The sequence below is a fragment of the Aeromonas sp. 601027 genome, from assembly GCF_049174455.1.
In the GTDB taxonomy this organism is placed as follows: domain Bacteria; phylum Pseudomonadota; class Gammaproteobacteria; order Enterobacterales; family Aeromonadaceae; genus Aeromonas; species Aeromonas veronii_A.
This window is the reverse complement of the sequence record NZ_JAAKTN010000009.1, coordinates 112848-169072: the sequence shown is the minus strand read 5'-3', so window position 1 is coordinate 169072 and position 56225 is coordinate 112848. Positions and strand designations below refer to the sequence as shown.

General features: G+C 58.7%; 57 protein-coding genes (2 of these 57 cut by a window edge). 26 read left to right on the top strand and 31 right to left on the bottom strand.

The genetic code is table 11. From position 1 onward, the window contains the following. On the bottom strand, positions 1-419 hold the 5' portion of the coding sequence (locus G5193_RS13380) for a ParB-like protein (RefSeq protein WP_421172380.1). It extends 289 nt beyond the left edge of the window; 419 of the gene's 708 nt are visible here — the first part of the coding sequence; the start codon lies at positions 417-419; the stop codon falls past the left edge of the window. 184 nt (positions 420-603) lie between these two features. Between G5193_RS13380 and G5193_RS13375 the strand changes: the two genes are divergently transcribed. Both G5193_RS13375 and G5193_RS13370 read left to right on the top strand, forming a co-directional pair. Then, complete coding sequence (locus G5193_RS13375; protein ID WP_266135401.1) at positions 604-2208, top strand: peptide ABC transporter substrate-binding protein; 1605 nt, start codon at positions 604-606, stop codon at positions 2206-2208. Positions 2209-2326: 118 nt separating this feature from the next. Further along, positions 2327-2641, top strand: coding sequence for a hypothetical protein (locus G5193_RS13370; protein WP_421206183.1), 315 nt, complete (start codon positions 2327-2329; stop codon positions 2639-2641). Positions 2642-2710: 69 nt separating this feature from the next. Here G5193_RS13370 and dusA read toward each other — a convergent pair whose 3' ends face one another. Further along, entirely contained in the window at positions 2711-3697 is a 987-nt protein-coding gene (gene dusA, locus G5193_RS13365) for a tRNA dihydrouridine(20/20a) synthase DusA (RefSeq protein ID WP_088868451.1), read from the bottom strand. A 137-nt stretch (positions 3698-3834) separates the two neighbouring features. On the opposite strand from dusA, the gene zur reads away from it, so the two are divergent. From zur to G5193_RS13350, 3 genes are read left to right on the top strand one after another with little or no spacing between them, the layout of a single operon-like run. Then, positions 3835-4293 carry a zinc uptake transcriptional repressor Zur gene (gene zur, locus G5193_RS13360; RefSeq protein WP_160882369.1) on the top strand — a complete coding sequence of 153 codons (459 nt, stop codon included), beginning with the start codon at positions 3835-3837 and terminating at the stop codon, positions 4291-4293. After that, positions 4283-4744, top strand: a complete 462-nt coding sequence (locus tag G5193_RS13355; RefSeq protein WP_005343179.1) for a chemotaxis protein CheX — start codon at positions 4283-4285, stop codon at positions 4742-4744. The genes zur and G5193_RS13355 overlap by 11 nt, the downstream gene beginning before the upstream one ends. A gap of 4 nt (positions 4745-4748) precedes the next feature. Further along, a complete protein-coding gene (locus G5193_RS13350; protein WP_160882368.1) occupies positions 4749-4979 on the top strand; it encodes a hypothetical protein in 231 nt (76 codons plus the stop codon). A 73-nt stretch (positions 4980-5052) separates the two neighbouring features. On the opposite strand, the gene brnQ (G5193_RS13345) is transcribed toward G5193_RS13350, so the two are convergent. The 3 genes from brnQ (G5193_RS13345) to G5193_RS13335 form a co-directional block, all read right to left on the bottom strand. Beyond that, positions 5053-6330, bottom strand: a complete 1278-nt coding sequence (brnQ, locus tag G5193_RS13345; protein ID WP_421206194.1) for a branched-chain amino acid transport system II carrier protein — start codon at positions 6328-6330, stop codon at positions 5053-5055. 423 nt (positions 6331-6753) lie between these two features. After that, positions 6754-8058, bottom strand: a complete 1305-nt coding sequence (gene brnQ, locus G5193_RS13340) for a branched-chain amino acid transport system II carrier protein (RefSeq protein WP_266135400.1) — start codon at positions 8056-8058, stop codon at positions 6754-6756. Positions 8059-8249: 191 nt separating this feature from the next. Beyond that, complete coding sequence (locus tag G5193_RS13335; protein WP_421206182.1) at positions 8250-8960, bottom strand: tRNA1(Val) (adenine(37)-N6)-methyltransferase; 711 nt, start codon at positions 8958-8960, stop codon at positions 8250-8252. A gap of 119 nt (positions 8961-9079) precedes the next feature. Here G5193_RS13335 and srmB point away from each other — a divergent pair, with 119 nt between their 5' ends. Continuing rightward, on the top strand, positions 9080-10303 hold the full coding sequence (gene srmB, locus G5193_RS13330) for an ATP-dependent RNA helicase SrmB (protein WP_064339387.1): 1224 nt from the start codon (positions 9080-9082) through the stop codon (positions 10301-10303). Positions 10304-10375: 72 nt separating this feature from the next. On the opposite strand, the gene G5193_RS13325 is transcribed toward srmB, so the two are convergent. Genes G5193_RS13325 through rnr form a run of 4 tightly spaced genes read right to left on the bottom strand, consistent with a single transcriptional unit; the run spans position 10376 to position 14608 of the window. Continuing rightward, positions 10376-10831: a GNAT family N-acetyltransferase gene (locus G5193_RS13325; protein WP_421206181.1), complete on the bottom strand. Its 456-nt coding sequence runs from the start codon at positions 10829-10831 to the stop codon at positions 10376-10378. 56 nt (positions 10832-10887) lie between these two features. Next, positions 10888-11460 (bottom strand): Crp/Fnr family transcriptional regulator, encoded by a 573-nt coding sequence (locus G5193_RS13320; RefSeq protein ID WP_421206180.1) that lies wholly within the window; start codon positions 11458-11460, stop codon positions 10888-10890. Between the two features lie 2 nt (positions 11461-11462). Further along, positions 11463-12212, bottom strand: coding sequence for a 23S rRNA (guanosine(2251)-2'-O)-methyltransferase RlmB (rlmB, locus tag G5193_RS13315; protein WP_236376841.1), 750 nt, complete (start codon positions 12210-12212; stop codon positions 11463-11465). Then, complete coding sequence (rnr, locus tag G5193_RS13310) at positions 12209-14608, bottom strand: ribonuclease R (RefSeq protein WP_421206179.1); 2400 nt, start codon at positions 14606-14608, stop codon at positions 12209-12211. The genes rlmB and rnr overlap by 4 nt, the downstream gene beginning before the upstream one ends. A 134-nt stretch (positions 14609-14742) precedes the next feature. Here rnr and G5193_RS13305 point away from each other — a divergent pair, with 134 nt between their 5' ends. Next, positions 14743-15765 carry a GGDEF domain-containing protein gene (locus tag G5193_RS13305; protein ID WP_005343157.1) on the top strand — a complete coding sequence of 341 codons (1023 nt, stop codon included), beginning with the start codon at positions 14743-14745 and terminating at the stop codon, positions 15763-15765. Between the two features lie 130 nt (positions 15766-15895). On the opposite strand, the gene ompA is transcribed toward G5193_RS13305, so the two are convergent. Both ompA and G5193_RS13295 read right to left on the bottom strand, forming a co-directional pair. Further along, complete coding sequence (ompA, locus tag G5193_RS13300) at positions 15896-16933, bottom strand: porin OmpA (RefSeq protein WP_227341426.1); 1038 nt, start codon at positions 16931-16933, stop codon at positions 15896-15898. 266 nt (positions 16934-17199) lie between these two features. Then, the gene (locus tag G5193_RS13295) at positions 17200-18237 is read right to left on the bottom strand and encodes an SGNH/GDSL hydrolase family protein (RefSeq protein WP_263085376.1); all 1038 of its coding nucleotides are present in this window, start codon (positions 18235-18237) and stop codon (positions 17200-17202) included. 254 nt (positions 18238-18491) lie between these two features. Here G5193_RS13295 and G5193_RS13290 point away from each other — a divergent pair, with 254 nt between their 5' ends. Then, on the top strand, positions 18492-18878 hold the full coding sequence (locus G5193_RS13290; RefSeq protein WP_263085375.1) for a YgiW/YdeI family stress tolerance OB fold protein: 387 nt from the start codon (positions 18492-18494) through the stop codon (positions 18876-18878). 85 nt (positions 18879-18963) lie between these two features. On the opposite strand, the gene mltC is transcribed toward G5193_RS13290, so the two are convergent. The 3 genes from mltC to mutY form a co-directional block, all read right to left on the bottom strand. Then, positions 18964-20067: a membrane-bound lytic murein transglycosylase MltC gene (gene mltC, locus G5193_RS13285; RefSeq protein WP_421206178.1), complete on the bottom strand. Its 1104-nt coding sequence runs from the start codon at positions 20065-20067 to the stop codon at positions 18964-18966. A 115-nt stretch (positions 20068-20182) separates the two neighbouring features. Continuing rightward, on the bottom strand, positions 20183-20455 hold the full coding sequence (locus tag G5193_RS13280) for an oxidative damage protection protein (protein ID WP_421206177.1): 273 nt from the start codon (positions 20453-20455) through the stop codon (positions 20183-20185). An 8-nt stretch (positions 20456-20463) separates the two neighbouring features. Continuing rightward, entirely contained in the window at positions 20464-21516 is a 1053-nt protein-coding gene (gene mutY, locus G5193_RS13275) for an A/G-specific adenine glycosylase (RefSeq protein WP_421206176.1), read from the bottom strand. Positions 21517-21764: 248 nt separating this feature from the next. On the opposite strand from mutY, the gene G5193_RS13270 reads away from it, so the two are divergent. Next, positions 21765-23003, top strand: a complete 1239-nt coding sequence (locus tag G5193_RS13270; RefSeq protein ID WP_421206175.1) for a multifunctional CCA addition/repair protein — start codon at positions 21765-21767, stop codon at positions 23001-23003. A 103-nt stretch (positions 23004-23106) separates the two neighbouring features. On the opposite strand, the gene G5193_RS13265 is transcribed toward G5193_RS13270, so the two are convergent. Then, positions 23107-24705 (bottom strand): BCCT family transporter, encoded by a 1599-nt coding sequence (locus G5193_RS13265; protein WP_201909711.1) that lies wholly within the window; start codon positions 24703-24705, stop codon positions 23107-23109. A gap of 9 nt (positions 24706-24714) precedes the next feature. Beyond that, positions 24715-25242 carry a hypothetical protein gene (locus G5193_RS13260; protein WP_421206193.1) on the bottom strand — a complete coding sequence of 176 codons (528 nt, stop codon included), beginning with the start codon at positions 25240-25242 and terminating at the stop codon, positions 24715-24717. A gap of 163 nt (positions 25243-25405) precedes the next feature. Between G5193_RS13260 and G5193_RS13255 the strand changes: the two genes are divergently transcribed. After that, complete coding sequence (locus tag G5193_RS13255; RefSeq protein ID WP_216952087.1) at positions 25406-25885, top strand: MarR family winged helix-turn-helix transcriptional regulator; 480 nt, start codon at positions 25406-25408, stop codon at positions 25883-25885. A 71-nt stretch (positions 25886-25956) separates the two neighbouring features. Here the strand turns inward: G5193_RS13255 and G5193_RS13250 are convergent, their stop codons facing one another. Further along, on the bottom strand, positions 25957-26538 hold the full coding sequence (locus G5193_RS13250; protein ID WP_421206174.1) for a YjaG family protein: 582 nt from the start codon (positions 26536-26538) through the stop codon (positions 25957-25959). A gap of 162 nt (positions 26539-26700) precedes the next feature. Here G5193_RS13250 and G5193_RS13245 point away from each other — a divergent pair, with 162 nt between their 5' ends. Further along, complete coding sequence (locus tag G5193_RS13245) at positions 26701-27645, top strand: D-2-hydroxyacid dehydrogenase (protein WP_266135387.1); 945 nt, start codon at positions 26701-26703, stop codon at positions 27643-27645. A 72-nt stretch (positions 27646-27717) separates the two neighbouring features. Here G5193_RS13245 and mepM read toward each other — a convergent pair whose 3' ends face one another. Then, complete coding sequence (gene mepM, locus G5193_RS13240) at positions 27718-29055, bottom strand: murein DD-endopeptidase MepM (protein WP_421206173.1); 1338 nt, start codon at positions 29053-29055, stop codon at positions 27718-27720. A 260-nt stretch (positions 29056-29315) separates the two neighbouring features. Between mepM and G5193_RS13235 the strand changes: the two genes are divergently transcribed. Together G5193_RS13235 and G5193_RS13230 are read left to right on the top strand one after the other, a co-directional pair. After that, positions 29316-30614: a LapD/MoxY N-terminal periplasmic domain-containing protein gene (locus G5193_RS13235; protein WP_421206172.1), complete on the top strand. Its 1299-nt coding sequence runs from the start codon at positions 29316-29318 to the stop codon at positions 30612-30614. Beyond that, a complete protein-coding gene (locus G5193_RS13230) occupies positions 30611-31552 on the top strand; it encodes a TAXI family TRAP transporter solute-binding subunit (RefSeq protein WP_421206171.1) in 942 nt (313 codons plus the stop codon). The genes G5193_RS13235 and G5193_RS13230 overlap by 4 nt, the downstream gene beginning before the upstream one ends. Here the strand turns inward: G5193_RS13230 and G5193_RS13225 are convergent. Next, on the bottom strand, positions 31547-32221 hold the full coding sequence (locus G5193_RS13225) for a transglutaminase-like cysteine peptidase (protein ID WP_042052461.1): 675 nt from the start codon (positions 32219-32221) through the stop codon (positions 31547-31549). The two genes, G5193_RS13230 and G5193_RS13225, sit on opposite strands and share 6 nt — an antisense overlap. Before the next feature lie 67 nt (positions 32222-32288). Next, positions 32289-33227, bottom strand: a complete 939-nt coding sequence (znuA, locus tag G5193_RS13220; protein ID WP_167557648.1) for a zinc ABC transporter substrate-binding protein ZnuA — start codon at positions 33225-33227, stop codon at positions 32289-32291. A gap of 93 nt (positions 33228-33320) precedes the next feature. Between znuA and znuC the strand changes: the two genes are divergently transcribed. Continuing rightward, the gene (gene znuC, locus G5193_RS13215; RefSeq protein ID WP_421206170.1) at positions 33321-34097 is read left to right on the top strand and encodes a zinc ABC transporter ATP-binding protein ZnuC; all 777 of its coding nucleotides are present in this window, start codon (positions 33321-33323) and stop codon (positions 34095-34097) included. Positions 34098-34118: 21 nt separating this feature from the next. After that, complete coding sequence (gene znuB, locus G5193_RS13210) at positions 34119-34898, top strand: zinc ABC transporter permease subunit ZnuB (protein ID WP_005354863.1); 780 nt, start codon at positions 34119-34121, stop codon at positions 34896-34898. Between the two features lie 9 nt (positions 34899-34907). Here the strand turns inward: znuB and G5193_RS13205 are convergent, their stop codons facing one another. Next, positions 34908-35798: a LysR substrate-binding domain-containing protein gene (locus G5193_RS13205; RefSeq protein WP_421206169.1), complete on the bottom strand. Its 891-nt coding sequence runs from the start codon at positions 35796-35798 to the stop codon at positions 34908-34910. 91 nt (positions 35799-35889) lie between these two features. Between G5193_RS13205 and G5193_RS13200 the strand changes: the two genes are divergently transcribed. Continuing rightward, complete coding sequence (locus G5193_RS13200) at positions 35890-36747, top strand: DMT family transporter (protein WP_005335858.1); 858 nt, start codon at positions 35890-35892, stop codon at positions 36745-36747. A 3-nt stretch (positions 36748-36750) separates the two neighbouring features. On the opposite strand, the gene G5193_RS13195 is transcribed toward G5193_RS13200, so the two are convergent. Continuing rightward, positions 36751-37338, bottom strand: a complete 588-nt coding sequence (locus tag G5193_RS13195) for a uracil-DNA glycosylase family protein (RefSeq protein WP_421206168.1) — start codon at positions 37336-37338, stop codon at positions 36751-36753. Positions 37339-37437: 99 nt separating this feature from the next. On the opposite strand from G5193_RS13195, the gene rarD reads away from it, so the two are divergent. Further along, positions 37438-38328 carry an EamA family transporter RarD gene (gene rarD, locus G5193_RS13190; protein WP_216979526.1) on the top strand — a complete coding sequence of 297 codons (891 nt, stop codon included), beginning with the start codon at positions 37438-37440 and terminating at the stop codon, positions 38326-38328. Here rarD and G5193_RS13185 read toward each other — a convergent pair. Beyond that, positions 38310-39050, bottom strand: coding sequence for a substrate-binding periplasmic protein (locus tag G5193_RS13185; RefSeq protein ID WP_421206167.1), 741 nt, complete (start codon positions 39048-39050; stop codon positions 38310-38312). The genes rarD and G5193_RS13185 overlap by 19 nt on opposite strands. Positions 39051-39095: 45 nt before the next feature. Between G5193_RS13185 and G5193_RS13180 the strand changes: the two genes are divergently transcribed. Continuing rightward, positions 39096-39440 carry a GIY-YIG nuclease family protein gene (locus G5193_RS13180; RefSeq protein ID WP_421206166.1) on the top strand — a complete coding sequence of 115 codons (345 nt, stop codon included), beginning with the start codon at positions 39096-39098 and terminating at the stop codon, positions 39438-39440. A gap of 79 nt (positions 39441-39519) precedes the next feature. Here the strand turns inward: G5193_RS13180 and pspG are convergent, their stop codons facing one another. From pspG to G5193_RS13160, 4 genes are all read right to left on the bottom strand, one after another. Beyond that, complete coding sequence (gene pspG, locus G5193_RS13175; RefSeq protein WP_216952098.1) at positions 39520-39738, bottom strand: envelope stress response protein PspG; 219 nt, start codon at positions 39736-39738, stop codon at positions 39520-39522. Between the two features lie 45 nt (positions 39739-39783). Further along, on the bottom strand, positions 39784-39990 hold the full coding sequence (locus G5193_RS13170) for a PspC domain-containing protein (RefSeq protein WP_124241612.1): 207 nt from the start codon (positions 39988-39990) through the stop codon (positions 39784-39786). Positions 39991-39992: 2 nt separating this feature from the next. Beyond that, positions 39993-40655, bottom strand: a complete 663-nt coding sequence (pspA, locus tag G5193_RS13165) for a phage shock protein PspA (protein WP_421206165.1) — start codon at positions 40653-40655, stop codon at positions 39993-39995. Positions 40656-40866: 211 nt separating this feature from the next. Then, entirely contained in the window at positions 40867-41595 is a 729-nt protein-coding gene (locus G5193_RS13160; protein WP_421172394.1) for a 1-acylglycerol-3-phosphate O-acyltransferase, read from the bottom strand. Between the two features lie 185 nt (positions 41596-41780). Between G5193_RS13160 and G5193_RS13155 the strand changes: the two genes are divergently transcribed. Further along, positions 41781-42158 (top strand): hypothetical protein, encoded by a 378-nt coding sequence (locus G5193_RS13155; RefSeq protein ID WP_216952100.1) that lies wholly within the window; start codon positions 41781-41783, stop codon positions 42156-42158. Positions 42159-42376: 218 nt separating this feature from the next. Next, positions 42377-43120 carry a DsbA family protein gene (locus tag G5193_RS13150; RefSeq protein ID WP_216952101.1) on the top strand — a complete coding sequence of 248 codons (744 nt, stop codon included), beginning with the start codon at positions 42377-42379 and terminating at the stop codon, positions 43118-43120. Between the two features lie 137 nt (positions 43121-43257). On the opposite strand, the gene G5193_RS13145 is transcribed toward G5193_RS13150, so the two are convergent. Further along, complete coding sequence (locus G5193_RS13145) at positions 43258-43686, bottom strand: EF-hand domain-containing protein (protein ID WP_216952102.1); 429 nt, start codon at positions 43684-43686, stop codon at positions 43258-43260. Between the two features lie 286 nt (positions 43687-43972). Here G5193_RS13145 and G5193_RS13140 point away from each other — a divergent pair, with 286 nt between their 5' ends. The 6 genes from G5193_RS13140 (at position 43973) to G5193_RS13115 (ending at position 50469) form a co-directional block, all read left to right on the top strand. Beyond that, positions 43973-44257 carry a DnaJ domain-containing protein gene (locus G5193_RS13140; RefSeq protein ID WP_005343121.1) on the top strand — a complete coding sequence of 95 codons (285 nt, stop codon included), beginning with the start codon at positions 43973-43975 and terminating at the stop codon, positions 44255-44257. Positions 44258-44280: 23 nt separating this feature from the next. Continuing rightward, complete coding sequence (gene atcA / locus G5193_RS13135; protein WP_279488427.1) at positions 44281-44823, top strand: cold adaptation protein AtcA; 543 nt, start codon at positions 44281-44283, stop codon at positions 44821-44823. 12 nt (positions 44824-44835) lie between these two features. Further along, on the top strand, positions 44836-45603 hold the full coding sequence (gene atcB / locus G5193_RS13130) for a cold adaptation protein AtcB (RefSeq protein WP_026458895.1): 768 nt from the start codon (positions 44836-44838) through the stop codon (positions 45601-45603). Between the two features lie 11 nt (positions 45604-45614). Beyond that, positions 45615-46517 (top strand): cold adaptation protein AtcC, encoded by a 903-nt coding sequence (gene atcC, locus G5193_RS13125; protein ID WP_421206164.1) that lies wholly within the window; start codon positions 45615-45617, stop codon positions 46515-46517. A 525-nt stretch (positions 46518-47042) separates the two neighbouring features. After that, positions 47043-48530 carry a peptide MFS transporter gene (locus G5193_RS13120; protein ID WP_421206163.1) on the top strand — a complete coding sequence of 496 codons (1488 nt, stop codon included), beginning with the start codon at positions 47043-47045 and terminating at the stop codon, positions 48528-48530. Between the two features lie 1513 nt (positions 48531-50043). Beyond that, positions 50044-50469, top strand: a complete 426-nt coding sequence (locus G5193_RS13115; protein WP_143182601.1) for a hypothetical protein — start codon at positions 50044-50046, stop codon at positions 50467-50469. Between the two features lie 59 nt (positions 50470-50528). On the opposite strand, the gene parC is transcribed toward G5193_RS13115, so the two are convergent. The 3 genes from parC to G5193_RS13100 form a co-directional block, all read right to left on the bottom strand. Further along, positions 50529-52823: a DNA topoisomerase IV subunit A gene (parC, locus tag G5193_RS13110; RefSeq protein ID WP_421206162.1), complete on the bottom strand. Its 2295-nt coding sequence runs from the start codon at positions 52821-52823 to the stop codon at positions 50529-50531. Positions 52824-52906: 83 nt separating this feature from the next. Further along, the gene (gene parE, locus G5193_RS13105; protein ID WP_201909748.1) at positions 52907-54817 is read right to left on the bottom strand and encodes a DNA topoisomerase IV subunit B; all 1911 of its coding nucleotides are present in this window, start codon (positions 54815-54817) and stop codon (positions 52907-52909) included. A gap of 115 nt (positions 54818-54932) precedes the next feature. Continuing rightward, on the bottom strand, positions 54933-56225 hold the 3' portion of the coding sequence (locus tag G5193_RS13100) for an FUSC family protein (RefSeq protein WP_279009815.1). It continues 717 nt past the right edge of the window; 1293 of the gene's 2010 nt are visible here — the last part of the coding sequence; its start codon lies off the right edge, out of view; the stop codon is at positions 54933-54935.

Sequence of the window (56225 nt, the reverse complement as noted above, 5' to 3'; positions counted from 1 at the left end):
GGGGTCAGCGGCTGTCCCTTCTCATCCTTGAGCCAGGCCCAATGATTGTTCTGCATCTGGCTCCAGAAGTTGGCTTTGTCCTGCAGACGGCCAATCACCTTGACCCGGGCATCCTTGACGCCCTGCTGCCACAACGCCTTGGTGAGATGGTGCCTGTCCACCAGCCAGTAGCTGCCATCCGGCGCAATCACCACGGGGATCTCTTTCTTTTTCATCAACTTGTCGAGCTGCTTTGCGCTCATGTCCGCCAATGTGGCCTGGGTCTCATCGACCTGGATCTGGCCGACGCCCCCCTGAGTCGGGTGCAAGGCATCGATGCCGATCTCGCACCAGTTGCCCACCGCCGTGTCGCTCTGGCACGGGGCCAACGCCCAGGCACCCTGGCTCAACACACAGGCCAGCACTAACCATGCTTTCATCGTTTGACACTCCTCACCACATTGAACTGCACAGACGCCGGGAACGCTCTTCTACCCCGATTGGGAGTGAGAGTCGAATGCTGGCGGTCAGACCAGCAAACGGGATATCATGATTTCCCATCTGTCGGCGATATTTTCTCGCCGAGTTTTCTCCCCGCTTCACACTATTTGAAGGATCCGACCCATGAAAGGATGGAGCCCCTTGCTGGCCCTGCTGGGCTGTGCTGCTGTCCAGGCTGCCGATATTCCCGCCGGAACACAACTCGCCGCCGAGCAGATTGTCGTTCGCCACCTCAAGGATGAACCTGCGAGCCTGAGCCCGCTCAAGCTGGTCGGCCTGCCGGAGTTGCAGGTACTACGGGATCTGTTCGAGGGGCTGCTGACCCAGGGGCCGGATGGCAAACCGGTTGCCGGAGTGGCGGCCAGCTGGGAGAACAAGGGCAACCAGTTCTTTACCTTCCATCTGCGCCCGGATGCGCGCTGGTCCAACGGCGATCCGGTCAAGGCCGGCGACTTCGTCTACGGCTGGCGCAAACTGGTCGATCCGAAAGAGGCGGCCACCTTCGCCTGGTTTGCCCAACTGGCCCGTTTCGACAAGGTGGACGAGATAGTAGCTAGCAAATTGCCTGCCAGCGAGCTGGGGGTCAAGGCCCTCGATGATCACACCCTGCAGGTGACCCTCTCCCAGCCGGTGCCCTACTTCCTGAACCTGCTGAGCCACCCCAGCCTGTCGCCGCTCCATCAGGCCAGCATCGAGCAGTACGGCAACCAGTGGACTCAGCCCGGTAAACTGGTGGGCAACGGTGCCTTTGCGCTGAACCATCGGGTGGTCAACGAGAAGCTGGAGCTGACCCCCAACCCTTATTACTGGGATCGGGCACATACCGTATTGACCAAGGTGATCTTCATGCCGATCAATCAGGAGAGCGCGGCCACCAACCGCTACCTGGCTGGCGATCTGCATATCACCGAATCCTTCCCCAAGGAGCAGTACGACAAGCTGAAGCAGCAGATCCCGAATGAGGTCTATACCCCGGATCAGCTCGGCACCTACTACTACGCCTTCAATACCAAACAGGCGCCACTGAACGATGTGCGGGTGCGCAAAGCGCTCTCCTACACCATCGACCGCGCCCTGATCGCAGACAAGGTGCTCGGCACTGGCGAGAAACCGGCTTATCACTTCACTCCGGATGTAACCGCCAGCTTCACCCCAGCCGCCAACCTGCTCTCCACCAGCAGCCAGCCGGAGCTGGACAGCAAGGCCAAGGCCCTGCTCAAGGAGGCCGGTTACGGCCCGGGCAAGCCACTCAAGCTGACCCTGCTCTACAACACCGCGGAAATTCACAAGAAGATGGCGCTGGCCATCGCCAGCATGTGGAAACAGAAGCTGGGCGCCGAGGTCGAGCTGACCAATCAGGAGTGGAAAACCTATCTCGACAGCCGCCAGAGCGGTCAGTTCGAGGTGATCCGCTCCTCCTGGGTCGCTGACTACAACGACCCGTCAGCGTTCCTCGGCCTGTGGGGCTCCCGTCACAGCGGCAATATGGCAGGCTTTGCCAATGCCCGTTATGACCAGCTGCTGGCAGAGGCGGCCAGCACTCAGGATGCCGCCAGCCGCAGCAAGCTGTTTGGCGAGGCGGAAGCGATCCTGCTGGATCAGGCCCCTATAGCCCCCATCTACCAGTACACCAATGCCCGCCTCATCAAGCCATGGCTCAAGGGCTACCCCATCAACAACCCGGAGGATGTGGCCTACAGCCGCCAGCTGTACCTGATCAAACACTGACACCGGCCACAACGATGCGAGGCCCTGCGGGGCCTCGCTATTGATACTGTTCACATCCCGATTTCCAGCCTAAAATGCCGCCCCTTCTGTTCAATTAATCTTCAATACCCAGTCAGACATGCGTTATTTGATACTGCTCTCGTTGTTGTGGACCCTGCCTGCGCAGGCCAGTAGCGAATCCCAATGCCAGCAAGAGTTTGTCGGCTGGATGCTGCATCAGCAGCAACAGTTCAGCGATCGCAAGTCTGACAAGATGGAGCGGCGCCGGGCCGAACGGGCCATCGATCTTGCCCGGCAGGAGTACGACAAGCAGGCCAGCTTCTGCAAGACCATGCAGCTTGTTCGTGAATACAAAGATGGCGATCCACGTTTTACTCCGCGCCCCGGAGAGATACACGACTACAGTACGGCTTCTGACAACACATCAGGGTGACCCTGACCAGAAAAACCAAAAGCGCGTCGATTGACGCGCTTTTTGTGGTTCTTGCCCTGACAAAGCGGCTTATTCGGCCGTCTCGCTGCTGGCAAACTCCGGCACCTTGGCCATGGCATCCAGCACCACCTGAATACCGGCGCCCGGTTTGCAGGCGTTCTCGCTCAGGTGACGGCGCCAGGCGCGAGCCCCCTGCATGTTCTGGAACAGCCCCAGCATGTGGCGGGTCATATGGGAGAGGTAGTTGCCCTTGGCCAGCTCCTGCTCGATATAGGGCAGCATCATCCGCACCACCTCGTGGCGGCTCGGCACGGCGTTGTTCTGGCCGAACACCAGATTGTCCACCTGCGCCAGAATGTAGGGGTTCTGATATGCTTCACGCCCCATCATGACGCCATCGACGTGTTGCAGGTGCTCGAGAGCCTGCTCCATGGAGGTGACGCCGCCGTTGAGGGCAATGGTCAGCTCCGGGTAATCCTGCTTGACCCGATAGACGCGGGGATAATCGAGGGGCGGGATCTCGCGGTTCTCCTTGGGGCTCAGGCCGCTCAGCCACGCCTTGCGGGCATGGACGATAAAGGTATCGCAACCGGCATCGCGCACCTGTTCGATAAAGGTCTGCAGAAATTCGTAGGAGTCCTGATCGTCGATGCCGATACGGGTCTTCACCGTCACCGGAATATCGACCACATCGCGCATTGCCTTGACGCAGTCCGCCACCAGCGCTGGTTCGCCCATCAGGCAGGCGCCAAAGCGACCGTTTTGCACCCGATCGGAGGGGCAGCCGACGTTGATGTTCACCTCGTCATAGCCGCGCTCCTCGGCCAGCTTGGCACAGCGCGCCAGATCGGCCGGATTGCTGCCCCCCAGCTGCAGGGAGATGGGATGCTCCTGCTCGCTGTAACCCAGATAATCCCCCTTGCCGTGGATGATGGCACCGGTGGTCACCATTTCGGTATAGAGCAAGGTCTGGCGACTCATCAGTCGATGAAAGTAACGGCAATGCCGATCAGTCCAGTCCAGCATGGGGGCGATGGAAAAACGCTGCGCCTGCATAAAAATCATCCGGGTTGGCTAAAGAAAGGGGCGGATTTTATCACAACGTGAAGCAGCCCCAGAAAATGAATTTTGTCGCCGCGCCATGCGAGGCCCTGTGATAGTATCCGGCTAATAGAAAGGGTATCTGCGCGATCATGAATCAAGACCAACTTTTACAACGAGCCGAGCGACTCTGTATACAGCGAGGGATCCGCTTCACCCCGACCCGACGTCAGGTATTTCGCCTGCTGGCGGCACACGGCAACGCCATCAGCGCCTATGATTTGTTGGCCCAGCTGCAACAAACCGAAGCCAATGCCAAGCCGCCAACCGTCTATCGGGCACTCGATTTTTTGCTCGAACAGGGCTTTGCTCACAAAGTGGAATCGCTCAACGCGTTTATCTTCTGCTGCCACTTCGATCACGCTCACCCGATGCAGCTGCTGATCTGCGACGAGTGCGGGGATGTGGTCGAACTTCACGATAGTGCAATAGATAGCGCGTTTTCCGAGCAGGCCCACTTGCATGGCTTTACGATTACCAATAAGACAATAGAGGCACATGGCCAATGTGCTCGCTGTACGCCCACTGTAGGAAGTCATCATGAAGGCTGATTTTGTAAATCCGTTCCTGCTATCTCTGCTCAATGTGCTCTCGACCATGGCACAGCTGGAACTAAAACCGGGCAAACCGAAACGCAAGATGGATGAGCTGGCACGCGGCGACGTCTCCGGTCTGATCGGCATGGTCGGCCCGCAGACCCGCGGCTCCCTCTCCATCAGCTTCGAGAAGGGGCTGGCGCTGGAGATCATGCGTCGCATGCTGGGGGAAGCTCCCGCCTCCATCAATGAAGAGGTGACCGACATGGTCGGTGAAATCACCAACATGGTGACCGGCGGTGCCAAGCGGATGCTGGGCGAGAAGGGCTACGAGTTTGACATGGCGACCCCCATCATCGTCTCCGGCCCCAACCACACCATCACCCACAGGGCCGATGGCACCAAGATAATGATGCCGTTCGAATCCGATTTCGGTCGCGCCACTATCGAAATTTGCTTCGAGTAATCCTATGTGGAAAGCATTGAAATGGATTTTCATCTGCTGGGCACTACTGTTGATCCTGTCGGACATTCAGATCAGCACCTCCCTCTACAAGTACGAAGATAACCGGGTTCTCATCAACTTCCCGCGCTGGGAAACCAAACAGCCCTGGGGCACCTTCGAGTGGCATGCCGGACGGGTAGAAACCCACTGGTATGGTCTGGATGGCAAACCCAAGCCAGCAGGCCCGCAAATCTGATCCGGTAACGGATCCGGCAGAAACAGAAGAGGCCAGCAGATGCTGGCCTCTTTGCTATCTCGTTGATCCTGAATCAAGCCGCTTCGGCAGCCAGCTTTCCGTTTGGTCGCATCAAGATGCCAACGATGCAGACCAGCAGAGTTGGCAGCAGCCAGGCAAGTCCCTTGTCGAACAGCGGCAGGAAGGCAAAGCCGTCCATAGCCATACCAGCAGCGCCCAGTCCGTCCAGACAGCCAAACAGGAAGGCGACCAGCAGCACGCCACGAAACGCCAGCCGTGGCTGGGCAAACCACCCTTTGAGGAAGGTCACCAGCACCAGTGCAATGGCAACCGGGTAGATGGCTACCAGCACCGGGATGGAGAGACTGATAAGCTCACTCAGCCCCACATTGGCCACCAGCGCGCAGAGTGCCCCCAGCAGCATCACCCACTTGTGGTAAGCCCAGCCAGTCAAACCTTGGAAATAATCGGCTCCGGCACAGAGTAGGCCTACTGCACTGGTAAAACAGGCCAGAGTGATGATGGCCGCCAAAATAAGCTGCCCAGGCTGACCAAACATGCTCAGGACGTAGGCATTGACGATGGCACCGCCGTTGCTGATGTCGCTCGCTACTCCGCCGGCACTGTTGCCAAGCTGGAAAAGAGAGAGATAGACCGCCGACAACCCGACCGCCGAGATCAGGCCCGCAATGGTGAGGTATTTGAACTGGCTGCGATAGTCCTCGATCCCCTTCTGGCGCAGCAACCCGATGATCAGTGCGCCAAACATCAGGGATGCCAGGGTATCCATGGTGTTATACCCCTCCAGCATCCCCTTGGTGAGCGGAGCGCTGATGTAGTCACCGCTGGCATCGGGCATGGTACCCTGTGGCGCGATAAAGACCCCGACCGCCAGAATGAGCAGCATCGCCATCAGGGCGGGAGTCAGGTACTTGCCAACCGCATCGAGCAGTTTGCCCCGATCGAGCGCCACCATGATCACCAGCGCAAAGAAACTCAGGGTGTAGATCAGCAGCCCCTCATGACCGGCATCGCCGAGCCAGGGCTTGAGCCCCATCTCGTACGCGACCAGACCGGTGCGGGGAATGGCAAAGGCGGGCCCCATGATGATATAGATGGCGATGGCCAGCGCCGTCGCCGCCCCGGCGGGCAGATAGCGGGTCATTCCGGTCCAGCCACTCGCGCGGCCCCCCGAACTCCCCTTGGCAACCGCAATCAGGGTGATTAACGGCAGCCCCACCGCCGTCAGTAGAAAACCGCACATGGCGGCCAGCAGATGCTCACCAGCCATAAAACCCGCAAGCGGCGGAAAAATGATATTGCCAGCCCCCAGATAGAAGGCAAACGTCATAAACCCCAGTCCGAATACGTCGGACAACTTCAATGATTTCGTCAAACCCAACCTCATCTGCCTTATCAGCTTGTTATTGATTGCACCCACTGCCTGGCAGATAACCGGATAACAATACTGCTCGCTCCCCTGCGGTCAGCAGACCGGATGAGAAGCACCACCTTTAGCATAAAGAAGAGATGCGGGATCTCAATCACACATTAATATCTTGAAACAATTTATCCGCTCAAAATTAATCACCGAATGACCGAATTACCCAGACTGGGTGTAAACGCGCAGATAAACAGGGGATAGGGCCGCAAGGGAGCTGAAATTAGCCTGTGAGGATGGCCGGATACCATCCACCGGGCAAACCGCCAGCAGAACAGAAAAACAAAAGAGCCTGCACGGGGCAGGCTCTTGGCAATATCACATCGGGCGTGATCAGGCAGCTTCGGCAGCCATCTGTGTCGGACGCACCATCACGCCAACTACGCAGGCCAGCAGGGTCGGCATCAGCCAGGCGAGGCCCTTGTCGAACAGCGGCAGGAAGGCAAACGCATCCATCTTCATGCCGGCAGCACCCAGACCATCCAGGCACCCGAACAGGAAGGCAACCATCAACACGCCACGGAACACCAGACGGGGACGGCCGAAGTAACCCTTCAGGAAGGTGACCAGCACCAGCGCCACGGCAACCGGATAGATGGCAACCAGCACCGGAATGGAGAGGCTGATCAGCTGGCTCAGGCCCACGTTGGCCACCACGGCACAGATAACGCCCAGCAACACCACCAGCTTCTTGTAAGCCATGCCGGTCAGATTGTGGAAGAAATCGGAACAGGCGGAGATCAGACCGACTGCAGTGGTAAAACACGCCAGAGTGATGATGGCCGCCAGAATGAACTGACCCGGCTGACCAAACAGGCTCAGTACGTAGGCGTTGACGATGGCGCCACCATTGCTGACATCCGTCGCCACACCGGCTGCCGTGTTACCCAGCTGGAACAGGGAGACGTACACCACGCTCAGCCCAACGGCAGAGATGAGGCCGGCAATGGCCAGATACTTGAACTGGCTCTTGTAATCGTTGATGCCTTTCTGGCGCAGCAGATCGACGATCAGGGCGCCAAACATCAGGGACGCCAGGGTGTCCATGGTGTTGTAACCTTCCAGGATCCCTTTCACGAAGGGGCTGTTCTGATAGTCACCGGACGCGTCAGGCATGGCGCCTTGCGGCGCTACGAATACCCCGACCGCCAGAGTCAGCAGCAGCAGCATCAGTACCGGAGTCAGGTATTTGCCGATGGCGTCCATCAGCTTGCCCTGGTTCATGGAGACCAGAATGGCCACACCAAAGAAGATCACGGTATAGGCCGCCAGACCCGCTTGCCCCATATCACCGATGAACGGCTTGAGGCCCATTTCGTAGGCAACCAGACCGGTACGGGGCGCGGCAAAGGCCGGGCCTATGATGATATAGATGGCAACGGCCAGCGCAGTCGCAACACCGGCAGGCAGCAGTTTGGTCATGCCAGCCCAACCGTTACCGGCTTTCGCCACGGCCAGAATGGTTACCAGAGGCAGGCCCACGGCAGTGACCAGGAAGCCAAACATCGCCAGGGAGAGGTGCTCACCAGCCATGTAACCGGCCAACGGCGGGAAAATGATGTTACCGGCGCCCAAGTAGAAGGCGAAGGTCATAAACCCTAATCCGAGTACATCGGACAATGTGAGTGATTTCGTCAAGTTCAACCTCGTCTGTCTTGTAAATTATTGCTTGTTATAGTTTTTATCGGTCGCTGACCGGGTGTGTTCAGGGGGTATAAAAAAAGAGCCCCGCATGTTTTTTCATCGCAACCAGTGGTTTTAGCTGGTCTGGAGCGGGCGCTCGATCTGGAACCAGCATAATGGCGTGAAAAAATAGTTCAAGACGAAATTTACATCTTCAAATAGAAGGGGTTGGTCAGTTGGATATATCTGTCGGAATAGGCCCCATCAGCAGAATGGATCACAATTTCACCCCTCTCACACCTGTTTAATCCTCTGCCAAGTAGCAATAAAACACGATTTGCCTCTTTACCCTCTCTGGTGATAACAGCTGTATAACAAATGCCATGCAGATCATAATTCGCCGAAATGCATAAAATTTCATCGGCCATCGCCGTCGGCAGCACCAGCGCTACCTGCCCGTTCGGGCTCAGCAAACGATTGCAGGCTGCCAGCAATGCGTGGCTGTCGAGGGCGCCGGTATGGCGGGCCAACGCCCGCGCCGGATCGCTAAATGACTGGCCTGCCACGAAATAGGGAGGATTGGAGACGACAAGATCGTAAGGGTCGGCCTGATAATCCTGAATGGCACTCTCTATGACGGTCACCCGATCGGCCCAGGGAGAAGCAGCCGCATTCTCCCGCGCCTGACTGGCCGCATTAATATCCAGCTCGACCGCATCAAGACGGCTGTCAGATCTGCTGCGCTGGGCCAGCATCAGAGCGATCAGGCCGCTGCCGGTGCCGATATCGAGCACTCGACGCGCCTGTTCGACCGGCGCCCAGGCACCGAGCAAAATGCCATCGGTGCCCACCTTCATGGCGCAGCGATCGTGATTGATATGGAACTGTTTGAAGGTAAATCCGCGACTACGTCCCATCTGGCCCCCGTCATCTGCAAAAATGGTGGGCGATTATAGCGGCTAAGACACACTCACCAATAGGAGCCGACGAGATAATCGCCTATAATCTGCCGTTTCCTTAATGACCGAGTATTGCCATGAGCCAGTCCTTTGATGATTTCGACCTGCACCCAGCCCTCAACCGGGCCTTGGCCGAGATGGGATTCACCCGCCCCACCACCATCCAGCAGATGGTGCTGGAGCCAGCCCTGGACGGCCGCGATATTCTGGCATCCGCTCCGACCGGTACCGGCAAGACTGCCTCCTTCCTGCTGCCGGCACTCCAGCACCTGCTGGACTTCCCGCGCCGCAAGCCGGGCCCCTGCCGCATGCTGATCCTGACCCCGACCCGCGAGCTGGCGCTGCAGGTGACCGCCCACGCCAAGGCGCTGGCGGCTCACACCAACCTCAGCATCGAGACCATCATCGGCGGCGTCAGCCATGAAGAGCAGCTGCCTGCCCTGACCAAAACCACCGACATCGTGGTCGCCACCCCGGGCCGTCTGCTCGAATACATCGAGAAAGAGGAGTTCGAGAGCCACGACATCGAAGTGCTGGTGCTGGATGAAGCGGACCGCATGCTGGACATGGGCTTTATCAAGGATGTGAACCGCATCGTGGAAGAGGCGCGCTACCGCAAGCACACCATGCTCTTCTCCGCCACCCTGGAAGGGGCCGGCCTTGAGAAGTTCGCCAACGAGATCCTCAAGGATCCGGTGGAGCTGCACGCCGAGCCGCCGCGCAGCGAACGTCGCCCCATTACCCAGTGGATCCATCTGGCCGATGACGCCACCCACAAGCTGGCGCTGCTGACCCATATCCTGAAAGATCCGGAAACCCAGAAAGCCATTATCTTCGTCAAGACTCGCGAGCGTCTGGCGGAGCTCTCCGGCCAGCTGCAGGCTGCAGGTATCTCCTGCGCCTGGATCCGTGGCGAGATGGAGCAGAGCAAGCGTATCGAATCGATCCGCAAGTTCCACGAAGGGGAAGTACCCTTCCTGATCGCCACCGACGTCGCCGCCCGCGGCATCGACCTGCCGAACGTCAGCCATGTCATCAACTACGACATGCCCTACGGCGCCGATGTCTACGTCCACCGGATCGGTCGTACCGGCCGCGCTGGCAACCGTGGCTGTGCCATCAGCCTGGTGGAGGCCCACGACATGGCGATGGTCGCCAAGATCGAGCGCTACACCGAAGAGCGCCTCAAGCGCCGGGTGATCGACGAGCTGCGCCCGAAACACAAGGAAGCGCGGGTACCGGTGAAGAAGAAAAAGCCGGTCGACAAGAAGAAGTCCGCCAAGAAGAAAAAGAAGAAGTGATCGCCTGGCGATAAAGAGAAGGGCCATCCCACTGGATGGCCCTTCTGCATTCTGAATCACTCTGACGAGTGGTTATGCCACCACTCTGCGCATCCCCATATGGGGGATATCGTCTTCGAGATAGCCTTCCCCTTCCGCCACAAAACCGTGCTGGCCATAGAAGCCCTGCAGATGGGCCTGCGCCCCCAGCCAGATGCTGTGAGTCGGCCAGCGCGCCTCACACGCCTTGACCGCCTCGCTGATCAGCTTATGACCAAGACCACCGCCGCGCGCCTTGGGTGAGGTCACCACCCGACCGATGGCGGCACCGCTCTCATCGCCGATGCCGGGCGCCATGATCCGCGCATAGGCGGCCAGCAGCTCGCCCTGATAGCCGAGCAGGTGCCAGACCCCATCGCGGCGATCAAGCCCGTCCAGATCCTGAAAGGGGCAGGTCTGCTCCACCACGAACACCTCGGCCCGCAGCGCCAGCAACTCATACAACTCGTCAGTGGTCAGTTCAGACCAGGGTTTCAGGATCCAGTTCATCGGCAACTCCTTATCAGTTCGGCCTGCCAGCATAATCGTGGCGCCAGCGCCCTGCATTAACCTTTGTTAAGTTCTTTCAGCCGTTTGCGAATGCGACTAAGACTGATGGGAGTGATACCGAGATAGGCGGCGATCTGGTGGTCGGGCACTCTGGCATCGAGTGCAGGAAAGCTGTCGAGAAAGTGCTGATAGCGCGCCTGCGGGCTACCGGTCAGCAGCAACAGCTCCTTCTCCTCCTTGATGCGCAGCTGCACCTCCAACAGGTGCTGATACCAGCGCGGCCAGCCGGGCAGCTGGCGCAAGTCGACCAGACTGAACAGCTGCAGATGGCATGGCTCCAGCGCCTCCACACTGTAGCGGGCCGGCTCGCCACTGAGCAGGTGGTGAAAGTCGAGAAACTCGTCCCCCTCCCAATAGAACTCCTTGATGTACTCGCGGCCATCCTCCAGCACCAGCTTGGCCCGCAGCAGCCCCTGCTCCACCCTGACCAGCAGATCAGGGCTGTCGCCGGCGTGCCAGAGGCAGCTTTTCGGGCTTAGGGTCAGCGGGCGGGCAAAATAGAGGAGGCGCGCGGCCTCCTCTCTATCTGCGACCTGCGCCCAATCGAAGGGGGGTCTGTCAGTCAGCATGATTAACCGCGACGCTGACGCACGGCTTCAAACAGGCAAACGCCGGTTGCCACCGAGACGTTGAGGCTGGATACCGCCCCCGCCATCGGGATGCTCACCAGCTCGTCGCAATGTTCGCGGGTCAGGCGACGCATACCTTTACCTTCGGCCCCCATCACCAGCGCCATCGGGCCGGTCAGTTTGGCCTGATAGAGGTCGTGATCGGCCTCGCCAGCGGTGCCGACGATCCAGACGCCGCGCTCCTGCAATTCGCGCAGGGTGCGGGCCAGGTTGGTGACCTGAATAAGCGGCACCACTTCGGCCGCGCCACAGGCAACCTTGCGCACGATCGGGGTCAGGCCGGTGGCCTTGTCCCGCGGCACGATGACAGCATGAGCCCCGGCAGCATCGGCGCTGCGCAGGCAGGCGCCGAGGTTGTGCGGATCGGTCACGCCATCCAGCACCAGCAGGAAGGGCTGGCTCTGTTGTGCCGCCAACTCATCCAGCAGGCTAGCCAGATCGTGCTCGGCCAGCTTCGGCGCCTCTTTCACCCGGGCCATGATGCCCTGGTGATTGTTGCCTTCCGCTTTGTCATCAAGGGTCTTGCGGTTCACGCTCTGCACGCGCAAGCCGAGGGACTCCAGCTCAGCCAGCAGGGGTTGCAGCCGGTCGTCATCCCGCCCCTTGAGGGCCCACACTTCGATAAAGCGCTCGGGAGTGCGCTCCAGCAGCGCGGATACAGCGTGAATGCCGTAGATCAGTTCAGTACTCATTTAGTGCTCTTGGCCTTATCGTGAGCTTTTTTGCCCGGTCGTCTGTTGCTGGGTTTGGCACGGCCACCCTTGGCGGGTTTACCGTGGTCCTTGCCCCCTTTCTCCTTGCGCTTTTCGTGGCGCTCGGCGCTCTTGGCCTTCTCTTTCTTGATCTCGGCCTGCTTGCGCGCCATCTCTTTGGCGTTCTTGCCGGTGGCCTTGAGCGGCTCTTCCACCATCACGAAGTCGATCTTGCGATCATCCAAGTTCACGCCCATCACCTTGACCCGCACCTTGTCGCCCAGACGGTAGCGACGGCGGAAGTTCTCGCCAATCAGCTGCATGTGCAGGGGATCAAACTGGTAGTAGTCGTTGGTGAGGGTGCTGACGTGCACCAGACCGTCGATGTGGATCTCCGCCAAACGGACGAAGAAACCAAAGCCGGTGACGCTGGCGATAACGCCGTCAAACTCGTCACCCACGTGATCCAGCATGTACTCGCACTTGAGCCAGTCGGCCACATCGCGAGTGGCATCGTCGGCACGGCGCTCGGTCATGGAGCAGTGCTCGCCCATCGGATCCACTTCTTCCAGCTGGTAGTGGTAACCACCGCTCGGGGTCCACTTGTGGCGCAGGTTGGCCTGCTGCTCCTTGGCAGTCTGGTACTTGATCGCGCGGTGCAGGATGAGGTCGGGGTAGCGACGGATCGGCGAGGTGAAGTGCGCATAGGACTTCAACGCCAGACCGAAGTGACCGATGTTGTCGGCCTGATAGATGGCCTGACGCATGGAGCGCAGCAGCATGGTGGAGAGCAGCTCCGCATCCGGGCGCCCCTCAAACTTGGCAGCCAGCTCGGCAAAGTCTTTCGGCTCGGGCTCGAGTCCGCCCTTGAGCTCCAGACCCAGTTCGGCCAGAAAATCGCGGAAACCGGTCAGACGCTCTTCGCCCGGACGGTCGTGCACCCGGAACAGGGCAAAGGCTTCGTTCTTCTCGATGTAACGGGCAGCAGCCACGTTCGCCTGGATCATGCACTCTTCGATGATCTTGTGGGCATCGTTGCGCACCAGCGGCACGATGCGGTCGATCTTGCGCTGGGCGTTGAAGATGAAGCGAGTCTCCTCGCTCTCGAACTCCACCGCACCGCGCTGATGACGGGCATGCTTGAGCGCCTTGTAGAGGTTGTTCAGCTCCTCGATATGGCCCACCAGCGGATCATACTGCTGGCGCAGCTTGGGATCGCCATCGAGGATCGCGGCAACCTTGGTGTAGGTCAGACGGGCGTGAGAATTCATTACCGCTTCGTAGAACTTGTAGCCGGACATGCGGCCAGCGGCGGAGATGGTCATCTCGCACACCATGCAGAGGCGGTCAACTTGCGGGTTCAGGGAACACAAGCCGTTGGAGAGCACCTCAGGCAACATGGGCACCACAAACTCGGGGAAGTAGACGGAGTTGCCACGCTGATACGCTTCGGCATCCAGCGCCGTGCCGGGCTTAACGTAAGCGGAGACGTCAGCAATGGCAACCCACAGACGCCAGCCACCACCGCGTTTGGCTTCACAGAAGACGGCGTCATCGAAGTCGCGGGCATCTTCGCCGTCGATGGTCACCAGCGGCAGGGCGCGCAGGTCGATGCGGCCCTCTTTGGCTTTCTCCGGCACCTGCTCGCCGAGACCGGCAACCTCTTTGGTCACCTCCTCCGGCCAGGTGTGCGGAATGCCGTGGGTACGCAGGGCAATTTCGATCTCCATGCCCGGCGCCATGTTCTCGCCCAGCACTTCCAGTACGGTGCCGACGGCATTGATACGGGAGGTGGCGCGCTGGTTGATGCGCACAACCACGACCTGGCTCTGACGAGCCCCTTTGTTTTCCCCTTCCGGGATGATGATGTCCTGGCCGATACGGCTGTCATCCGGCACCACGAAACCAACGCCATTCTCGACGAAGTAACGGCCGACAATGTCTGCCTCACGGGACTTGAGCAGGCGCACCAGACGCGCTTCCTGACGACCCTTGCGGTCGATCTCGGTCGGCTGCACCAGCACGTAATCGCCATGCATCAGGCGTTGCATCTCTCGGTTGTTCAGATACAGATCCGGACCACCACCTTCCGGACGCAGAAAACCGAAGCCATCCTTGTGGCCGATTACATAACCTTTGACCAGATTCAGGCGATCCGGCAGGGCATAACATTGGTTGCGAGTGAATACCAGTTGTCCATCACGCTCCATGGCGCGCAGACGACGACGCAAGGCTTCCAACGGCTCTTCATCTTTCAGCTTGAGGACCTTGGCCAACTCTTCACGGGACATGGGCTTTTCATGGCCCTTGATGAGTTCCAGGATCAACTCGCGACTGGCGATGGGGTTATCGTATTTTTCGGCCTCGCGTTCGAGGAAAGGATCTTTTTGAGACATAAGCAGGCCTTAGGGTAGGTGGTAACGGTGCCATTATATCGGAGGGGGGGGCGAATGGCATCCATCGGCTGCCTTTTGGCCAATCTCTCTGTCATACTATCTTCAGTTCGCTGGCATGATGAGACACAGAACTCATGAGTAAGGACACATTTGCCCAATCCGCCGCCTATCTCAAACAGGCAGTTCCCCTGATGATCAAGTACCAAATCCCAACTACGCCGGACAACTACCACCTGTGGTACAACTATGTCTCGGCCAGCATGCCCGAACTCAACCAGGCGATCGATCAAGCCATCAAACTGCAGGGAACCTGCTCGCTCACTACCTGCGAGCGCCTCTATCACCAATATCTGGCTGCGCAGGACGAACAGCAGATGGAGGCGATGAAGCTCAACCTTGCAGCCATGGCCAACGAGCTCGGCCACTCCATGCAGGATGCCATCTCCGATACCGGTATGTTTCAGGAGATGCTCGACAAGAGCTTCGACAAGTTAAGTAAGATCGACGATGAGGGGCTGAGCCTGGAAGATACCATGGGCATCTTGCGAGACTTGGTGCGCGAATCGCGGGATGTACGCATGTCCACCATGCACTTTCGCAGCCAGCTCAGCAATGCCGAGAAGGAGATCAAGGAGCTGCGTGCCGCGCTCAACGAAACCCGCAAACTGGCCAACGAGGATGCACTCACCAACCTGCTCAACCGCCGCGCCTTCGATCTGGAGCTGGAGGGGTTGATCCGCAGTCAGCACCCCTTTTCACTGATCCTCGCCGATATCGATCGGTTCAAAAATTTCAACGACGAGTACGGTCACCTGCTCGGCGATCAGGTGCTGCGTGCCTTTAGCAAACGGCTGCGCGATGCCTGCAAGGAGGGGGTCACCGCCTATCGGCTGGGTGGGGAAGAGTTTGCCATGCTGGTTCCCCATCGCTCGCTGGCACTGGCTAGGCAAATGGCAGAGAGCATGCGCCGTTCCATAGAGCGGATGTCGATTCTGGATCGCAAATCTGGCCGCCGCATCGACCACATCACCGCCTCGTTTGGCGTGGGCGAGTTCAACGGTCAGGAGAGTGCAGACTGTCTGGTCGAACGTACCGACAAGCTGCTCTACAAGGCCAAGGAGCTGGGGCGCAACCGGGTGATGCCGCTCCCTTCCTGATTTGTCCTCTGTCCGACCGCAATGCCAATGTAAAAAGCCAGCCAGCTCAACTGACTGGCTTTTTGGCCTCTCTTGCTCCAACAGGGGCTGTTAATTCCAGCCCCTGTGGAGAGCTGCTCAGTGTGAAAGATTACTCCTGCACCTCGCTGACACCTTCGACTTTCACATCAACACGGCGATCCGGAGCCAGGCAGACGATCAGCTCACGCTTGGACTTGCTGACGCAGCTGTCGCCGGTAACCGGTGAGGATTTACCACGCCCTTCCACATTGATCTTGGCGGCCGGGATCCCTTTACCAACCAGATAGTTGGCGACGGTCTGGGCACGCTGCTCAGAGAGTTTCTGGTTGTAGGCATCGGAACCGATACGGTCGGTGTGACCAATTACGGTTGCCACGCCATCTTTGGGTCGAGCCTCTTCAATCTGGCTGTAGAGGCTATCCAGAGCCTGACTGGCCTCTGGCTTGAGGGTCGCCTTGTTGAAGTCAAACAGCACATCAGAGCTCAGGGTGAACTGCTTCTCGACCATCACAGGCTCGGGAGCCGGGGCTGGTGCCGGAGCGGGTGCCACGGGGGCAACCTGACCAAAGCGATAAACCGCTGCCAACGACAGCAAGCCGTTATCCATTCTCAGGCCGGTATCATCACGGCTGCCATACGGGGTGGTGTACTGGTACTCTAGGCGAGCAGCCCAGTCGAGGTTAAACGCATACTCGGCACCCAGAGCACCGACCATGACAAAGCGGCTGTCATCCTTGTAGAGATCGCTCTTGGTATCAGCCCAGCCATAACCGCCACCGACACGACCATACAGATCCAGATTATCGGTAACCGGGAAACCCAGTTTCAGGGTCAGTTGGGCCAGCTGTGCTTTCACTTCATCACTGAAAGCGCCTGCCGCCGTAGTCGCATCGTATTTGTAATTGCCCAGGTAGTCGTAACCCAGCTCCAGCCCCAGATTTTTGTTGATCTGATAGCCGCCGAACACACCCGCACCCAGGGCATCGTTGGTCTCATTGCCAAGCGTCAGGGCATTGCTTTCATCAATGCCGTAGAAGTTGGACCAACCCAGTTTGGCACCACCATACCAGGTGTTGTCCTGACCGGCCGCCTGGGCATTGGCCGCCAGCAAGCCGGTAACCAGCAAGGTAATCAATGATTTTTTCATATCTGAGCCTCTGCAACTTTGTGTAGGAGGAGGTTGATTGATATCAACTCGTCTTCTAGGCGCAATCGCCCAAAAGCGATCACTGCAGATAAACGTTAGCCTATTTTCAAGTCCCTGATATCAATTAACAAAAAACACTGTAACGCAAACTTGTTACAAAAACAGCAACAAGCGTCTGTTATTTGAGCGTACAATGTCGCAAAACGAGCGTTCTACCCAGACTGACGGGTGAGAAAAGGGCCAGCCTCCGCCAGCCCTTGCATGTATCAGCGATGGATAAACTCGTAGTGCTGATCGATAAAATCAGCGACTCGCTGGCTCAATACCTTGTGCACCGTCCTGGTCGGATGCACCTGATCCCAGAACATATGCTCATCGCAGTTGAGAGTCGCTGCTCGCCCTTTTGCCTGCCCGCTCACCACCGCCTGCGCCAGGATCGGGTTACCGGCAATAGCCACTCTTTCGGAGACACTTAAAGCCGGGGTCGCAGCCACCTCGGCGGCGCTGCCGGAGAATGGCTTCCAGGTATAGCCGCCACCGTAGCAGGCGTGTTCTGTGTCACTCAGCCCGAACTGCTGAGGATCGCGCATCATCTCATCAAACTGCTTGTCCACTTCGAACAGCTTCACGATGCCAAGGGGAGCCAGCTCGCGAGTGAGGTTCTGCAACTTCTGGTTGTGGTAGCTGGCCACATGGCGCACCTTCTCCACCACCTTCATGCTGCGGGCTGACGGGGTCTGCCCCAGATCAGGAATGTTGAACAGCAGGATCTGCTGCGCGCCGTTGAGCACCAACCGGTTGGATGCCAGCCGGATGGTATCGATCACCCGATCCGCATCCCGCTCGCTGTTCCAGCCATAGGCCAGATAGTCGTTGGCACCGACCCAGATCACCACCAGATCATCGGGGCGGAACTTGTCCTTTTTCAGGAACTGATCGATCTCGTAATCGAGGTTGTTGATCACCTGATATTTGGGATCCCAGGACCAGAAACCGAGCCAGCCGTTCAGAGCCCCCAGATGGTTATAGGCCACCGCGGTCGCACCGCCTTCCGCCTCGTTGGCCACGACCAGACCGGGGAAACGCTCGTCACCCAACTGCTCCAGCCACACCGGGCCGTTGCTGAAGCGCCCATTGAAGTAGGGTGGGCTGGAGGGGAGATACCCCCGCATCTTTTTGTACATCTTGCCGGTGTCGGAGAGGCTGTCACCAAACATCACAACCCGGGAAAAAGGTTGGCGTCCCTCTGCCGCTTGCGCGGTCAATGCCATTAACCCCAATAAACAAACAAGCCATTTTTTCATATTGTTATGCTCTTCGATTAAGCAGGTGAGACCTGCGGACTTCTCCTCGAGTGGCGACAGGCATGGGAAGAGTCTGCTGCCACTGACTTCTGGTGAAGGCGACAGATTACAGTTCCAGATGAAATCACACATGTTCCGCCACCGATGAAATCGCTTGCGCTCACAAAACAGACAATCACACCAGCCTATTTCTTTCACGCTTGTTTCACGCCCCCCCCGGCACAATGCCCTCATACCAACGACAGGAGTATGAAATGAACAAGGCAAGCGCAAGCGTAATCGGACTGTTGACCCTGATGTCTGTCTCCTCTTTTGCCATGGCGGCCTATACCGGCCCGCAAGAGCAGAACAAGGTTTCCGTTGCTCAACTGAAAGATCTGGCCGATGACAGCTGGGCAACTCTGGAAGGGAAACTGGTCAAGCACCTGGGCGGCGAGAACTATCTGTTCCGCGATGCCAGCGGTGAAGTGGAGGTCGAAGTGGATCAGGATGTGTGGCGTGGCACCGAAGTGGGCCCGGATGATCAGATCCGCATCCATGGTGAAGTGGACCACAGCTGGAACAAAACCGAAGTGGAAGTGAAAACCCTGGAGAAAGTGGGCGCGGCCCCGCAGACCAAGGGCGGCTTTATTGCCAAATAAGGCCACTTCAACGACGAACGGGCCAGACGTTAAAAGGGCGCTTGATATCAAGCGCCCTTTTGCATGGTTAACGCAGCGTCACCGCTTAACCTGCCCGACTGGCAAAGGCTCTCTTGAACCCCTTCTCGGCCTGATTGACCTTGTAGAGGTAACGGCGCGCCTCCTCTTTGGGATGCTGCTCGGTCAACACCTGATAGACCGCCTCGGGGGAGAGCCGGTTGATCCGGCCCGGCGCCGCCTTGCGATCGCTGGAGAAGGTATTGAGTACCCCGCCCGCACCACCGTTATAGGCGGAGATCACCGCATAGCGACGGGAGCGCGGATCCTGAATATCCGCCAGATAGACGGTCTGCAACAGGTGCAGATAGGCGGTACCGACATCGATGTTGTAGGCCGGGTTGAACAGCTCCTCCCGGGTCGGCTGGCCGTTCTTACCCTTGACCCGAACATAGACGTCACGACCCGCGGTGGCCGGGATCACCTGCATCAGGCCATAAGCGTTGGCATGACTCACCGCATAGGGGTTGAAGCTGCTCTCGGTCTTGATCACCGCATAGATCAGGCTCTCCGGCACGCCGTATTTGCGCGACGCTTCCCGGATGATCCCCGCATACTTGTAGCCCCGTCGATCTTCATGGTTGGCCACCATGGGTATATCGACGAAGAAGATGGTGCGAATACCCAGAGTGCGCTTCTTCATCGCCGTGTTGAGCAGGTAATCGGCATAACGCTCGGCGCGCCAGGAGGCGCGGATTGGCTGGCGCTGATTGTCCACCACCTGGCCATAGAGGAAAGGCTCGCCGCCGGGCATGATCTCCCGGTCGGAGTAAAGGTCCACTTCGGCCGGATCGTCCGGTGTCAGCAGGGTCTCGACAATGGCACGACGCAGGTGAGCACGGGGATCTATGCCAGATACCGTCTCGACCATGATATGGCCGCTGGAGAAGTCGATGTGGGCACGGCTCTTGTACTGATCCGTGTATTTGACGTAGTCATACTTGCCCGCAAACAGCGCCTCTCGCCCCCATATTTCGTTCACGTTATGGGAGAGCGCACTGATCATGTGTTCAAAGCCGCGGATGTCCTTGCCGTTGACGAGATCGTCATCCTCATTCCCGCTGGGCTTGGGAGAAGATGAACAGGCAGAGAGAAACAGCAGGGTGCACAGCAGCCAGAAAATTCGGCCCATAGGATCCTCAAACAGGGCAGCAGTGCCGCCCATCATTCATATGCCGCGAGTAGACAAGGGGAGACTGACCACCTTTGGCTCCACTCCCCGCTCACAGGTACTACAGCTCGATTGCTTACTGGCTGGGAGGGGTATAACCCTCGATCTGCACTTCACCCGCTTCAAACAGGTAGCTGACCATCTCTTTTTCCAGCAACTGACGATGCTCAAGATTCATCATATTGAGCTTTTTTTCGTTGATCAGCATCACCTGCTTCTTCTGCCACTCGGCCCAGGCTTCCTTGCTGATGTTGTCAAAAATCCGCTTGCCGAGTTCACCCGGGTAGAATTGAAAATCCAGGCCCGGGCCCTCTTTTTTCAGGCGTTGGCAAAATACAGTACGGCTCATGTTGACCTCTATGGTTGTAGCTCCGGATAGGCGAGCAGACGGGCCGTAGCGGCCGCCAGCCCCACCTCGGCAGGATGGCGTAAGTTATACCAGAGTCGGTTATCTGCTTCCATGAGGCGCAGCGCTGGCTCAGCCTCAATCTCGATCAGCAGCGGCTGGATATCGAGGTGGAAGTGACTGAATGTATGGCGAAAACCGGCCAGTTCCCGATAGCCGTGATGACTCAGGCCAAGGGACGCCAGCAGCCCCTCCACCTCCGCCAGCGAGGCGACCTGCGGGAAGCAGTAGAGCCCGCCCCAGATCCCCTGCGGCGGCCGCTTCTCCAGCAGCAGTTCGTCGCCATGGCGGATCAGCAGCATGATGCCATCCCGGGCCGGAATGCTCTTCTTCGGCTTGCTGTTGGGGTAGGCAGTCGGGTTGCCTTGCGACAGCCCCTGGCAATCGGCCCGCACCGGGCAACGCTCGCAAGCAGGCTTGCTGCGGGTGCAGATCGTCGCCCCGATATCCATCATCGCCTGGTTGTATTGTGCCACGCCCAGCTTGGGAGTGAGCCGGATGGCGATCTCCCACAGCTCGTTCTCCACCAGCTTCTGGCCGGGCCAGCCCGGCAGCGCCAGCCAGCGGGTGAGTACCCGCTTCACATTGCCATCAAGGATGGCGTGAGGCTGACCGAGGGAGAGCGACAACACGGCCCCGGCGGTTGAGCGACCAATGCCCGGCAGCGCCATCACCTCGTCAAAGCGCTCGGGAAAGAGGCCGTGGTGATGATCGCGGATCTGCTGGGCCGCCTTGTGCAGGTTGCGGGCCCGGGCGTAGTAGCCCAATCCGGTCCAGTGATGCAGCACCTCGTCCACGGGGGCATCGGCCAGCGCCACCACATCGGGGAAGCGCGCCATAAAACGCTGGTAATAGGGGATCACGGTAGCGACCTGGGTCTGCTGCAGCATGATCTCCGAGACCCAGACCCGGTAAGGAGTCTTCTCCTGCTGCCAGGGCAGGCTCTTGCGGCCATGAAGCTCGTACCACTCCAGAACCCGGCTTGCGAAGGTTGATTGATTCACGTTGTTCTCATGTCGTTGATATATAGGGAACTCTGCGGTTCCTTCGGCTTATTTTGGCTGCTCGGTAGTAAGGCCATTGCGCAATACAGAGCCAGCCATCTGGTGCGGCAGGGTACGGCCTCGTCACGCCCAAGTCAAAGCCCTACTGACACACTCGATTACCCCACATTTTCCCGGTCACGGTCGGGCAGCAATGCAGTAACAAAGACGATATACTCGGCCCCACGATTGATGACGGGAGAGATGGTTTGCAGACTTATCTGGTTGGGGGCGCAGTGCGGGATCGCCTGCTGGGATTGCCGCAGGGCGACAGGGATCATCTGGTGGTCGGCGCCACCGTGGAGCAGATGCTGGCGCTGGGTTTTACCCAGGTCGGTCGCGACTTCCCCGTGTTTCTTCACCCCAAAACCCAGCAGGAGTATGCCCTCGCCCGTACCGAACGCAAACAGGGTCAGGGCTACACCGGTTTTGTCTGCCACGCCGCCCCCGATGTGACGCTGGAGCAGGATCTGCTGCGCCGGGATCTCACCATCAACGCCATCGCCGAAGATGAACAGGGCCAGCTCCATGATCCCTACGGTGGCATCAAGGATTTGGAAAAACGACTGCTGCGCCACGTCTCCCCCGCCTTTGCCGAAGATCCGTTGCGCATCCTGCGGGTCGCCCGCTTCGCCGCCCGCTTCCACGCTCAGGGCTTTACCATAGCGCCGGAAACTCTGGCCCTGATGAGCGAGATGACGGCCGCTGGCGAGCTGTCCCACCTCACGCCGGAGCGAGTCTGGAAGGAGTTGGAGAAGGTGCTGCTGGGGCCAACCCCGCAGATCTTTATCGAGGTGCTGCGCCAATGCGGCGCCCTCAAGGCGCTCTTCCCCGAGATTGATGCGCTGTTCGGCGTCCCCGCCCCGGCCAAGTGGCACCCGGAGATCGATACCGGCATCCACACCCTGATGGTGCTGGAGCAGGCGTGCCGGATCTCCCCGGAATTGACTGTCCGCTTTGCTGCCCTCTGCCACGACCTTGGCAAGGGAGTGACCCCCAAGGAGTTCTGGCCCAGCCATCACGGTCACGGCCAGAAGGGGCTGCCGCTCATTCGCGCCCTGTGCGAGCGGTTCCGGGTACCCAATGAGTGCCGGGATTTGGCGCTGCTGGTGAGCGATCTGCACACCCACATCCACATCGCCTTTGAACTCAAGCCCGCCACCCTGCTCAAGGTGTTCGACAAGGCAGATGCCTGGCGCCGCCCCGAGCGCTTTGCCCAGCTGCTGGATGCCTGCCGCGCCGACTTCCATGGCCGTACCGGTTTCGAGGAGCGGGTCTACGCCGAGCCGGACTATGTGGCCGAAGCGCTGGCTGCCGCCCAGGCTGTGCCGGTAAAAGAGATAGTGGCGGCCGGTTACAAGGGGGAAGAGATCAAGGAACAGCTTGCCAAAAAGCGGACCGATGCCATCAGCCGCATCAAGGATGAGTGGACCTTTATCGAGGAGTAACCCCTGCCCCGGCGCAAGAACAGACGGCCGTACTGACGAGGCTCCCGCAGGAGACCTCACCAGTACGGCCGTTTTGTCATTAAGCAGTGTTCAGAGTGGCGGTTTACGCCGGGCCGATGCGCTCCAGCAAGCTCATATGGGACGAGCCATCGTGGCGCTTGAGGTTCTGACGATACTCGAACTGGCGCTGGCTCTCCTGTTTGAGCCCCAGCATCAGCGAATAGCACATCGCCAACATGATCACCGAGAAGGGCAGCGCGGCTATAATGCTGGCCGCCTGCAGGGCGGCAAGACCGCCGGAGACCAGTAAAATCGCAGCGACCAGCCCCTGGCCCAGCCCCCAGAGCGCGCGGTGCGGCACCGGAGGATCCTGATCACCGATGGAGAGCAGGGTCGTAATCACCAGCGTGCCCGAGTCACTGGAGGTAATGAAGTAGGTGCAGATAAGCAGGGTCAGCACGCCCTTGGCAATCCAGCCGAAGGTCTCCCAGTGCAGCAGCTCGACCGTCTTGTAGAGCGCCAGCGTCACATCCTGATTGACCGCCGCGACCACACCGCCGCCGCCAAACAGTTCCAGATTCATCGCCGTACCGCCAAACACGGTGAGCCAGAACATGCCGAGCAGCGAAGGCACCAGCAGCACGCCGAGCACGAATTCACGGATGGTACGCCCCTTGGAGATGCGGGCGATAAACATGCCGACAAACGGCGCCCAGGCGATCCACCAGCCCCAGTAAAACGCCGTCCAGCTCGACTGCCAGGCCGAGGTGCCATTGGCTTCGGTGTTGGTCCAGAAGCTCAGTTTGACGATGTTCTGCAGGTAATCACCGATGTTCTGCACATAGGCGTTGAGGATATAGGTGGTCGGCCCCAACACCAGAAAGAGCGCGAGCACGAAGACGCTCAACCAGATATTGAGCTCGGAGAGGATCTTCACCCCGCGCCCGACCCCGGAGACCGCCGAGAGGGTGGCGATCAGGCTGATGCCACCGATAAGCCAGAGCTGGTTGGACTGCGACACCGCCATACCAAACATCTGGTTGAGGCCGGTATTCATCTGGGAGACCCCCAGTCCAAGGGAGGTCGCCACCCCGAACACGGTACCGAATACCGCCAGCACGTCGGCGGCGTGGCCCCAGAAGCCGTAGATGCGATCGCCGAGCAGCGGATAGAGCACGGAACGAATGGCCAGTGGCAGCTTGCGCCGGTAGCTGAAGAAGGCGAGCGACAAGCCGACGATCACATAGATTGCCCATGGATGGAGGCCCCAGTGGAAAAAGGTGAGGCGCATGGCGATCTGGGCCGCCTCCGGGGTCATCCCTTCGGTAATGAAAGGGTTGCCCTGCAGATGGTTCATCGGCTCGGCGATGCTCCAGAACACCAGCCCGATCCCCATGCCCGCGCTAAAGAGCATGGAGAACCAGGCGAAGTAGCCGAACTCCGGTACCTGGTCGTCGTCGCCCAGCCGGATGTTGCCGAAGCGACTGAACATCAGATAGACGGCGAAGAACAGGAACAGGGCGACCACCAGAATGTAGTACCACTTGAACCCGGCAATAATCTGATCCTTGGCCCCGACAAACCAGCTGGCGGCCGTCTCGGGGACAAAGACCCCGAACAGCAGAAACAGGGTGATGACGGTCAACGCCGTCATGGCCATGGTGGGGTTGAGGCCTTTAAATAGCCCTTTGCTTGCTCTCATCCAGCCTCCTTAGTCGTTGTTGAAAAACTCTTCGCCCACGTGATCACCGGCACCACCGATGGCGCGATAGACCAGCTTGCCTGCCGCTTGTTCACGGTGATCCACCAGGGTGACCGAAGGCTGACCGTTCACCGCGTGGCGCTTGCCGAGGAAGATGGCCATGGGCACGCCCAAATTCGAGATACCGCTGGTGATCCAGAGGCGGTTGAAGTCGTAGGAGCCGCCGATGAACTCCAGCTGTGCCAATCCGGTATCGAGGCCGGTCAGATAGAAGTTCATGGCACTTTCGTCAGGAAAGAGGTGCACCAGCACATAGGCGTAGCGCAATTCATTTACCAACTCCTTTAGGTTGAAAGTACCTGTCTCGCTGCAAGAGAGGGGTAACTCACCATCATAGTGGTGTACTTTAAGGTTGTTGGGGTCTTCATCATAGGCAGGCTGATAGCGCACAAAAGCCGAGGTATCCGGCAGTTCATAGCGCACTCTGACCACACGTAACTCGGCCACCAGAGACTTGATATCCAGCTCGTCATTCATCATTTCGCTCCTCAAATGTCAGGGTGAATTCCGTGAAATGCCCGTCAACCTAACACAAAATTAGTTAGAGCAGAAATTATTACATCAAAAACCATATTGACCTTGTGACGAATTAGGCGGAAAATTTTGCTCCTCTCCATAGCCTTCCAATGACGCACACCCAATGGAAAAACATGATGAAGTGCTGGTCGCCCTGCGCCAGATTATTCGTGCCATCGACATGCACTCCAGGCGCTTGATCAAAGAAGCCGGGCTCACTTCCCCGCAACTATTGCTGCTAAAAGGGATCGACGAGCTGGGACAGATCTCCATGCGTCAGCTGGCCGATCACACCAACATGAGCCAGGCCACCGCCACTACCATCATGGACCGATTGGAGAGCCGTCAACTGGTGCAGCGCGTTCGCAGCAATACCGACAAGCGCAAGGTTCACGCGACACTGACTGACGCAGGCCGCGCCCTGCTGGCCCAGGCCCCGACCCCGCTGCAAGAGCGCTTCATCCAGCGTTTTCAGGCGCTGGAAGCGTGGGAACAGACCCTGCTGCTCTCCTCCCTGCAACGCATCTCCACCATGATGAATGCAGACGAAATCGACGCTGCCCCGGTGCTGAGCGTCAGACCCCTGACCGAAGAGCAAGCTTAAACAGCCACAGAATGACAGACATAAAAAAAGCTCCCGACCGGGAGCTTTTGTCTATCAGGCACCGGAGATAATTACTCTTCCAGGCTGATACCGATATTGGAGACGCCCTCCTGAGAGGCGAATGCTCTGATAGCCAGGATACGATCGCTGTCGCGCTCATGGGCAACCCGCTTGAGCAACTCGACCTGAAACTCCAGCTCGGCCTCCATGTACTCGTGCTCGTAGAGCTCCTCTTCTGTCAGATCCCGCTCCTCCAGCAGCTCGATAAAACCGGCCACAGTGCCAACGGAGGCATGGCTGGCATCGTTGGCCTCTTCGCCAACCCGGCAGATCACCGAGTTGTAGGCGCAGCCCAGTGCCACACAGGCATCCAGCGCCGGATAGGCGCCGTAGGATTCAAACTTGCGGGGATCCGGGATATGGGCTTCTAACTCTTCGAGAATGGCTCCCAGATTGACACGTGAGCCCTTGACGGTCAGATAGTTCCACATCTGATCCAGCGCGTGCCGGAAGGCATCTGCATTGCCAAAACCGGAAGCCTGGCTGAACAGGGCATAGTTGGGGTACATGCGCTCTGCCAGCGCCAGGGTGTAGACGGTCTGTTGCCAAGGCTGTAGCTCGGCCAGTCGCTTATAAAACTTGTCACCAAACACTGGAGTCGGATCCTTTGCAAAATGTGGGGCAGATTGTAGCCCACGAGGGGCGTGGCGAAAACGAAAAAGCGCCCTGGTCGGCTATGTTGCGCTGGCAACTCGGGTAAGATGGGACGAGAGCGGCATCTTGTCGCGCCGCAAATTCTGATAAGGAACAAGAGTATGAGCCAACGTACCCTTCTTTTGCTCAGCCAGGATAATGCTCACTACGAACGTCTGCTCAAGGCGGCCAACCTCCCTCATCTGCGCATTCTGCGGGCCGACAACCCGAGCGATGCCGAACAACTTATCGGCGAGGCCCATATTCTGCTGGCAGAGCCAGCCCGCGCCAAGCCACTGCTGCCCAAAGCCAACAAGCTGAGCTGGTTCCAGTCCACCTATGCCGGGGTCGACGTGCTGCTCGATCCGGACAGTCGTCGCAACTATCAGCTCACCAACGTGCGCGGCATCTTCGGCCCGCTGATGAGCGAGTATGTCTTTGGTCATCTGCTCAGTCTGACACGCCAACTTCCTCTCTATCGGGAACAACAAAGACAACGACTCTGGCAGAGTCACCCCTATCAGGGGCTCAAAGGGAAAACCATGCTGATCCTGGGTACCGGCAGCATTGGCCAGCATATCGCCCACACCGGCAAACATTTTGGTATGAAGGTGCTGGGCATCAGCCGCAGTGGTCGGGAGCGTGCCGGGTTTGACCAGGTTTATCAGCTGCCTGCGCTCAACAAGATGCTGGCGCAGGCCGATGTCATCGTCAGCGTGCTGCCTGCCACCCGCGATACCCGTCATCTCTTCAATGCCGCCCGCTTCGAACACTGCAAACCGGGCGCCATCCTGTTCAACGTCGGTCGTGGCAGCGCTGTACACTCGGGCGATTTGCTCACCGCACTGCGTACCGGCAAGCTGGCAATGGCGGTGCTGGATGTATTCGAGCAGGAGCCGCTGCCCGCCGACAGCCCACTGTGGGGACAACCCAACCTCATCGTCACCCCCCACAACAGCGCCTACAGCTTTCCAGAGGATGTGGCCCAGATATTTGTACGCAACTACATTCGCTTTATCGATGGCCAGCCACTGGATGGCAAGATTGACTTCGACAAGGGTTACTGACCAACACTGCGCATGCAAAAAAGCCCCGCCAGTCTGGCGGGGCTTTTTCATTTCAGCTAGTGGCTACAGCGATTAACCGGCGGCCAGCTCCTTGCGGTAGCTCTTCACCTTGGCCAGGAACTGGCGACGCTCCTTGCCACTGAGCGGTTCAGCCATCGGCAGCTTGGCGGTCATGGCATTAACCGGACGGTTGTTGATCCGCAGCTCGTAATGCAAGTGAGCACCAGTCGAGCGACCGGTATTGCCGGAGAGGCCGATCTTGTCGCCCATCTTCACCCGCTGACCGGTTTTGACCAGCAACTTGCTCAGGTGCAGATAACGGGTAGAGAGGGTTCGACCGTGCTTGATGACGATATAGGTACCCGCCAGCGGGTGGCTGGTCGCCTTCTGGACCACACCGTCACCCGTGGCCAGTACCGGGGTACCCACCGGAACGGCAAAGTCGGTCCCCTCGTGGGGACGGATAGCACCAGTCACAGGATGCTTGCGCGCGGGGTTGAAGTTTGAGCTGATCCGGTAACGACTGTGGGTCGGATAACGGCGGAAACCACGCTCCAGGCTGTTGCCCTGACCATCGTAATAGTTGCCATCATCGGAGAGCCAGGCCGACACCGTCTTGCCCTGACTGATCATTTCCACACCCAGCAGCTGGCTGTTACCGGTGCTCTTGCCCTCGACTGTCTCCTGGCGTACCAACACCTTGAATTTATCGCCCTTTTTCAGATCCTGGGCAAAGTTCATCCGCCACTGGAACAGGTTGGCAATCTTCTGGATATGATTGGCCGGAATCCCCGCATTGCGGGCACTGACATAGAAGCTGCCGTTGATCACGCCGTTGTAACGCTGAGGTTGCCACTCGACCTTCTCATTGATCATGGAGGCGGTATAGGCATCATCGCTGCGTGCCATCACCAGAGTCTGCTTGATGTTCAGGCGGATTTTGAGTTGCTGCAGGATGTTGTCCTGATCGATCAGCAGCTCGATATTCTGGCCCGGCTTGAGGCGCGCCAGATAGTTCTTGTTGTCCGCGTCCAGCACCTTGTAGAGGGTGGTGGTGGAGAGACCGAGATTGTTAAAAATGGCGGTCAGGTTTTCGCCGTTGCGGACCCGGTAATCCTGCCACTGGGGGGTGGTGTCGACCGGGATGTCGTCATCCGGCGCACTCTGATCAACCAGTTCGTGATCGGGGATTTCGTTAAAGTCGGTGTTGTTTTCGTTGGTTGCCGTACCGGCGGTATCAATGGGCAACTCAAGACGCAGCGGCCGCTCGAGGATGTCACCCGGAGCTGGCAATAATGCCACTGCTGACAGGGTCATGGCCGTCAGCATCAGCATGGCGTAAAAGTGTTTGCGGGGAACCGGTGGTTCCCAATTGGCAGCCTGTACTACCAAGGGACGGAGACGTTTCATCCGCTATCCTGTATTTAGATCTAAAGAGTGTGAGTTGCGATGTCAGTTGTGACAAAACCGTATAAAACTGTTTGTTGGACACAAATAGTTACAAATAGTTCATCACAATCTGCATGAACCTCACATTTTATGCATAACACGCCCTGATGGGCAGAAATGATCGCCTTTTTTAACTATTTTTTCCTATTTTTAAGAGCCGGGTCGGACTCGATTCGGCATTAAAAATTCAAATGTTGCGATAATTTTTCCATGGAGTGGATATGTCGTTAGCAAAACTGTTAATCAGAATAATTGTCGTCCTGTTCCTGATCGGTGCAGCGCTGCTGTTTGCACTGGAAGTCACGACAGTCCGCCAGTCAATCCTTGATCAGATGTCGGCCAATCTGGAGACCGCCATCACAGCCCTTGGACTGGTACTGCAAGGCACCCTGCTCAATGATGATCAGGTGCTGGCCGAAACCATCGTCAATGCCATGTTCGATGGCGGTTTCGTCAGCTCGGTCATGCTGGTGGATCCGGATGGTCAGGTGCTGTTTCGGAAGGTATTCCACTCTACCCAGCAGAATGTTCCCGGCTGGCTTCCCTCGGTTATCGGCATGCCCCCTGTCAAGATTGAGCAAGAGTTGACCGATGGCTGGCGCATGCTGGGCACTCTGACCCTTGAGGGACATAGCGGCTACGCCTATCAGCATCTGTGGAATGCCATCAGTCGCACCGGTCTGGCTCTGCTGGCGGGCCTCGTCGTATTTACCCTGATCATCTCTCTGGTGTGCAAACGCCTGCTGCATCCCCTGGAGCAGATCAACCTGCAGCTGATCCGTATCCGCAAACACCAGTTCAACAGCACCCTGCCCACCCCCTGGTTGCAAGACCTCAAAGAAGTGGCACTTTCCATCAACCAATTGGTTTCCGAACGCAAACGGGATCTGCTGCAACAACGACTCAAAATCACCCAGCTGGGAAAACAGCTGCCACTGACGCCCCCACAGCCGCTGCAAGGAGTGAGTCCACTGCCGGAAGGCGGGCAACTGCAAAAATTTGTCTCCACACAAGGGGAAATCGCCCTCTATCAGCGTTTCTTGCCCAGTCAGCCCCTCGGAGCCGACAGCGATCTCGCGACCATCCATAGCACCCTGGAGTTATGGCAGCGCTCCCATATAGAGGGGATCTTGCTACCCCTCTCCCTGCTCAATCATCCGCAATGGTCAGAAATCGCCCCTCTGCTAAGCCAGGGCCGCGGCAAAACACTGGATTGGCGCTGGGATGTGGCCACATTCCCTGCCCATGGCCAAGTCACATTGGCTGCGTTGCAGGAAAAGGGGTGTGAGCTCGCCTTCAGCGCCATTCCCCTCAATGCGGATACCTTCAATCAACTTGACCCGCTCAATCCCATCTTTATCAGCTGTCAGCTGACCGATGAACCGCTCTACTGGAATCTGCTCTCCCAGACCATGCATGCCGCCGGTTATACCCTGCTGGCAGAATCGGGAGAGTGTCGCGACATCGACAAACTGCGGACCTGGGGTATCGATGGTTATGCCAAGGAGACGCAATCATGAAGAAGCTCGCCATGCTGTTGCCCCTGCTGTGGCAACCCTGCCTGATGGCTGAAACCGTCACTATAACCACCGGGGGTGAGCAGGGGATTTATCACCAGATAACCAAAGAATTTTGCCGTCTGGCTCATGAGGTCGACGAGCAACTTGCGTGCAAGCTGCAGAGCTCATCGGGTTCAATAGAAAACCTGAAGCGACTGAAGAGTGGCGAGTCCTCCTACGCCATGGTGCAGTCAGACTGGCTGTATCAGGCAAGCAAGGGCTTGGGCCCTTTTGCCACGCAGCCGCAACCTGAGCTGCGCGCACTATTTGCCACCCATGCAGAGCCCTTCACCATAGTGATACGTGCCGATGGAGATATCACGTCACTGGAACAGCTCAAGCTCGCCCCCATCGATATGGGGTTGAAGAACTCGGGTACCCGCCAGACGGCGCTGGCCCTGTTCAACATCTTGGGAGCGAAAGAACAGGATCTCGATCTGAAGAGCATGGCCAACCTGCCGGATGCGCTCTGTAGCAAGCAGATCGATGCATTTGCACTGGTGATGGGACACCCTAACCGGATTGTGCTCGACACCGCCAAACGTTGCGCGGTCACTTTCCTCCCCATCGATGGGGCCACCCGGGATCAGCTACTCAAGGGTGTCAAATATTACCAACGCAGTCAGGTGCCTGCCCGCATCTACCCCGGCAATCTGAAGGCGACGCCCACCTTTGCTATTGCCGCCACCCTGGTTACCAATGCCACCATGCCGGAAGAGTCTGTCTATCGCCTGACCAAGGCCATGCTGACCCAGCAAACCAAATTCAATGAGCAAACTTATGGCTACGCCAATATGTTTCACCGGGCACGCAATAAAACCGGCCCTGTGCTGAGCATTGAACAGCATCCGGGCGCGGCGAAATATTTCGATGAGTTGAAGGCGGCGGGCAAGCTATAGCTGACGACGAGGAGAGCGCAGTTGCTCGCTGGAGAAACGGGTCTTCATCGATGTCCACTGCGCCAGCCGATCGGCACTCCCCGCCAGCGTCCCTTCCCGCCGTGACTTCATGATCCAGATGCTTTTGGCATCGAAACTGTAAACGGGAATGAGATCGGTACGCTTGCTACCCGGCAGGATCCGGCTGTTGATGTTGTCGAGCACCAGTGGATCAGCCTTGGGTGTCGGGAAGTAGAGCGTCACCATGTGGAACTGGTTGTAACGCACCGCCTTGACGTAGGCCAACCGCAGCTTCTTCTCATCCACCCCCAGCTCCATCAGGGTGTAGTACTTGGAGATGCTGTAATCCTCGCAATCCCCACCCCGGGCACCGATGAACTCCAGCGGATTGGCCCAGTAATCCTCATCTCCCCACAGCTTGGGGTCTTCACTGTAGGTGAGATTGTTGAAGTAGTTGTTCACCAGCTCGATCTTCTGCTGGTCGGTTGTACCCGCTCTGGGGGTGAGCAAGCGAGAAAATGCCTCGGCCCGCTGGATGGCCCGGCCACCATACACTTCCTGCAGCTTGGCCCGCAGGTCCGGACTGGCAATATATTCGGAAAGACGCGAAGCCTGCACGCTGGCGCAACATAGCGCCAGTGTGCAGGCCGGGATCAACAACCATTTCATACCGGACACTCCATGTCAGATGCTGGAGGTCAGTATAGTCCGTCCGGATGAGAGACTCAGCCGCTAATCAGCGACATTGGGCAAATGCGTCTGCCAGTTGTTGCATGAATTGGGGATAACCATCCGGGCCGAGCGGCACCTGTTCACCCACCTCATCAAGCAACAGCACCTTGGCGCCAGTATTGCGAGCCACCGATTCGATCACTGCCGGTGAAAATTGCGGCTCGGCATAAATGCAGCTCGCCTGCTTCTCTTCCAGTGCCTTGCGGATATCCACCAGGGTCTTGGCGCCCGGGCGACGCTCAGGGCTCACGGTAAAGTGACCTTTTGAACTCATGCCGTAATGGCGCTCCCAGTAGCCATACGCCTCGTGGAAGACAAAGTACCCCTTCTCATTCACTGCCTTCATCTGGCCGGCAATCACCTTGTCCTTGGCATCCACCTTGGCATCAAATGCCGCGAGGTTGGCGTCATAGCGAGCCTGATTGGCCGGATCCAGCTTGCCCAATTCACTTGCGATCGCCTTGGCAATCACCTTGGCCTGCGTCGGGCCAAGCCAGATATGGGGATCGACCCCTTCGTGATGATGTCCCTCATGCCCTTCATCATGATCATGGTTACCGTGCTCGTGGGCGGCATGATCGTGATCATCATGGTCATGGGAGTCATGACTATCCTGAGTCGCGTAGTTGAACAGCGGCATTCCCTCAACCTGAGTCAGGGCCAAAGCATGGGGATGATTGGCCAGCGGCTTGGCCATAAACCCTTCCAGCTCGGGGCCAACCCACACCACCAGCCCAGCACTGTTGATGCTGCGAATATCGGAGGGACGCAGGGAGAAATCGTGGGGAGAGGCGCCGGTCGGCAACAATACCTTGGGCTCACTCACGCCGTCAGTGATCGCCGCAGCGATGAAGCCAAGGGGCTTGATGGTGGTCAGTACCTCAATGGCACGAACAGGCAAACTCACCGCCAGCAGGACAGTGAAAAGCGCAATAATTCTCATTGGTGAATCTCGTCAGGGGGTGAGTATGTGATAATATAACAGCCGCTTTTTGTTATATTATAACTCTCACTGGCTGTAAACCCCGGAGTTGTCATGAGCCAACTGGTAGAGCTGAAAGAGGTCTCTCTCTCGTTTGATGGACGCTCTGTGCTCGACAAGGTCTCCTTTACCCTCAATAAAGGCAAAATCACCACGCTAGTCGGCCCCAACGGGGCAGGCAAGAGCACCCTGAGCAAGCTGGTGCTGGGCCTGCTCACCCCGGATTCGGGCAAGATCTCCCGCAGCCACGACCTGAGAGTCGGCTATGTACCGCAGCGCCTCTATCTGGATCCAACCTTGCCGCTGACGGTGCGTCGCTTCCTGCAACTGGGCAAAAATAGCCGCCTCTCCATCGAGGAAGCTCTGGCCCGGGTGGGCGCAGAGGGATTGCTGGAAAACCGGATGCAAAAACTCTCCGGCGGTGAGATGCAGCGGGTGCTGCTGGCCCGCGCCCTGCTGGTCAAGCCCGAGCTGCTGGTACTGGACGAGCCGGTGCAAGGGGTCGATATCACCGGCCAGATAGAGCTCTACGCCCTCATCGGCCAGCTCGCCGCCGAGTTCAATTGCGCCGTGCTGATGGTCTCCCACGACCTGCATCTGGTGATGGCCAGCACCCACGAGGTGATCTGCCTCAATCGCCACGTCTGCTGTCATGGCGAGCCGGAAAGCGTGGCCCGCCACCCCGAATTTGCCCGTCTGTTCGGGCGACCGGAGCAGGAGGTGCTGGCTGTCTATACCCACCATCACCACTGCGACGGCGAACACCATCATCATGAACCGCAGGCCCCCGTCATCCGCCTGCCTTCTCGCAACAACGCTCACAGCAAATAGCGCAAGCAACAGGACATTCAAGTGGACAGCTTTCTGTTATACGCCCTCGCGGCCGGTCTCGGCATCGCCCTGCTGGCCGGCCCCCTCGGCAGCTTCGTGGTATGGCGAAAAATGGCCTATTTTGGCGACACCCTCTCCCATGCCTGTCTGTTCGGCATCGCGCTGGGCATCCTGCTGCAGGTCGATCTCACCCTGGCGGTGGTGGTCTGCTGCCTCGCCATGGCGATGCTGCTGGTGATCATGAGTCGCAACCAGCAGGTGGCGACCGATACCCTGCTCGGCATTCTGGCCCACAGCGCCCTGTCGCTCGGTCTGGTTACCTTGAGTTTTATGGATAACGTGCGGGTGGATCTGATGGCCTACCTGTTTGGCGACCTGCTCTCGGTACAACCGATGGACCTGCTCTGGATCTACGGCGGTGGCGCACTGGTGCTGCTCACCCTGTGGCGACTGTGGGATCCCCTGCTCTCCATGACCATCTCGGAAGAGTTGGCACGGGTAGAGGGGATCCGGGTCGATGTGCTGCGCTGCGTATTGATGCTGCTGATCGGGCTGGTGATTGCCGTGGCGATGAAGTTTGTCGGGGCGCTGATCATCACCTCCCTGCTGATCATCCCTGCCGCCACCGCCCGCCGCTTTAGCCAGACACCGGAGCAGATGGCCGGCTTTGCCGCGCTGATTGGCTGTCTCGCCGTGCTGGGGGGGCTGACCCTCTCCTGGTATCAGGACACCCCGGCTGGGCCTTCGGTCGTCGTCTGTGCCACCAGCCTGTTTGTGCTGAGCCAGTTCAAGAGAGCGTAACGGTGCAGGCTAGAGCGGCATGCTCTGGCGTGTCTCCATCATCAGCCACTGGCGCAATCGGCTGATGGCGGGCTCATGGGCCCGCGAGCGCTTGCAGGTAAAGTAGAAGGCATCCCCCGTCTCCAGCTGGTGTACCGGCAAGGCCACCAGCTGGGGATCATCGGGCCGCAGCATGTAATCATTCACGAACGCAACTCCCTGATCCCAGGCCGCCGCCTCCATCGCCAACAGCACATGGCTGAAGTGGTGCATCCGTGCCTCGTCCGGAATAACCAGCCCGCCGGCCTTGGCCCAGCGCTGCCAATCTTCCCCCCGCGCCTTGTAGATGGACTGCACCGACAGCAGCGGCAACTGCCAGATGGCCTCAGGCCACTCCCCGCTGATCTGCTGCAACAGGCGGCGACTACAGACCGGAAAGAGCCGCTCCTGATAGATAAGATCGTGGCAGTAGCCCCGTCCGTGGGGTGAGACTGTGATAAAGCAGTCCGCCACCCGATCGGAAAGTTCGGGATCTTCCGCCACCATCTCCAGACTCAAATCCAGCTCGGGGTAGAGCTGGCGCAATCCAGCCAACCGCGGGATCAGCCACTTAACCGCAAACGAGCTGTAGACCGCGAGGCGCAACCGCATCTCGCCGCCACCGCGCAGCTGTTCGCTGCACTGGGCAATCTGGCTAAGCCCGGCAGCAATCCCTTCGAAGTAGCTCTCCCCCTGGGTTGTCAGCGAGAGCAACCGCCCCTGACGCAGCAGCAAGCGCTCACCCAGAAAATCCTCCAGCAGACGGATCTGGTGGCTGACCGCACTCTGGCTGACGTTCAGTTCCAGAGCGGCGCGGGAGAAGCTGAGCAGCCGGGCCACCACCTCGAAATATTGCACCGCACGCAGGGGAGGAAGCTTCATTATCTAAATATCTCATGAATGGTCATTTTTTATCATTTTACTGGATATCAACCGGCACGCTACCCTCCCCTCATCTGAAGTGGGAGGTGGTATGAATGCAGTAGGGATCGGCATCCTATATCTGGTGCTGGGCAATATGGTGGCGGTTTTTTCCGATGCGCTGGTCAAGGTGCTGGAGCCGGATCAGCCCATCTTCCAGTTTGTCTTTTTCCGCCAGCTCTCGGCCGCCATTCTGCTGATGCCCTGGCTGCTCTGGTCATGGCGCCGCAACCCGCCGGTGGCCATCAAGTGGCACCTGCTGCGGGCCCATATCTGGGCGGTCGGCGTCTGCCTGATGGTGGTGGCCCTCACCCGCTTGCCGCTCGCTACCGCCAATGCCCTCTTCTATGCCGCCCCCCTGATGATGGTGCCGCTGGCGGTGTGGATGGCGGGGGAAGCGATCTCGCGCCAGAAGGTGCTGACCGCAGTCATCGGATTTATCGGGGTTTTGATCGTGCTGCGCCCGACCGAGGTGAACTGGGCCGCTCTGGCGGCGCTTGGGGTGGCGCTGTCGATGGCGCTCAACAACCTGCTGATCAAGCGGATCCCGCTCAAGCAGCCCATCGCCCAGACCCTGTTTTTCACCAACGTGCTGAGCATGCCCTTCATTCTGGCGCTGGCACTGTGGGAAGGGGGCGACTGGCAGTGGCAGATGTGGTGGCCCGCTTTCGGCTCCTCGGCGCTGATCATGGTCTATGCGGGATTGTGCGTGGTGGCCTATCGCAAGGCGGAGGCTAGCAAGATCGCCTCGGCGGAGTACACCGGTCTGCTGATGGCAGTGGCCATCGGGGTATGGTTGTTTGACGAGCAGCCGGGCCTGCCGCTGCTGCTGGGCTGTATCTGCATCGTCCTGCCACTTATCGCCATGGCGCGCAGCAAGCCAAAACCGCTGGCCGAGCCAGCGCTCTAATACTCAGGGTCTCCCCAGAAGCGGGGCGACCCTTTGCTGCAGATGGGGGACGATCTCCTCCTCGAACCAGGGATTCCTCCTGAGCCAGAGGGTATTGCGCGGGGAGGGATGCGGCAACGGCAGCCAGCCGGGGCCATAGTCGGCCCAGCTGCGCACCGTGTCGGTGAGTGACCCTTTGGCTGCCCCCCGCAGATAGTAGGCTTGTGAATATTGGCCGATCAGCAGGGTCAGTTCGATATTGGGCAACAGCATCAATACCTTGCCGTGCCAGGTGGGCGCACATTCGGGGCGCGGCGGCAGATCGCCGGATTTTCCCCTGCCGGGATAACAGAGCCCCATCGGCATGATGGCGATGCGGGATTGGTCGTAAAAGGTGGCCTTATCGACCCCGAGCCACTGGCGCAGCCTGTCACCGGAGGGGTCATCCCACGGGATACCGCTGGCATGCACCCGGGTGCCGGGCGCCTGACCGATGATCAGCAGGCGGGCACTCTCGGCCCCGCGGATCACCGGACGAGGCCCCAGCGGCAGGTGAGCCTCGCACAGACGGCAAGCCCTGATTTGCTCAAACAACTTATCGATTCGCTGCATGACGTTGATAGTACCAGCATTTCCCTGTTTTCCCTCTTGTGGAAACAGGGCGCGCCCCCTACTATCGCCATGAGTGTTTAATTTAATAAACGGATAATAATGAAAAACTGGCTAGGTACCGGCACCGCGACCCTCTCCTTCATCCTGTGGGGGATGCTGCCGCTCTATTATCAATTCATGCCCGAGGTCAACATGTGGGAGCTGATCTCCCACCGGGTGCTCTGGTCTGTGGTGCTGCTGGGTGCCCTGTTTTTGCTGCTTGGCCACAAGGTGCCCTGGGCACAACTGCGCAGCGAGCCGCGCCAGCTCGGCCTCATTCTGCTGGCGGGTCCAGTGATGTCGATCAGCTGGTGCATGTTCACCTGGTGCCTCACTACCGGGCAAGTGCTGACCACCAGCCTCGCCTTCTTTATGACCCCGCTGTTCAATATCGTATTCGCCGTCATCTTCCTCAAAGAGCGACTCACCCCGCAAAAGCATCTGGCGGTCGCCCTGGCGCTGGCGGGGCTCGCCTACATGCTCTTCTGCTACGGCCAACTCCCCTGGTTCTCCCTCATCATGGGGGCCAACTTCGCCTGCTACGGCCTTATCAAGAAGAAGATCCACTACGACACCGGCACCAGCCTCTATCTGGAAGCCATGGTGCAACTGCCCGTCGCGCTGATCATCATCGGCACACTGGCGTGGCACGGGGAAGGGGCATTCGTGAACGGGGATTTGGCCGACAAGCTGCTGCTGATGGGCAGTGCGCCCGCTACTCTGCTGCCGGTGGGGCTGTTCTGCTATGCGGTGGCGAGAACCCGGATGAGCACGGTGGGGCTGCTGCAATATATCGAGCCCAGCCTCGCCTTCCTGCTCGCCATCTACTGGTTTGGTGAGGCGCCGGACCCCATCAAGGCGGTCGGTTTCGCCTTTGTCTGGGCAGGTCTGCTGGTGAGCCTGTTGCCGCTGCACCGACTCAAGCGCCGCCCTCAGGGCTTACCGCGATAGGACTCCAGCACCTTGTGCCAGCGGGGATCCTTGTCCATCTGCTCGGCGATGTCGTTGAGGGTGGCATGCAGCTCTGGGCGAGATTTGGGCAGCAGGATATGGCGGGTATAGCTGGATTGGGGGAATGGCGAGATAAACAGCTTGCCCTGATAGTGGTTTGAGTCGATGAAAAAGCCCAGCGCGGAGCCAGGCACCATGGTCACATCGATGCGGCCGCGCACCAGCAGCTCAAGATTGGTCTTCACCTTCTTGGCATCGTGACGCTCCAGCTCTCCCCTTGCTGCCGCATCGTCGATCCCCTGATAGCGGTAGCCCTCCACCCCGCCGAACACCAATCCCTTGAGGGAGTCGGGTCCGCGATAGGTGATCGGCTTGTCGATGTTCGAGATTAGCTCGTTGGTGTCGCGCATCACCGGAAAGGTCCAGAGATAGCGTTCGCGATGGGGATCCCCTACCCAGGCGGGATTGACCCAGACCACCAGGCCATCAAAGTCGGGATCCGCCATCTCCAGCGCCAGCCGGGCGCGATTAACCAGCCAGAGCTCGATTCTGGGTTCCCCCCCCAACTTTTCATTGAGATACTTGACCAGCTCGCGGCTCAGCCCTGCATCCACTCCGGTATTGAAGGGCGGATGCTGATGGTAATCGTAGAGACGGATCGTCTCCCCCAGAGCCGGAACCGACAACAGTAACCACAACCAGAACCAGAACCAGACTCTCATCGCACCTCCTTGCACTGCTTTTGAGTTTGGCACAGAGAAGTACAAATGATAAAACCTCCTGACGGGATATCCCCGCACGCCTCTCCCCCCTCTTCTCGCTGGTTTATCTATATGGTGCGCACCGCCACCGGCCTGCTCTATACCGGGGTCAGCACGGATCCGCTGCGCCGCCTGCGTCAGCACCAGAGCGGCAAGGGGGCTCGCGCCCTGCGCGGCAAGGGCCCCTTGACGCTGGCTTGGCAGCAGGAGGTCGGCGAGAAGGGGGCAGCCCTGCGCCTCGAATATCGCCTCAAGCAGCAGCCAAAATCCTTCAAGGAGCAGCTGATCCACAGCCCGGCACTCTGGCAGAGCTGGAGCCCGCAGTGGTTACCCGAAACGACCCGACCTTAAGGGTTACAGCTAAAAAAAGGCCACTCGATGAGTGGCCGAAAAGGGGAAATCAGGGAGCATTTCATAACTTGTTGCACAACTACAGATAGGTATTGTTGCGCTGACGACGGTGGCTGATGAGCCAACAGACTGCCAGCGCGACCAGCAGCCAGGGGGCCAACTTGACGATCAGGGCAAGCATGCCGCTCAGCAGCCCCAGTAGTACAAACACGCCGCTGACCAGCAGCATGGCCACCAGGGTAAAGCCGGTCAGCGCCATGACCAGCAACACTCCCAGCAAGATGAAAAATTCCAGCATAACTTGCTCCTTACGGGCTCTCTGTGCCGCGGGGCTGCCTTGCGGTCAATCCAGCCAGCGTTTCAATTCATAACGGGGCGGCATCACCAGCACCGCCAGCAGATAGGCGGCCAGTGCCAGCGGTGGCACCAGGATCAGGGCGAGCAGGGCTACCACTCGCACCGTCACTCTGGAGATCCCCAGCCGTTGGGCAATGCCGGCGCAAACGCCAGTCAGCTTGCGATGGACAAGATCCTTGGGCCAGGGAGTCATGGTTATACCTCCACCTTCTGCCCCTTGAGACGGGCCAGCTCGCGCTCTATCTCGTCATTGAGCTCCAGCTCGCGGAACTGGGCCTCCAGCGAGGGATTCTGCCCCAAAATGGCCGCCTCCAGCTGGGCTTCCAGCTGATCGACCCGGCCCTGAAAACCGTCAAAGCGCGCCATCAGCTCATGCATGCGCTGGTTGTCCACCTGAGCGCGAGCACGAATGCGGCTGTGGGCCGTCTGCTCGCGCAGGGTCAGCAGTTTCTGCTTCTCCCGCGCCTCGGTCAGCTTGGCTGCCAGTCGCTCGCTGTCGGCGGTAAGCTGGGCCAGCACCTCGGCCACCCGGGCCTTGTCCTGTTCCAGCTGTTCACATTTCCTGGCCTCCGCCAGCTTCTCGGTGAGGGCGGCACGGGCCAGATCCTCACGGCCTTTCTGGATGGCGAGCTCGGCCTTGGCCGACCACTCCAGGGTCTGCGCCTGCAACCCCTGCTGGTGACGCTCCAGCTGTTTCTGTTCAGCAATCACGCGGGCGGCCTGGGTACGCATCTCGACCTGCACCTGCTCCATCTCTTCGATCATCAGGCGCAGCATCTTCTCCGGCTCTTCACTCTTGTCGAGCAGGCTGTGCAGGTTGGCATTTATCACGTCGGTCAGGCGGCTGAATACGCTCATGGTCTGGCTCCTTGTTGATGGGATTGCTATCTCTTCCCATTGCATTACAAGAGCCGTGCCAAGAAAAATTATTGTTGTTTTACATATAGATGGGAATTTACCGAGGAAATTCAAGAAGGGCTTGTTGGTGAGAATAGCCAACCTGGTGGTGATTTTTACCAACAAAAAAGGGAGCCTGAGGCTCCCTTGTCGATTCATCTGCGATATCTAGTCAAGCTGCGTGGCTGTGGCCCAGCTTGCTGTCCAATTCGGCCAGCTTGGCCTCCATCCTGGCACGGCACACTTCGGAGAGCTCGCGAATGCCAGCGGCACCGTGCTCCTTGCTGCAGACCGGTGCCATCACTTCCACCAGCACTTCGCCGTTGTCCCAACGATTGAGGTCGATCTGACCGAAGTAGCTGGAGCAGACGATGGGCACCACGGGCACTTCAGCCTGTACCGCAGTGTGGAAAGCGCCCGCCTTGAATGGCAGCAGGCCACGCCCCTTGGAGCGGGTCCCTTCCGGGAACATCCAGATGGAGGTGCCGCGATTCTTGATGCGATCCACCACCTGACCTATGGTGCCGATGGCACGGGAGCGGTTGGAGCGGTCGATCAGCACGTTGCCGGATAGCCAGAAGATAAGGCCGAAAAAGGGGAGCCACAGCAGGCTCTTCTTGCCCACCGCCACCACACCGGGCTGCACCGCACCGGTCACGGTGAAGATGTCGAAGTTGCTCTGGTGGTTGCAGACGTAGACCGCCGGGCCGACCGATTTCACCTCGTCTGCCACCGTCACCTTGACTCGCAGTCCGATCAGCGGGCAGACCGCGTGATACATGCGAGCGAAGACATAGACGTTGTTGGGGTGGCGCGGACGAACCAGACAGAGCAGCAAGCCGAACAGGAACCAGAAAATGAGCAGCAGACCAAGCAGCAGCACACGGGCAATTTTGAGCATCGAACACCTCGAGTTTTAACTCGGCGCAGTATACTGATCCCCCTTTTAGCGAACAAGCGTTCGCCAAACAGAACCGACCACCCTCCCCGTCGCGCCACCCACAGTACTGCTCATCAATACGCCGCCGACTTGCCCCACCCGCCATTGGTCGTTAGGATGGCCCCATCTTGATGGACGGGGCGAACATGATGTTGCAACAACGGGTAGCGAAACATCTCCTGCTGCTGGTCTGCCTGCTGGTGCTCAATTGTGCGGCCCAGCCGCTGGCCCGGCTTGCCCTGCTCGATCACGCTCTCAGCTGTCAGGCACTGCCCGTTCCAGGCTCGGCAACGGATCAAGAGGATGCCAAACCGGCCAGCCCGCAGCTAGGCAGTTGCCAGCTCAACGGCAAGTGGCTGAGCGCTGCCCCCCTGCTCTGCATCGAACAGCTCTTCTTTGCCGTGGCGGTGCTGATCGCCCTGCTGGCCCCCCTTTGGCGCTACACACCGCCACTGCCCCCACCCATAGTCATCTCGCCACCCGAACGGCGTCTGCACCTCACCCTCTGCATCTGGCGGGAATGATTCCGGCTCTTTGCCATTGGTCATGACTCATGTTTGCGAGACCATCGCCGCCTTCTTGCACCAACGGGGCACGACTGCGGAGTACTGAAAACAGATTTACGGCATGGCGTTGTTGCAGGGGAATACCTTGCTGCCCCGACGCAACCACGACGACTGCCGACTAGCTTGCACAAGGCTGGCCACTTCAGGCTGGCACTACCCGATTTTAAGGAGTATCCATGAAACCGACTCTGAGCGCCCTGCCCCTGCTGGCCTCTCTCTGCGCAACCCTGCTGGCTCCGACCCTGCACGCGGCCCCCTTCACCCCTGAACAGGAAGCACGCATCAAGGAGCTGATCCGCGAGACTCTGATCGCCAACCCCAAGATCCTCGACGAGGCGGCCGAGTCCTGGGAGAAGCAGAATGCCGCAGCCCAGGAGGCCCAGCTTGGCAACTTCATCAAGGGCAACAAGGATGTGCTGTTCAACAGCGCAACCAGCCCACGCCTGGGTGCCAAAAACCCCAAGCTGACGCTGGTGCTGTTTACCGACTACAACTGCCCCTACTGCAAGCAGTTCGATCCCCAGCTGACCAGGCTGCTCAAGGCCTATCCGAATGATCTGGGGCTGGTGATCAAATTGCTGCCGTTCAAGGGGCAGAGCTCCGCCAAGGCAGCCCAGTACAGCCTGACCCTGTGGCAACAGGATCCCGCCCGCTTCTTCGCCCTGCACGACAAGCTGATGAGCAAGCAGGGGATGCTGACCGAGGCGGACATCAACAAGGCGCTGGCGGCCACCGGCAATGTGGCACTCAAACCGGAGGGTAAAGCCACCGAGGAGCTGCGCAACAGCCTGCGCATTGGTACCCTGCTGGGTGTACAGGGCACACCGGCGACCCTGATCGGCAACCAGCTGGTGTCGGGCGCCATCCCCTATGAGGAGCTGGAGCAGCTGGTGAAGGCAGAGCTGGCCAGGCAGAGCTAAGGTCGGGGTCGCCCGCAGGGGCAGGAAGCGCTCGCACTGCGGCAATGGTGAGCCCTCAGGTCACCCCGTCTCCATGCAAAGAGCCCGGTATCACTACCGGGCTCTTTATTTCAGGAAAGAAAGGTGACAAACCAGCTCTATTGGGCGGGCGCCATCATCCCCTGCCCGAGCCGCCCTCTGGCACTGGTACGCTCGGCTTCGTCAAGCACACCATCTCCGTTCTTGTCCATTTGGGTAAAGAGAGCCTCATGATGCGCCATGAACTGTTCCCTGGTCGTGTCCTGCATCGGCCTCATGTTGCCCATGTTCCCCATCTTGCCAGGCATGGCCTTGCCTGACTGCTGCATTGCCTCGTGCATCTTGGCCATGGCTGCCTCTCTCTCGGCAATCGAGAGGGTGCCATCCTTGTCACTGTCCTGCCGGGTGAAACGCTGCTCGGCTCTTTCCATAAACTGTGCCTTGGTAATGTCCCCCTTGATGAACATCAAGGGCTCATCGATGCTCTCATCGGCAGCGATGGCGAAACCGCCAAGCAGCACCATAGGCAGAAGATAAAATTTGAGCATGGCTGTCCATTCCTTAGTAAGGGTCTCGGTACGGCCGAGGCCAACTGACGATCGCCAGGGTAATCCCCGACGCCTCCTGTAGTGTAGTCCCAGGGTCATTCCAGACAGAGAGGCAGATCCCAAGGTGCACAGTCACGCTTTTCTGCCGGTGACTTTGCGTCCTATTCATGGCGATGAGGGGAGGTTTCCGTTAAAATGACGGGTTTTTGCCGTGCCTGGTTTGCCAATCCCCACCATCAGGCACTCGCAGCGTGAATCCTATGATGCCAGTGATGCAGGATCTGCCATGAACAACTACTTTCGGGTGCTGGGCGTCAAGTCCAACGCCAGCGAAAACGACATCAAGAAAGCCTATCGTCGGCTGTCGAACCAGTACCACCCCGACAAGCTGCACGGGGCCAGTGAAGAAGAGAAAGAGCAGGCAGCCATCAAGCTGCACCAGGTAAAGCAGGCCTATGAAGTGCTGTCCGATCCGAAACAGCGGGCCGCCTTTATCAAGGATTTCAACAACGTCATCGTGACCGACCCCGCCTCCGCCATGCAGGAGATGTGGGATCAGTTCTACCCCTGAAACAGCAGGCAGAAAGAGCAACTATGCAAAAGAGATGGGACCAGGCGCGGCTCAAGTCGCTGCAAAGCGATGCCAGCGAAAACATCGAATCCTACCGGGATCAGGACGACCCCAAGGGGCTGGAACAGTTCACCGACCAGATGAAGAGCCTGCTGCTGGCCGATATGAGCATGCTGGAGTTTATGCCCGAGTATCTGCCGCTGGCCCTCTATGGCCGGGTGCAGTTCCCGGCCAAGGCCAAGTCGCAGTGGAACAAGTGGCTCGCCAGTGGCGAGCAGCCAAGCTGGGACGAGTTCAAGGTGAGCGTCGGCTTCAACAACGCCGCCCTGCCGCTGGTCAAGGCGGTGCGGACCCAGAGCGAAGATCAGCTGATGGAAGCCTGCGCCGTGCTGTTCCTGCTCGACAACCCGCTGCCGCGCGGCAGCCACCGCGGCGATGACGACTATGAGCTGCGCGATGAAGAAGATGAAGACGGGGAAGATGCCGACGCCGACTACCACGGCGGCAGTGACCGCTATGGTGATGACGACGGCGATCAGGATATGTACGACGAAGTCCGTTTCTAATTGGGGCAAGGCATGAGCAACAGTCTGATAGAAATTACCGCCATCGAGATCAAAGAGCTGGCCGTTATCGAGCCGAAGCAGGCCAGCGAGAAGTTCGAGCTGATCGCCAAGACCATGTCTGACGACCAGCTGGCAGAAGTGATTGAAAACATTGATATCGTTACCCTGACCCAGATTAACGGCCAGCACGACATCTCCTTCCCCTCCATCATCTCCGAGCTGATGACCCCGGAGCGGATCCGCGACATCGTCTGCCAGCAGCCGCTCTACTGGGAAGAGGCGATCAAGAACAACGCCGACGAGCTGCAACAGCACACCTTCGACTTCCTCAACTACCTGATCCGCACCCAGGATAGCGAAGCCAAGCAGCGCGAGATCCTCGAATGCGTGGCCGAAGATCCGGCCGGTCTCTTCTACCTCGCCATCCCCTTTATCGAGTTCTATCGCGGCGATCGCTATGAAGAGGACGAAGGCTATCGCGACGTGCTGCACGCCGAAGAGGAAGATCTCGAAGAGTCCCTGCGCTACAGCGAGCGCCAGCAGGCCGAAGACAGCCACGACTATGCGCTGGACGACCCGCGCAGCCTCTTGATGCTCATTCGCGAGCTGGCCCCCGAGGTGGAGAAAGCCATCAAGGCGCTGCTGCGCAACGAGCACTCCACCTGGGATGGCATCATCAACAAGTTTGCCGCCGAACTGGTGATGCAGGCCAAAGAGAAGAACAAGGTCGAGGAAGACGAGTACGGCGACGTCGACGACATGTTCAGCTTTCTGGATTAAGGAGCCCATTCATGCAGTTAGTCATTCGCGATGCCAACCAGGGCCCCTTTCTGACCCAGGTGCTGCGCTTTGGCCGCGACAACGAACTCTTGAGTCAGCAGCAGCTGGCCGCCATCAAGGGCAAGGCGGTGCTGATGAGCCTCAAATTCGCCGACAAGTACTACAACAAGTACAAGATGCACCTGCTGGAGCAGGCGGCCCACGACGTCATCGGCGTGGTGAGCCTCGGCCTGCAGGAGCTCTCGGCGCGGGATCCGGCCAAGGCGCTGGCGCTGCTGCAGGCGCCGGAAGGCCCCATCAAGCCGTTCCAGAAGGGCTGGTCAATGCTCATCACCGTCAGCCCCAAGCAGGCTGGCAACAGCCTCTACGGTGACGTGGATGCGCGGCTATTGGACAAGATCTCGAGCCCGCCCGATGTGGAGGAGTGGCAAGGGTGGCAGGAGTACGAGAAGGCGCTGACCGAGCACAACAAGAGCCGCCTGATGGAACTCATCGACCAGCACTTCTTCGCCTGCGAGAGCGACCACCCCACCATGGAGGACAAGCTGGCCGAAGCGCTGCTCTACCGCATCCTCTGCGGCAAGGGCAGTGGCGCCGCCCCGCTCAAGGTGAAGCAGGATCTCAAGCGCAAACTGGCGCGGGAGATTGAGCTCGACGAGAGCTGGTATGACACCGACTACCTCGCCGCCCAGCTGGCACTGATGCTGAATGCGCTGCCAGCCGACATGGCCGCCGCCTTGCGCCAAGAGCTGAGCCCGGGCTTTGTGCCCAATCTGCTGCACACCCTCGGCTTTGTGCGCCAGTACCAGCTGCTGCAAAAAGAGAACGCCTCGCCGGAGAAGCTCGACAACATCGAGATGCGTGCCGGTCTCAAGCACCCGCTGCTCGGCTGGCCGCTCTACCACGACTTCTAAGGCCGCTTTCGCCGCCCATCAGTCGCACCACAACGCCCGGCCTGCCGGGCGTTGTTCTATCCTCCCCTCACCCTCTCGACAGCAAAGAGAGAACACGCGCAAGTCACCCTGAGGCTACCCCTTCTCTTACCGATATTTATTCATTCAATGCCCAAGGATGAATAAACAACCTGCAATACAACAACTTGGCGCCAGCTGCGTTTCGGGACAACAAAGCGGGACGCAGATCCCGCTACAGCGCCATAATCGGTACCAAATAGCCGATTGGATCACATCAACCATGCCGCAATCCCGTGGTAAGCCGAGCTAAAACCACGGCTCAATCACGCATAAAAAGGCGGAATAGATCAATAAAAAGCAATTAATCGCGCCAGATTAAATTTCAGGTATGGCTATTTGCACCGCTTGGCCGCTAAATGACAGACCGGCCTTCAGACCAGCATGGAAGCGCACAAGGCTAGCCGGCAGCAGACCGGTACGCTCTCAGGACGAGTTATGACTTTCTTCTCTCACAGGAGACAGACCGTGAGCGCTTCGAATCAACACCCCACCATTCCCCCCGGCTCCGGGGCGCTGTTCTTTATCCAGACCTTCTCGACCCTGGGGTTTGCCGTGCTCTACTCCACGCTGGTGCTCTACGCCACCAAGCGACTCGGCTTCAGCGAATCCCAGGCCAACGCCATGATGGGGGTCTTCGGGGCCTTCAACTATGGCCTGCACCTGTTTGGCGGTTATCTCGGCGGGCGCTACCTCAGCAACCGCAACCTGTTCGTGATGGGGATGGTGCTGCAGGTGATCGGCTGCTACTTCATCGCCGAGATGGGGATCACCGGCCTCTACTGGGGGCTCGCCATGTTCCTCACCGGCAGCGGCCTCAACGTCACCTGCCTCAACATGATGCTGACCCAGCGCTTCGCCCCGGATGATCACCGCCGCGAGAGCGCCTTCCTGTGGAACTACGCCGGCATGAATCTGGGCTTCTTTATCGGCTTCACGGTGGCGGGCTACTTCCAGCTCACCGAGGATTACCGCACCCTGTTCCTGTTTGCGACGCTGGGCAACATCATTGCCATCATCGCTACCTTCGCCTGCTGGCCCATTCTGGCGGATATCAGCACCCCGCTGCGCCATGTCAAAGGGAGCGGCTTCTACCGCCGCATGCTGGCCGGGATCGCCATTCTGGCCATGCTGGTACCGGCGCTGCGCCTGCTGCTGACCCACGCCAGTTTCAGCGGCAGCTTCGTGCTGATCCTGGGGGCCGTGGTGCTGGTGCTGCTCTGCGTGATGACTGCCCGCCACCCGGACGCCGCCGAGCGCAGCCGCATGGTGGCCTACCTGATCCTCGCCCTCGGCTCCCTCATTTTCTGGTCCCTCTACCAGCTGGCGCCCATGGGGCTGATGCTCTTCTCCGAGCACAACATCAACCTCAATGTGTTCGGGCTGCGGGTCGCCCCCCAGTGGATCCAGAACATCAACACTATCGTCATCGTCATCGGTGGCCCCCTGATGGCACTGCTGTTCAAGCGACTGCGCGAACAGGGCTGGAATATCGACATTCCCTCCCAGTTTGCCGCCTCCCTGTTCTGCATGGGGCTCGGCATGCTGGTGCTGCCGCTCGGCATCCATCTGGCGGGGGCCGACGGGCTGGTCGCCTTCAAGTGGATCGCCATCAGCTATGTGCTGCAGAGTTTTGGCGAGCTGCTGATCTCCCCCATCGGCTACGCCATGATTGGCAAGCTGGCCCCCGCCAGCCTGCAAGGCTTGATGATGGGCTGCTGGATGATGGTGACCGGCGTTGCCTCCGTGCTGGCGGGCTATGTCTCCAGCGCCATGCCGCAGAATATCGGCAGCTCACCGGTAGCCACCAACCCGGGCTACAGCTCGGTGTTCAACATGCTGGGCTGGGGCTCGCTGGCGGGCGGCTTGGTGTTGCTCCTGCTGGTGCCCCGCCTGCGCCAGCTGATCGCCTCGAAAATCACCCCGTCACCGGCAGCGACAGCCATTCCTGTCTAATCGGGCTCGGGCCAGCCATTTCAGTGGCCCCTGCCAGTGCGAACGGTTGAATCGGCAACGCAGCTGATAATGCAAGGGGCCCCGCCATCATGGATGGCGGGGCCCTCTCTTTTGGCGGGATGGATAGCTCTTTTTCAGGTTGGCAACCTTGCGCTTGCTATGGTGTTTACCCCTATCGTCGGCTCCCCTCACCCTAACCCTCTCCCAAAGGGAGAGGGGATCAGCACCTGCCACTCTGTAGCCGAAGCTGTCACGCTTAGCTATCACGCCATACCACGGTCACTATCAATGGCTGCGATCTCTACTTCCTTCTCCCACTCTTTGCCATAGATAAAGGGAGAAAGGTCGGTGAGGAGGGAGAGCAAACCACCGACAAGCAGCAGAGCGTTAAATCAAGCAGGAACGCGTAGGGTCGATTAGCGAAGCGTAATCGTCCGCACCGCAATCCCGGTGGCCATGGACATAGAAAAGAGATCAGCTGGAGCACATGTAGAATTGCGGCAACCTGTTTTCGCGATCATCTGATTACACTTCGCTAATCAGACCTACGGGCTATGTCTCGTTAATCAGCCTTTTGATAAAACAAAATTAAAACAACATCCAACAATATATTCCACCGTTACCAACAAAGCTGTATTCACGCTGAACAGCCTCAATTAAAACCTTAACTTTTACCTGCAATTTCATCAGGATTAATTAAAATTTAAAAACCAAATAACTCAATGAGAATGGGACGAGGATGAGAGTATTCATAGTCGCTGCATGCACAATTTTCCTATTTGGATGTGTAAGCCAAACATATTGTAGCGATGAGAAATATGCTGCAGAAAAAGAACGTTTCAATTATGCAAAATGTAGTGCGGCTGTCGCAGCTGATGTTGTATTGGTAACCGTGATGATCTTGGGAGCTGCGGGAGCAGCTCAGAACAATACCAACAACTCTTCAAGTTATACAGGTAACTGTGCTTGCCCAGGTGACCTTGATGCCCAAGGAAATCGATGTGGCTTACGAAGTGCATATAGCCGAGCTGGTGGTGCAGAACCATACTGTGAGGGAAGAATGTAATGCGTTTATATCTGATAACCATTAGCTGTTGTATTTTTATAACTGGATGTGCAAAACCATCCGCAGCTCAGTTTTCATATTATTATCCCAATAATGCTTGGGATGCCGCACTTCTATTTACTATGGATTGTAATGATTACATAGACTCGCAGACGTGTTTTAATAAAAAGGCTGAGTTAGGTGACATTTATAAAAGTACCTTCTCGATTATGAAATCTCATGATGAAAAAAAATATAACTGCATAGAGCATAAATCTGTCGAAGTTATAGGGGATGATTTTATTGAGTATGTTGAGATAAACAATCTTAAATACTCATCGACCTCTGACTCATTGATATCATGGTTCAAAAACTACAGTTGTAATTCATGAGGTTAAGCATGAAGAAATAACTGCGTTAGCTATTTATAATAAACCGTAAAATAATTTCCGGATATAAGTACAAACAATGACCCTCAAAGTGATTATACACTCCCTTTTTACAATGTTAACTCTCTTACCTTTTTCTGCAAATGCAAATCGAGTTGTAATGGAGGGTAAGTTTAGAAATTTAACTTGTGCCGCAGTTATTTTTAAACCAACCAATGATGAATTTCAAACACGTGACTTTGAAAAAAACTACTTTGACAATATGAAGTTTTCGATCACACAAGACAAGTCTGGATATAAAATGACCACTGACCTTTATTCAGGCCAATTCGTAGATGTAAACTCTTCATCTGATAAGCTAGTATTCGTTCAGAGTTATAATGATGGCACCGAAATAGCGACCATAGTTATAAATGGAAAAGTTGTCACTTATACAAATACTAGTGGGACATTTTTCAATAGACTTTGTGTAGGAACAGTTGTTAATGGCTTAAATTTAAACTAAGTAACAGCCAAATATACTTCTGATTTCATGAGGGCGCTTTCGCGCCCTTCATTTATAAATTACCCTGCCTGATTTTCCCCGGCTGCCGGTTCGGCACCGGCGGCGGGTTCAATCTCGATGCGATCGACGCGCTGCAAACCGCGGGGCAGCTTGGCGCCACGGCGACCGCGCTCGCCGCGGTAGTAATCGAGATCAGAGGGTTTGAGGGTCAGTTTGCGCTTGCCGGCAAACAAGGTGACCGACTGGCCCTGCGGGATGACGGCGGCCATCACCACAAACTCCTCCCGCGCCTTCACCCGAGCCGACGGAATGCTGATGAGCTTGTTGCCCTTGCCCTTGCCGAGCACCGGCAGGGTGTTGAGCGGGAACAGCAGCATGCGCCCTTCGTTGGAGATGGCCATGCAGAGATCGGTCTCCGGCGAGCCGATCTTCTGGGGTGCCATCACCTGCCCCCCTTCCGGCACGGTGAGCAGCGCCTTGCCGTTCTTGTTCTTGCCGATAAGGTCGTCATAGGTGCAGACAAAGCCGTAACCGGCGTCGCTGGCGATCAGGTAGGGCTCGCCTTCGTTGCCCATCACCAGATGACGCACCTCTTCCCCAGCCCCCAGCGCAAAGCGGCCGGTGAGCGGTTCACCCTGACTGCGGGCGGAGGGCAAGGTGTGAGATTCGAGGGCGTAGGTTCTCCCCAACGTGGAGAGGAACACCGCCTGCTGGTTGCTGCGGCCACAGGCGTGGGTGAGGTAGTTGTCCCCCGCCTTGTAGGAGAGCCCCTCGACATCTACGTCGTGGCCCTTGGCAGCGCGCACCCACCCCTTGTCGGAGAGGATGACGGTGACCGGCTCGCTCGGCACCAACTCTTTCTCGGTCAGCGCCACGGCGGTAGCCCGCTCCACCAGCGGGGTGCGGCGATCGTCGCCGTACTTCTCGGCATCGGCCAGCAGCTCTTTCTTGAGCAGGGTGTTGAGGCGACGCTCGGAGCCCAGAATAAGCTCCAGCTTGTCGCGCTCTTCGGCCAGTTCGTTCTGTTCGGCACGCAGCTTGAACTCTTCGAGCTTGGCCAGATGGCGCAGTTTAAGCTCGAGGATCGCTTCGGCCTGGGTCTCGGTAATGTTGAAGCGCTCCACCATCACCTTGCCCGGCTCATCCTCGGTGCGGATGATCTCGATCACCTCGTCGATGTTGAGGTAGGCGATCAGCAAGCCTTCGAGGATGTGCAGGCGAGCCAGCACCTTGTCCAGGCGGAACTGCAGGCGGCGACGCACGGTCTCGCGGCGGAACTGGATCCACTCGCTGAGGATGGTCTTGAGGCACTTCACCTGCGGCCGGTTGTCGAGGCCGAGAATGTTGAGGTTAACCCGGTAGTTCTTCTCCAGATCCGTGGTGGCGAACAGGTGGGCCATCAGCCCCTCTACATCCACCCGGTTGGAGCGCGGCACGATCACCAGACGGGTCGGGTTCTCGTGGTCCGATTCATCGCGCAGGTCGGTGACCATCGGCAGCTTTTTCGCCACCATCTGGGCGGCAATCTGCTCCATGATCTTGGCGCCGGAGGCCTGATGAGGCAGCGCGGTGATGACGATGTCGCCATCCTCCTCGCTCCAGACCGCACGCTGCTTGATGGAGCCCTTGCCGGTCTCGTAGATTTTGCGGATATCGTCGCGCGGGGTGATGATCTCGGCGTTGGTCGGGTAGTCTGGCCCCTGAATGTGCTGCATCAACACATCGAGCCCCGCATTGGGGTTGTCGAGCAGCTCGGCACAGGCGTAGGCCACTTCCCGCGCGTTGTGGGGCGGGATGTCGGTCGCCATCCCTACCGCGATACCGGTCACCCCGTTGAGCAGGATGTGCGGCAAGCGGGCAGGCAGCACCACCGGCTCCTTCATGGTGCCGTCGAAGTTCGGCGTCCACTCCACAGTGCCCTGGCCCAATTCAGAAAGCAGCAGCTCGGAGAAGCGCGACAGCCGCGCTTCGGTATAACGCATGGCCGCGAAGGATTTGGGATCGTCCGGCGCACCCCAGTTACCCTGACCATCCACCAGCGGGTAGCGGTAGGAGAAGGGCTGGGCCATCAGCACCATGGCTTCATAACAGGCGCTGTCGCCGTGCGGGTGGTACTTACCCAGCACGTCACCCACGGTACGGGCGGATTTCTTGTGCTTGGAGAGCGCCGACAGACCCAGCTCGCTCATGGCGTAGATGATGCGCCGCTGCACCGGTTTGAGGCCGTCGCCGATATGCGGCAAGGCCCGATCCATGATGACGTACATGGAGTAGTTCAAGTAAGCCTGTTCGGTAAAGGTGCGCATTGGCTGGCGCTCTACCCCGTCCAGACTGAGCTCGATAGCATCACTCATGTGATTTTCTCTTTCGGTTCGGGAGCCGCCACAGGGCGACTCCGGCTAAATGCTTGCCGGCCCCGACAGGGCCGGCCGACGGCTTAGATGATGGCGAGGTTGCCCTTCTCTTCGAGCCATTCGCGACGATCGCTCGCCCGCTTCTTGGCCAGCAGCATATCCATCAGCTGCAGAGTCTCATCAGCCGCATCCCCTTCACTCTCCCCTGCCGGATCCATGGTGAGCTGCACCAGACGGCGGGTGTTGGGATCCATGGTGGTTTCCCGCAGCTGTTTCGGGTTCATTTCGCCCAAGCCCTTGAATCGGGTCACCATCACCTTGCCCTTCTTCTTCTCGGCTTCGACCCGCTGCAGCACCCCGTTCTTCTCGTCCTCGTCGAGGGCGTAGTAGACCTCTTTACCGATATCGATCCGGTAGAGGGGCGGCATGGCGACATAGACGTGGCCCTTCTCCACCAGCGCACGGAAGTGTTTTACGAACAGGGCGCAGAGCAGAGTGGCGATGTGCAGACCGTCCGAGTCCGCATCCGCGAGGATGCACACCTTGCCGTAGCGCAGGCCGCTGAGGTCGTTGGAGTCGGGGTCGAGCCCGATGGCGACCGAGATGTCGTGAACTTCTTGCGAGGCGAGCACCTGACCGGCCTCCACCTCCCAGGTGTTCAGGATCTTGCCGCGCAGCGGCATGATGGCCTGAAACTCGCGATCCCGCGCCTGCTTGGCACTGCCGCCCGCAGAGTCACCCTCCACCAGGAATAGCTCGCCCTGCATGGGGTCGGCACAGCCGCAGTCGGTCAGCTTGCCGGGCAGCGCCGGGCCTTGCGTTATCTTCTTGCGCACCACCGTCTTGGCGGCGCGCATCCGGCGCTGGGCGCTGGAGATGCAGAGCTCGGCGATCTGCTCCGCCAGCTCGGTGTTGCTGTTCAGATAGAGGCTGAAGGCATCCTTCACCACGCCGGAGACGAACGCCGAGCTCTGGCGGGAGGAGAGGCGTTCCTTGGTCTGACCGGCGAACTGCGGATCCTGCATCTTGATGGAGAGGATGTAGGCGCAGCGATCCCAGATATCTTCCGGGGTCAGCTTGACCCCGCGCGGCAACAGGTTGCGGAACTCGCAGAACTCGCGCATGGCGTCGAGCAGACCCTGACGCAGACCGTTGACGTGAGTACCGCCCTGCGCAGTGGGAATGAGGTTCACATAGGATTCGGCGAGGCATTCGCCCCCTTCCGGCAACCAGCAGAGTGCCCAGTCCACCGCCGACTGTTCGGAGCTGAACGAGCCGATAAAGGGCTGCTCCGGCAGGCAGGTGTACTGCTTGACCGCGTCGACCAGATAATCCTTGAGGCCATCTTCGTAGCACCACTCCAGCTTGATGCCGGTGTTCTTGTCGAGGAACTTGATGGTGAGGCCAGGGCAGAGCACGGCCTTGGCTTTGAGCAGGTGCTCCAGCTTGGTGACCGAGAATTTGGGCGAATCGAAGTAGCTCGCCTGCGGCCAGAAGCGCACCCGGGTGCCGGTATTGCGACGACCGCAAGTGCCGGTGATGGTCAGCTCCTGCACCTTCTCGCCACGCTCGAAGGCGATGTCATAGACCTGGCCATCGCGACGTACCGTCACCTCGACCCGGTCGGAGAGGGCGTTCACCACCGAAATACCCACCCCGTGCAGACCGCCGGAAAACTGGTAGTTCTTGTTGGAGAACTTGCCGCCCGCGTGCAGCTTGCAGAGGATCAGCTCCACCCCGCTGACACCCTCTTCCGGGTGGATATCGACCGGCATGCCGCGGCCGTCGTCGATCACTTCGAGGGACTGGTCTTCATGCAGGATCACCTCCAGATTGCGGGCGTGACCTGCCAGCGCTTCATCGACGCTGTTGTCGATGACCTCCTGACCGAGGTGGTTGGGCCGGGTGGTGTCGGTATACATGCCGGGGCGGCGACGCACCGGTTCAAGGCCATTGAGGACCTCAATGGCATCCGCATTGTATTGAGTAGACATGGAGGGCCTTGCGAATTGACGTTTGGGGAGAATCTTACTCGTTGGGAGGGTATTGGACAAACTTGGCTGCGGGAAAGGGTGATCCGGAGGGGATTGTGCCCCTCCGGAGGCTATTTCAGCTCCCCTCGGCAGGGCCCGGCAGCGCCTGTTGCAGCTGGGAGAGCGAGCTTTGCAGCCGCCACACCATGCCTGCCAGCTCTCGCGCCGTGCCATCGCCATGGTTGGCCAGCCCCTGACTGATCCGCTGCAGCTCGGCCAGCGTGCGATCCAGGGAGGCGTGCTGCACCCCCTGCTCGGTGAGGATCCCCTTCAGGCTGCGGATACAGTTGTCGCGCACCAGATAGAGGGGGTGCTCGTCACCGCGCCACTGGCGCAGCTGCCAGACGATATGGCTGCAGTTGAGCAGCACCACGCCCCAGCGCAGCACCCAGAGGCGGGCGGTCTGATCCTGACTCTGACCGAGCTGACTGATGCAGTGGTAGATCAGCGACTCGAACTGGCTCTCGCTCTGACGCGGGGCCGGCTCCAGCTGGTCCATGAAGTGGCGGCGCAGGGAGCGGATAATACGGCGGCTCTTGCGCCGATCCGAGCTCGGTCGCAGCAGCTGAAACGCCAGCGCGGCACTCATCACCCCCAGCATCTGGGCAAGGCTGCTGTTGATGAACTGCTGATAGTCGTAGCTGGGCGGATTGGTGATGGCGAGAAACGAGCCGAGCAGCACGATCATCTGGCCCCAGAGGCCCGCCTGCCGCACCTGTTGCTGTTTGCAGAGCTGCATGGTGAGCAGCGCCGGAAAGAGCAAGAGGCAGAAGACCCAGAAGTCGTCGATGCGGATCATCAGGCCAAACTTGACCGCAAAGCAGATGAGGCTGAGCAACAGGATCGCTCTGAGCATGGTGTTGGCCCCCTGAGCCGGGGCCGGGGTCGCCGAGTAGAGCACGCAGCAGATGGAGAGCATGGTGAGCGCCGAGCTGCCCGCATCCCACTGACTGTTGATCCAGAAGGTGCAGCCGAGCAGCACGCAGAGGAAGGTGCGCCCGCCGTTGTAGGCCGCCTCCAGTGTGTCGGTATGGCTGGTGAGAGAGGTGTGACGGGGCGGCGCCGGCCACTCCTGATCGTCGTAGCGGGTCAACCGGTCAAGCCAGCGCTGACACTCCAGATAGCTCCAGCAGAAGTGGCGCAGCCGCAGCAAAAAGGTGCGCAGTCGATAATCATGCTCGCTGGTCGGCATCAGGGGAGCCAGCAACCTCGCGACCCGATACTTGTCGCACCCCGGCTTGCCAAGCTCGGCCAGCAGGGTGGCGAGCAGCGCCTGAATGCCTTCCGGTTGTTCCGGCCAGTTGTGCAGCATGCGGCGCTGGCTGGAGATAAGACTGATCAGGCGCAGCTGGCGATGGAGCAGGAAGTT

Bases quoted from the DNA above. Each gene is read 5' to 3' on its own strand.
- G5193_RS13375 (WP_266135401.1), top strand. From the start codon at position 604: ATGAAAGGATGGAGCCCCTTGCTGGCCCTGCTGGGCTGTGCTGCTGTC.
- G5193_RS13370 (WP_421206183.1), top strand. From the start codon at position 2,327: ATGCGTTATTTGATACTGCTCTCGTTGTTGTGGACCCTGCCTGCGCAG.
- dusA (WP_088868451.1), bottom strand. From the start codon at position 3,697: ATGCAGGCGCAGCGTTTTTCCATCGCCCCCATGCTGGACTGGACTGAT.
- zur (WP_160882369.1), top strand. From the start codon at position 3,835: ATGAATCAAGACCAACTTTTACAACGAGCCGAGCGACTCTGTATACAG.
- G5193_RS13355 (WP_005343179.1), top strand. From the start codon at position 4,283: ATGAAGGCTGATTTTGTAAATCCGTTCCTGCTATCTCTGCTCAATGTG.
- G5193_RS13350 (WP_160882368.1), top strand. From the start codon at position 4,749: ATGTGGAAAGCATTGAAATGGATTTTCATCTGCTGGGCACTACTGTTG.
- brnQ (WP_421206194.1), bottom strand. From the start codon at position 6,330: ATGACGTTTGCCTTCTATCTGGGGGCTGGCAATATCATTTTTCCGCCG.
- G5193_RS13335 (WP_421206182.1), bottom strand. From the start codon at position 8,960: ATGGGACGTAGTCGCGGATTTACCTTCAAACAGTTCCATATCAATCAC.
- srmB (WP_064339387.1), top strand. From the start codon at position 9,080: ATGAGCCAGTCCTTTGATGATTTCGACCTGCACCCAGCCCTCAACCGG.
- G5193_RS13325 (WP_421206181.1), bottom strand. From the start codon at position 10,831: ATGAACTGGATCCTGAAACCCTGGTCTGAACTGACCACTGACGAGTTG.
- G5193_RS13320 (WP_421206180.1), bottom strand. From the start codon at position 11,460: ATGCTGACTGACAGACCCCCCTTCGATTGGGCGCAGGTCGCAGATAGA.
- rlmB (WP_236376841.1), bottom strand. From the start codon at position 12,212: ATGAGTACTGAACTGATCTACGGCATTCACGCTGTATCCGCGCTGCTG.
- rnr (WP_421206179.1), bottom strand. From the start codon at position 14,608: ATGTCTCAAAAAGATCCTTTCCTCGAACGCGAGGCCGAAAAATACGAT.
- G5193_RS13305 (WP_005343157.1), top strand. From the start codon at position 14,743: ATGAGTAAGGACACATTTGCCCAATCCGCCGCCTATCTCAAACAGGCA.
- ompA (WP_227341426.1), bottom strand. From the start codon at position 16,933: ATGAAAAAATCATTGATTACCTTGCTGGTTACCGGCTTGCTGGCGGCC.
- G5193_RS13295 (WP_263085376.1), bottom strand. From the start codon at position 18,237: ATGAAAAAATGGCTTGTTTGTTTATTGGGGTTAATGGCATTGACCGCG.
- G5193_RS13290 (WP_263085375.1), top strand. From the start codon at position 18,492: ATGAACAAGGCAAGCGCAAGCGTAATCGGACTGTTGACCCTGATGTCT.
- mltC (WP_421206178.1), bottom strand. From the start codon at position 20,067: ATGGGCCGAATTTTCTGGCTGCTGTGCACCCTGCTGTTTCTCTCTGCC.
- G5193_RS13280 (WP_421206177.1), bottom strand. From the start codon at position 20,455: ATGAGCCGTACTGTATTTTGCCAACGCCTGAAAAAAGAGGGCCCGGGC.
- G5193_RS13265 (WP_201909711.1), bottom strand. From the start codon at position 24,705: ATGAGAGCAAGCAAAGGGCTATTTAAAGGCCTCAACCCCACCATGGCC.
- G5193_RS13260 (WP_421206193.1), bottom strand. From the start codon at position 25,242: ATGAATGACGAGCTGGATATCAAGTCTCTGGTGGCCGAGTTACGTGTG.
- G5193_RS13255 (WP_216952087.1), top strand. From the start codon at position 25,406: ATGGAAAAACATGATGAAGTGCTGGTCGCCCTGCGCCAGATTATTCGT.
- G5193_RS13245 (WP_266135387.1), top strand. From the start codon at position 26,701: ATGAGCCAACGTACCCTTCTTTTGCTCAGCCAGGATAATGCTCACTAC.
- mepM (WP_421206173.1), bottom strand. From the start codon at position 29,055: ATGAAACGTCTCCGTCCCTTGGTAGTACAGGCTGCCAATTGGGAACCA.
- G5193_RS13235 (WP_421206172.1), top strand. From the start codon at position 29,316: ATGTCGTTAGCAAAACTGTTAATCAGAATAATTGTCGTCCTGTTCCTG.
- G5193_RS13230 (WP_421206171.1), top strand. From the start codon at position 30,611: ATGAAGAAGCTCGCCATGCTGTTGCCCCTGCTGTGGCAACCCTGCCTG.
- G5193_RS13225 (WP_042052461.1), bottom strand. From the start codon at position 32,221: ATGAAATGGTTGTTGATCCCGGCCTGCACACTGGCGCTATGTTGCGCC.
- znuA (WP_167557648.1), bottom strand. From the start codon at position 33,227: ATGAGAATTATTGCGCTTTTCACTGTCCTGCTGGCGGTGAGTTTGCCT.
- znuC (WP_421206170.1), top strand. From the start codon at position 33,321: ATGAGCCAACTGGTAGAGCTGAAAGAGGTCTCTCTCTCGTTTGATGGA.
- G5193_RS13205 (WP_421206169.1), bottom strand. From the start codon at position 35,798: ATGAAGCTTCCTCCCCTGCGTGCGGTGCAATATTTCGAGGTGGTGGCC.
- G5193_RS13200 (WP_005335858.1), top strand. From the start codon at position 35,890: ATGAATGCAGTAGGGATCGGCATCCTATATCTGGTGCTGGGCAATATG.
- G5193_RS13195 (WP_421206168.1), bottom strand. From the start codon at position 37,338: ATGCAGCGAATCGATAAGTTGTTTGAGCAAATCAGGGCTTGCCGTCTG.
- rarD (WP_216979526.1), top strand. From the start codon at position 37,438: ATGAAAAACTGGCTAGGTACCGGCACCGCGACCCTCTCCTTCATCCTG.
- G5193_RS13185 (WP_421206167.1), bottom strand. From the start codon at position 39,050: ATGAGAGTCTGGTTCTGGTTCTGGTTGTGGTTACTGTTGTCGGTTCCG.
- G5193_RS13180 (WP_421206166.1), top strand. From the start codon at position 39,096: ATGATAAAACCTCCTGACGGGATATCCCCGCACGCCTCTCCCCCCTCT.
- pspG (WP_216952098.1), bottom strand. From the start codon at position 39,738: ATGCTGGAATTTTTCATCTTGCTGGGAGTGTTGCTGGTCATGGCGCTG.
- G5193_RS13170 (WP_124241612.1), bottom strand. From the start codon at position 39,990: ATGACTCCCTGGCCCAAGGATCTTGTCCATCGCAAGCTGACTGGCGTT.
- pspA (WP_421206165.1), bottom strand. From the start codon at position 40,655: ATGAGCGTATTCAGCCGCCTGACCGACGTGATAAATGCCAACCTGCAC.
- G5193_RS13160 (WP_421172394.1), bottom strand. From the start codon at position 41,595: ATGCTCAAAATTGCCCGTGTGCTGCTGCTTGGTCTGCTGCTCATTTTC.
- G5193_RS13155 (WP_216952100.1), top strand. From the start codon at position 41,781: ATGATGTTGCAACAACGGGTAGCGAAACATCTCCTGCTGCTGGTCTGC.
- G5193_RS13150 (WP_216952101.1), top strand. From the start codon at position 42,377: ATGAAACCGACTCTGAGCGCCCTGCCCCTGCTGGCCTCTCTCTGCGCA.
- G5193_RS13145 (WP_216952102.1), bottom strand. From the start codon at position 43,686: ATGCTCAAATTTTATCTTCTGCCTATGGTGCTGCTTGGCGGTTTCGCC.
- G5193_RS13140 (WP_005343121.1), top strand. From the start codon at position 43,973: ATGAACAACTACTTTCGGGTGCTGGGCGTCAAGTCCAACGCCAGCGAA.
- atcA (WP_279488427.1), top strand. From the start codon at position 44,281: ATGCAAAAGAGATGGGACCAGGCGCGGCTCAAGTCGCTGCAAAGCGAT.
- atcB (WP_026458895.1), top strand. From the start codon at position 44,836: ATGAGCAACAGTCTGATAGAAATTACCGCCATCGAGATCAAAGAGCTG.
- atcC (WP_421206164.1), top strand. From the start codon at position 45,615: ATGCAGTTAGTCATTCGCGATGCCAACCAGGGCCCCTTTCTGACCCAG.
- G5193_RS13115 (WP_143182601.1), top strand. From the start codon at position 50,044: ATGACCCTCAAAGTGATTATACACTCCCTTTTTACAATGTTAACTCTC.
- parC (WP_421206162.1), bottom strand. From the start codon at position 52,823: ATGAGTGATGCTATCGAGCTCAGTCTGGACGGGGTAGAGCGCCAGCCA.
- parE (WP_201909748.1), bottom strand. From the start codon at position 54,817: ATGTCTACTCAATACAATGCGGATGCCATTGAGGTCCTCAATGGCCTT.